This window comes from Planococcus rifietoensis, assembly GCF_001465795.2.
In the GTDB taxonomy this organism is placed as follows: domain Bacteria; phylum Bacillota; class Bacilli; order Bacillales_A; family Planococcaceae; genus Planococcus; species Planococcus rifietoensis.
In genome coordinates, this window is record NZ_CP013659.2 from 992,319 (window position 1) to 1,049,989 (window position 57,671).

57 protein-coding genes and 1 riboswitch (2 of these 58 cut by a window edge) are annotated in these 57,671 nt (G+C 49.3%); of the genes, 41 read left to right on the top strand and 16 right to left on the bottom strand.

What is annotated here, in order from left to right:
• Positions 1-543 carry the 3' portion of a pseudouridine synthase gene (locus AUC31_RS04815; protein WP_058381141.1) on the top strand. Its footprint begins 171 nt before the window's first position, so 543 of the gene's 714 nt are visible here — the last part of the coding sequence; the start codon falls outside the window, past its left edge; it ends in the stop codon at positions 541-543.
• A gap of 30 nt (positions 544-573) precedes the next feature.
• On the opposite strand, the gene AUC31_RS04820 is transcribed toward AUC31_RS04815, so the two are convergent.
• Positions 574-795, bottom strand: coding sequence for a DeoR family transcriptional regulator (locus AUC31_RS04820; protein WP_058381140.1), 222 nt, complete (start codon positions 793-795; stop codon positions 574-576).
• A gap of 303 nt (positions 796-1,098) precedes the next feature.
• On the opposite strand from AUC31_RS04820, the gene pepV reads away from it, so the two are divergent.
• The 6 genes from pepV to AUC31_RS04850 all read left to right on the top strand — a co-directional run bounded on the left by pepV (position 1,099) and on the right by AUC31_RS04850 (position 6,443).
• Positions 1,099-2,466, top strand: coding sequence for a dipeptidase PepV (gene pepV / locus AUC31_RS04825; protein WP_058381139.1), 1,368 nt, complete (start codon positions 1,099-1,101; stop codon positions 2,464-2,466).
• 22 nt (positions 2,467-2,488) lie between these two features.
• Positions 2,489-3,337: a D-amino-acid transaminase gene (dat, locus tag AUC31_RS04830; RefSeq protein WP_058381138.1), complete on the top strand. Its 849-nt coding sequence runs from the start codon at positions 2,489-2,491 to the stop codon at positions 3,335-3,337.
• An 88-nt stretch (positions 3,338-3,425) separates the two neighbouring features.
• A complete protein-coding gene (gene thpR / locus AUC31_RS04835) occupies positions 3,426-3,962 on the top strand; it encodes an RNA 2',3'-cyclic phosphodiesterase (protein WP_058381137.1) in 537 nt (178 codons plus the stop codon).
• Between the two features lie 17 nt (positions 3,963-3,979).
• Positions 3,980-4,891 carry a diacylglycerol/lipid kinase family protein gene (locus AUC31_RS04840; RefSeq protein WP_058381136.1) on the top strand — a complete coding sequence of 304 codons (912 nt, stop codon included), beginning with the start codon at positions 3,980-3,982 and terminating at the stop codon, positions 4,889-4,891.
• A gap of 21 nt (positions 4,892-4,912) precedes the next feature.
• Positions 4,913-5,560 (top strand): tRNA (guanosine(46)-N7)-methyltransferase TrmB, encoded by a 648-nt coding sequence (trmB, locus tag AUC31_RS04845; protein WP_058381135.1) that lies wholly within the window; start codon positions 4,913-4,915, stop codon positions 5,558-5,560.
• 25 nt (positions 5,561-5,585) lie between these two features.
• Positions 5,586-6,443, top strand: a complete 858-nt coding sequence (locus AUC31_RS04850; protein ID WP_058381134.1) for a YtnP family quorum-quenching lactonase — start codon at positions 5,586-5,588, stop codon at positions 6,441-6,443.
• 54 nt (positions 6,444-6,497) lie between these two features.
• On the opposite strand, the gene AUC31_RS04855 is transcribed toward AUC31_RS04850, so the two are convergent.
• Positions 6,498-6,812: a PepSY domain-containing protein gene (locus tag AUC31_RS04855; RefSeq protein WP_058381133.1), complete on the bottom strand. Its 315-nt coding sequence runs from the start codon at positions 6,810-6,812 to the stop codon at positions 6,498-6,500.
• Positions 6,813-6,988: 176 nt separating this feature from the next.
• Between AUC31_RS04855 and AUC31_RS04860 the strand changes: the two genes are divergently transcribed.
• The 13 genes from AUC31_RS04860 (at position 6,989) to ccpA (ending at position 19,600) form a co-directional block, all read left to right on the top strand.
• Positions 6,989-8,062, top strand: a complete 1,074-nt coding sequence (locus AUC31_RS04860) for a M42 family metallopeptidase (protein ID WP_058381132.1) — start codon at positions 6,989-6,991, stop codon at positions 8,060-8,062.
• Positions 8,063-8,137: 75 nt separating this feature from the next.
• Positions 8,138-8,647, top strand: a complete 510-nt coding sequence (locus AUC31_RS04865; RefSeq protein ID WP_068347023.1) for a DUF84 family protein — start codon at positions 8,138-8,140, stop codon at positions 8,645-8,647.
• A 131-nt stretch (positions 8,648-8,778) separates the two neighbouring features.
• Complete coding sequence (locus tag AUC31_RS04870) at positions 8,779-9,288, top strand: hypothetical protein (protein WP_058381130.1); 510 nt, start codon at positions 8,779-8,781, stop codon at positions 9,286-9,288.
• A gap of 5 nt (positions 9,289-9,293) precedes the next feature.
• A complete protein-coding gene (locus tag AUC31_RS04875; protein WP_058381129.1) occupies positions 9,294-9,611 on the top strand; it encodes a thioredoxin family protein in 318 nt (105 codons plus the stop codon).
• Between the two features lie 64 nt (positions 9,612-9,675).
• Positions 9,676-10,491: a DUF1444 family protein gene (locus AUC31_RS04880; protein WP_058381128.1), complete on the top strand. Its 816-nt coding sequence runs from the start codon at positions 9,676-9,678 to the stop codon at positions 10,489-10,491.
• Positions 10,488-11,096, top strand: coding sequence for a YtpR family tRNA-binding protein (gene ytpR, locus AUC31_RS04885; RefSeq protein ID WP_058381127.1), 609 nt, complete (start codon positions 10,488-10,490; stop codon positions 11,094-11,096). Before AUC31_RS04880 ends, ytpR begins: the two co-directional genes overlap by 4 nt.
• Positions 11,097-11,098: 2 nt before the next feature.
• Entirely contained in the window at positions 11,099-13,732 is a 2,634-nt protein-coding gene (locus tag AUC31_RS17675) for a DNA translocase FtsK (RefSeq protein WP_157073460.1), read from the top strand.
• 154 nt (positions 13,733-13,886) lie between these two features.
• On the top strand, positions 13,887-15,200 hold the full coding sequence (gene murC / locus AUC31_RS04895; RefSeq protein WP_058381126.1) for a UDP-N-acetylmuramate--L-alanine ligase: 1,314 nt from the start codon (positions 13,887-13,889) through the stop codon (positions 15,198-15,200).
• A gap of 187 nt (positions 15,201-15,387) precedes the next feature.
• Complete coding sequence (locus AUC31_RS04900; RefSeq protein ID WP_058381125.1) at positions 15,388-15,882, top strand: DUF948 domain-containing protein; 495 nt, start codon at positions 15,388-15,390, stop codon at positions 15,880-15,882.
• Between the two features lie 36 nt (positions 15,883-15,918).
• Positions 15,919-16,728: a YtxH domain-containing protein gene (locus AUC31_RS04905; protein WP_058381124.1), complete on the top strand. Its 810-nt coding sequence runs from the start codon at positions 15,919-15,921 to the stop codon at positions 16,726-16,728.
• A 17-nt stretch (positions 16,729-16,745) separates the two neighbouring features.
• Positions 16,746-17,075 carry a bacillithiol system redox-active protein YtxJ gene (ytxJ, locus tag AUC31_RS04910; RefSeq protein WP_058381123.1) on the top strand — a complete coding sequence of 110 codons (330 nt, stop codon included), beginning with the start codon at positions 16,746-16,748 and terminating at the stop codon, positions 17,073-17,075.
• A gap of 245 nt (positions 17,076-17,320) precedes the next feature.
• On the top strand, positions 17,321-18,406 hold the full coding sequence (locus tag AUC31_RS04915; protein WP_058381122.1) for a bifunctional 3-deoxy-7-phosphoheptulonate synthase/chorismate mutase: 1,086 nt from the start codon (positions 17,321-17,323) through the stop codon (positions 18,404-18,406).
• A 195-nt stretch (positions 18,407-18,601) separates the two neighbouring features.
• Positions 18,602-19,600, top strand: coding sequence for a catabolite control protein A (gene ccpA / locus AUC31_RS04920; RefSeq protein WP_058381121.1), 999 nt, complete (start codon positions 18,602-18,604; stop codon positions 19,598-19,600).
• 119 nt (positions 19,601-19,719) lie between these two features.
• Here ccpA and AUC31_RS04925 read toward each other — a convergent pair whose 3' ends face one another.
• From AUC31_RS04925 to AUC31_RS04935, 3 genes are read right to left on the bottom strand one after another with little or no spacing between them, the layout of a single operon-like run.
• On the bottom strand, positions 19,720-20,895 hold the full coding sequence (locus AUC31_RS04925; RefSeq protein WP_237150707.1) for an acetoin utilization protein AcuC: 1,176 nt from the start codon (positions 20,893-20,895) through the stop codon (positions 19,720-19,722).
• Positions 20,871-21,509 carry an acetoin utilization AcuB family protein gene (locus AUC31_RS04930; RefSeq protein WP_058381120.1) on the bottom strand — a complete coding sequence of 213 codons (639 nt, stop codon included), beginning with the start codon at positions 21,507-21,509 and terminating at the stop codon, positions 20,871-20,873. The genes AUC31_RS04925 and AUC31_RS04930 overlap by 25 nt, the downstream gene beginning before the upstream one ends.
• A gap of 19 nt (positions 21,510-21,528) precedes the next feature.
• On the bottom strand, positions 21,529-22,161 hold the full coding sequence (locus AUC31_RS04935) for a GNAT family N-acetyltransferase (protein WP_058381119.1): 633 nt from the start codon (positions 22,159-22,161) through the stop codon (positions 21,529-21,531).
• 166 nt (positions 22,162-22,327) lie between these two features.
• Here AUC31_RS04935 and acsA point away from each other — a divergent pair, with 166 nt between their 5' ends.
• Positions 22,328-24,049 carry an acetate--CoA ligase gene (gene acsA, locus AUC31_RS04940; RefSeq protein WP_058381118.1) on the top strand — a complete coding sequence of 574 codons (1,722 nt, stop codon included), beginning with the start codon at positions 22,328-22,330 and terminating at the stop codon, positions 24,047-24,049.
• Between the two features lie 42 nt (positions 24,050-24,091).
• On the opposite strand, the gene AUC31_RS04945 is transcribed toward acsA, so the two are convergent.
• Entirely contained in the window at positions 24,092-27,148 is a 3,057-nt protein-coding gene (locus tag AUC31_RS04945; protein WP_058381117.1) for a transglycosylase domain-containing protein, read from the bottom strand.
• A gap of 366 nt (positions 27,149-27,514) precedes the next feature.
• Here AUC31_RS04945 and tyrS point away from each other — a divergent pair, with 366 nt between their 5' ends.
• Both tyrS and AUC31_RS04955 read left to right on the top strand, forming a co-directional pair.
• Positions 27,515-28,780, top strand: coding sequence for a tyrosine--tRNA ligase (gene tyrS, locus AUC31_RS04950; protein WP_058381116.1), 1,266 nt, complete (start codon positions 27,515-27,517; stop codon positions 28,778-28,780).
• Between the two features lie 134 nt (positions 28,781-28,914).
• Entirely contained in the window at positions 28,915-29,463 is a 549-nt protein-coding gene (locus AUC31_RS04955) for a general stress protein (RefSeq protein WP_058381115.1), read from the top strand.
• A 64-nt stretch (positions 29,464-29,527) separates the two neighbouring features.
• On the opposite strand, the gene AUC31_RS04960 is transcribed toward AUC31_RS04955, so the two are convergent.
• Entirely contained in the window at positions 29,528-30,340 is an 813-nt protein-coding gene (locus tag AUC31_RS04960) for a cobalamin-binding protein (protein WP_058381114.1), read from the bottom strand.
• 163 nt (positions 30,341-30,503) lie between these two features.
• On the bottom strand, positions 30,504-31,106 hold the full coding sequence (rpsD, locus tag AUC31_RS04965; protein WP_058381113.1) for a 30S ribosomal protein S4: 603 nt from the start codon (positions 31,104-31,106) through the stop codon (positions 30,504-30,506).
• Between the two features lie 326 nt (positions 31,107-31,432).
• Between rpsD and megL the strand changes: the two genes are divergently transcribed.
• Complete coding sequence (gene megL, locus AUC31_RS04970; protein ID WP_058381112.1) at positions 31,433-32,641, top strand: methionine gamma-lyase; 1,209 nt, start codon at positions 31,433-31,435, stop codon at positions 32,639-32,641.
• Positions 32,642-32,682: 41 nt separating this feature from the next.
• Here the strand turns inward: megL and AUC31_RS04975 are convergent, their stop codons facing one another.
• Together AUC31_RS04975 and hisJ are read right to left on the bottom strand one after the other, a co-directional pair.
• A complete protein-coding gene (locus tag AUC31_RS04975; protein ID WP_058381111.1) occupies positions 32,683-33,162 on the bottom strand; it encodes a GAF domain-containing protein in 480 nt (159 codons plus the stop codon).
• 29 nt (positions 33,163-33,191) lie between these two features.
• Positions 33,192-33,992, bottom strand: coding sequence for a histidinol-phosphatase HisJ (hisJ, locus tag AUC31_RS04980; RefSeq protein WP_058381110.1), 801 nt, complete (start codon positions 33,990-33,992; stop codon positions 33,192-33,194).
• Between the two features lie 150 nt (positions 33,993-34,142).
• Here hisJ and ezrA point away from each other — a divergent pair, with 150 nt between their 5' ends.
• The 11 genes from ezrA to AUC31_RS05035 all read left to right on the top strand — a co-directional run bounded on the left by ezrA (position 34,143) and on the right by AUC31_RS05035 (position 45,248).
• Positions 34,143-35,837 carry a septation ring formation regulator EzrA gene (ezrA, locus tag AUC31_RS04985; RefSeq protein ID WP_058381109.1) on the top strand — a complete coding sequence of 565 codons (1,695 nt, stop codon included), beginning with the start codon at positions 34,143-34,145 and terminating at the stop codon, positions 35,835-35,837.
• A gap of 58 nt (positions 35,838-35,895) precedes the next feature.
• The gene (locus AUC31_RS04990; RefSeq protein ID WP_058381108.1) at positions 35,896-37,008 is read left to right on the top strand and encodes a cysteine desulfurase family protein; all 1,113 of its coding nucleotides are present in this window, start codon (positions 35,896-35,898) and stop codon (positions 37,006-37,008) included.
• Entirely contained in the window at positions 37,005-38,207 is a 1,203-nt protein-coding gene (gene thiI / locus AUC31_RS04995) for a tRNA uracil 4-sulfurtransferase ThiI (protein ID WP_058381107.1), read from the top strand. The genes AUC31_RS04990 and thiI overlap by 4 nt, the downstream gene beginning before the upstream one ends.
• Positions 38,208-38,475: 268 nt before the next feature.
• Positions 38,476-40,050: an acyl-CoA synthetase MbcS gene (gene mbcS, locus AUC31_RS05000; RefSeq protein WP_058381106.1), complete on the top strand. Its 1,575-nt coding sequence runs from the start codon at positions 38,476-38,478 to the stop codon at positions 40,048-40,050.
• Positions 40,051-40,177: 127 nt separating this feature from the next.
• Positions 40,178-41,110 carry an EamA family transporter RarD gene (gene rarD / locus AUC31_RS05005; RefSeq protein ID WP_058383659.1) on the top strand — a complete coding sequence of 311 codons (933 nt, stop codon included), beginning with the start codon at positions 40,178-40,180 and terminating at the stop codon, positions 41,108-41,110.
• Positions 41,111-41,171: 61 nt separating this feature from the next.
• Positions 41,172-42,182 carry a signal peptide peptidase SppA gene (sppA, locus tag AUC31_RS05010; RefSeq protein ID WP_058383658.1) on the top strand — a complete coding sequence of 337 codons (1,011 nt, stop codon included), beginning with the start codon at positions 41,172-41,174 and terminating at the stop codon, positions 42,180-42,182.
• 14 nt (positions 42,183-42,196) lie between these two features.
• Entirely contained in the window at positions 42,197-42,766 is a 570-nt protein-coding gene (locus tag AUC31_RS05015; RefSeq protein ID WP_058381105.1) for an RDD family protein, read from the top strand.
• 36 nt (positions 42,767-42,802) lie between these two features.
• The gene (gene tpx / locus AUC31_RS05020; protein ID WP_058381104.1) at positions 42,803-43,309 is read left to right on the top strand and encodes a thiol peroxidase; all 507 of its coding nucleotides are present in this window, start codon (positions 42,803-42,805) and stop codon (positions 43,307-43,309) included.
• A gap of 53 nt (positions 43,310-43,362) precedes the next feature.
• Entirely contained in the window at positions 43,363-44,286 is a 924-nt protein-coding gene (locus tag AUC31_RS05025; RefSeq protein ID WP_058381103.1) for a class I SAM-dependent methyltransferase, read from the top strand.
• A gap of 123 nt (positions 44,287-44,409) precedes the next feature.
• A complete protein-coding gene (locus AUC31_RS05030; RefSeq protein WP_058381102.1) occupies positions 44,410-44,829 on the top strand; it encodes a universal stress protein in 420 nt (139 codons plus the stop codon).
• A gap of 89 nt (positions 44,830-44,918) precedes the next feature.
• Entirely contained in the window at positions 44,919-45,248 is a 330-nt protein-coding gene (locus AUC31_RS05035) for a zinc ribbon domain-containing protein YjdM (RefSeq protein WP_058381101.1), read from the top strand.
• Positions 45,249-45,334: 86 nt separating this feature from the next.
• Here AUC31_RS05035 and queE read toward each other — a convergent pair whose 3' ends face one another.
• From queE to queC, 3 genes are read right to left on the bottom strand one after another with little or no spacing between them, the layout of a single operon-like run.
• Positions 45,335-46,042: a 7-carboxy-7-deazaguanine synthase QueE gene (gene queE / locus AUC31_RS05040; protein WP_058381100.1), complete on the bottom strand. Its 708-nt coding sequence runs from the start codon at positions 46,040-46,042 to the stop codon at positions 45,335-45,337.
• Positions 46,039-46,461, bottom strand: coding sequence for a 6-carboxytetrahydropterin synthase QueD (queD, locus tag AUC31_RS05045; protein ID WP_058381099.1), 423 nt, complete (start codon positions 46,459-46,461; stop codon positions 46,039-46,041). Before queD ends, queE begins: the two co-directional genes overlap by 4 nt.
• Positions 46,458-47,120 (bottom strand): 7-cyano-7-deazaguanine synthase QueC, encoded by a 663-nt coding sequence (queC, locus tag AUC31_RS05050; RefSeq protein ID WP_058381098.1) that lies wholly within the window; start codon positions 47,118-47,120, stop codon positions 46,458-46,460. The genes queD and queC overlap by 4 nt, the downstream gene beginning before the upstream one ends.
• 8 nt (positions 47,121-47,128) lie before the next feature.
• A riboswitch (PreQ1 riboswitch) is annotated at positions 47,129-47,172 on the bottom strand.
• A gap of 105 nt (positions 47,173-47,277) precedes the next feature.
• Here queC and AUC31_RS05055 point away from each other — a divergent pair.
• Positions 47,278-48,216, top strand: coding sequence for an NADP-dependent oxidoreductase (locus AUC31_RS05055; RefSeq protein WP_058381097.1), 939 nt, complete (start codon positions 47,278-47,280; stop codon positions 48,214-48,216).
• 50 nt (positions 48,217-48,266) lie between these two features.
• On the opposite strand, the gene AUC31_RS05060 is transcribed toward AUC31_RS05055, so the two are convergent.
• Complete coding sequence (locus AUC31_RS05060; RefSeq protein WP_058381096.1) at positions 48,267-48,767, bottom strand: universal stress protein; 501 nt, start codon at positions 48,765-48,767, stop codon at positions 48,267-48,269.
• A gap of 298 nt (positions 48,768-49,065) precedes the next feature.
• Between AUC31_RS05060 and ald the strand changes: the two genes are divergently transcribed.
• Positions 49,066-50,181 (top strand): alanine dehydrogenase, encoded by a 1,116-nt coding sequence (gene ald, locus AUC31_RS05065; protein WP_058381095.1) that lies wholly within the window; start codon positions 49,066-49,068, stop codon positions 50,179-50,181.
• A 64-nt stretch (positions 50,182-50,245) separates the two neighbouring features.
• Here the strand turns inward: ald and AUC31_RS05070 are convergent, their stop codons facing one another.
• Complete coding sequence (locus tag AUC31_RS05070; RefSeq protein ID WP_058381094.1) at positions 50,246-51,343, bottom strand: M24 family metallopeptidase; 1,098 nt, start codon at positions 51,341-51,343, stop codon at positions 50,246-50,248.
• 90 nt (positions 51,344-51,433) lie between these two features.
• Here AUC31_RS05070 and AUC31_RS05075 point away from each other — a divergent pair, with 90 nt between their 5' ends.
• A complete protein-coding gene (locus AUC31_RS05075) occupies positions 51,434-52,114 on the top strand; it encodes a metal-dependent hydrolase (RefSeq protein ID WP_058381093.1) in 681 nt (226 codons plus the stop codon).
• A gap of 165 nt (positions 52,115-52,279) precedes the next feature.
• Positions 52,280-53,587 carry a DRTGG domain-containing protein gene (locus AUC31_RS05080; RefSeq protein ID WP_058381092.1) on the top strand — a complete coding sequence of 436 codons (1,308 nt, stop codon included), beginning with the start codon at positions 52,280-52,282 and terminating at the stop codon, positions 53,585-53,587.
• A gap of 77 nt (positions 53,588-53,664) precedes the next feature.
• Here AUC31_RS05080 and AUC31_RS05085 read toward each other — a convergent pair whose 3' ends face one another.
• Positions 53,665-53,964, bottom strand: coding sequence for a YtpI family protein (locus tag AUC31_RS05085; protein ID WP_058381091.1), 300 nt, complete (start codon positions 53,962-53,964; stop codon positions 53,665-53,667).
• A 93-nt stretch (positions 53,965-54,057) separates the two neighbouring features.
• Between AUC31_RS05085 and AUC31_RS05090 the strand changes: the two genes are divergently transcribed.
• Complete coding sequence (locus AUC31_RS05090; RefSeq protein ID WP_058381090.1) at positions 54,058-54,999, top strand: DHH family phosphoesterase; 942 nt, start codon at positions 54,058-54,060, stop codon at positions 54,997-54,999.
• Positions 55,000-55,016: 17 nt separating this feature from the next.
• A protein-coding gene (dnaE, locus tag AUC31_RS05095) for a DNA polymerase III subunit alpha (protein ID WP_058381089.1) crosses the window boundary here: on the top strand, positions 55,017-57,671 show its 5' portion. Its footprint extends 399 nt past the window's final position; the window shows 2,655 of its 3,054 coding nt (coding positions 1-2,655); the start codon lies at positions 55,017-55,019; its stop codon lies beyond the right edge, outside the window.

The window sequence follows — 57,671 nt, forward strand, 5'->3', positions numbered from 1 at the left end:
CGGGAGTTTATCTACTTGATGATGAACAAACCGCAAGGCGTCATTTCAGCGACAGAAGACCGCTTCGATGAAACCGTCATTGATTTGCTGACAGAAGATGAGCAGCGCTTCGAGCCGTTTCCGGTCGGGCGCCTCGATAAGGATACGGAAGGGCTGCTGCTGATCACAAACGATGGCAAATTGGCCCACGAGCTATTGTCGCCGAAAAAGCATGTCGATAAAACCTATTATGCGAGAATCGACAGCCCCGTAACGGATGAAGACATAGAAGCATTCAAACAAGGCGTCGTACTTGATGACGGCTATGAGACAAAGCCTGCACAGCTGCACATTTTACGCAGCGGGGAAGAATCCGAAATCGAATTGACCATTACGGAAGGGAAATTCCACCAGGTCAAGCGCATGTTCGAAAGCGTGAACAAGCAAGTGGTATTTTTAAAGCGTTTGTCGATGGGGCCGCTCCCACTGGATGATACGCTCGAGCTTGGGGAATACCGGGAATTGACGGAAGATGAATTAACTAAATTAAAGCAAAGAAAATGACCGCCTAGTAGGCGGTCATTTCTTTGTTTTTCAGGACGTCATTTTGACTTTTTTCTCCGTCGTTGTCCATTTGCCCCGAACTGGGCTTTTGATCAGTTCGTTAAAGGCCAACACATTCAAATCTCTTTGAATGGTGCGAGGAGTGATGCCGAATTCATCGACCAGATCCTGTGTGGTCACAGTCCCGTTCTCGAGAATGTACTTGTACATGTCTTTGATTCGAATGAGCATGCGGTCAGTTGTGGGTTTCATAAGTTAAGAACCACTCCTTCATCTTTAATACCAATGGCAAAGACTAGCGGACGCGTGAGTGTGGTGTATACAGCGATTAAGGAATAATAGCGGTAGACAGCTCCTTTTTATAGAAAATCCGTCAATTTGACTTGTCTGACAATTTGATTATATCGGAAAAACGTCTCAGATTCCATGATTTCGGGTTTTCTTTACTGGAACTTAATATGAGTGAAATAGAAAATATCTGCAGAAAATAACCGGCTGTTCTTTAAATTATTTGAAAAAGGTGTACAATAGCCATAACAAAAAGGAGTGTGAGGCATGGATTGGCAGCAGGAAGCAGAGCGGCGTAAAGAAGAATTGCTCAGTGAATTGCAAGAGTTGATCGCAATTCCGAGCGTATTAAGCGAAGACGGAAATCCCGACGCTCCTTATGGAAAAGAAGTTCGGCAAGCGCTGGATTGGTTTTTGGAAAAAGGAGAGCGTGCAGGGTTTAAGGCGAAAAATATCGCCAATGTTGCAGGGCATTTGGAGACAGGCGAAGGGCAGGAACTTCTCGGAATTCTCGGCCACGTCGATGTCGTTCCAGCCGGAGACGGGTGGACAAAAGAGCCGTTCGGCGGCGAGATCGCCGACGGGAAATTGTTCGGGCGCGGAGCCATCGATGATAAAGGCCCGACAATCGCTGCATGGATGGCGCTGAAAATGGTCAAGGATTCAGGATTCGAGTTCAAGCGCAGAGTCAGGTTGATCATCGGCACTGATGAGGAAAGCGGCTTCCGCTGCGTGGAGCGTTATTTCCAGACAGAAGAAATGCCAGATATCGGATTTGCGCCGGATGCGGATTTTCCGATCATCAATGCAGAGAAGGGCATCGCGGACATCAAGTACACGCTTAGTGCTGCAGAAACCGGCGAATTGCTGGAATTCACTTCAGGGGAACGGACCAATATGGTGCCTGACCGTGCGGTGGCAAAGTTAGCACTGGCTAGCGGCGAAATCGATGTGGCTTTCCGGGAATTTTGCAAAAAGGAAAAGGTGGCAGGCGATTGTACGCCGAATGCTGAAGGGACTGTGTTGACCGTATACGGCAAATCGGCCCATGCCATGGAACCCGATGCAGGTGTCAATGCCGGCATTGTGCTCGCGAAATTTTTGCAGGATAAAGTTACAGGAGACGGTGCACAATTCGTCCGCTTTATCGCCCATTATTTCAGCGGCGATTCCAGGGGGCAAAAGCTCGGGCTCTCGTATTCGGATGACGCGTCCGGCGACACGACATTCAATGCCGGAATCATGCGCTATAAAGCAGAAGAGCGTGCTGATGTGCGCGTCAGCATGCGTTATTCGGTCAGCTGTCCATTTGATGATATGATGGCAGCTCATCAAATAAATGGAGTGGAAGAGGAGGTCGTATCCAATTCCAAGCCGCATCACGTCGATGCAGCGGATCCATTTATTCAAACACTGCAGCAGGCTTACGAGAAACAGACCGGCGAACCGGCAGACTTGCTTGCGATCGGTGGCGGCACTTATGCACGCGTTCTCGATAAAGGCGTCGCTTTCGGGATGTTGTTTCCGGGAGAACCCGATGTTGCGCATCAAGCCGATGAATTCGTCGATATCGACAATTTGGTAAAAGCAACAGCGATATATGCAGAAGCCATTTATCAATTGGCTTGCAAATAATTACAGGAAAGAAGGAATGGCAATGGAATGGATTTTGTCCAATGGCGAGATTGTAAAAGAACAGGATTTGGAGATTTCAAAAGAAGACCGTGGGTATCAGTTCGGTGACGGCATTTATGAAGTTATCCGCGTGTACGAAGGGGATTTGTTCACCGCAACGGAACACATCGACCGCTTCTATGCCAGTGCAGAGAAAATCCGCATCACGGTTCCTTACACAAAAGATGTTTTCCACAAGATGCTTTATGATTTGGTCGAATTGAATCAAATCGACAACGGACAAGTGTATGTCCAAATTACACGCGGAGCGGCTCCACGAAATCATCAATTCCCCGAAAATGCTGAACCGGTTGTGGTCGGTTACACAAAATCGGTCGAGCGCCCTGTGAAATTTTTAGGAAACGGCGTGAAGGCACTTTTCGTTGAAGATGTGCGTTGGTTGCGCTGTGACATCAAGAGCTTGAACTTGCTCGGCAATGTGATGGCGAAACAGCAGGCTTATGAAGAAGGTTATTTCGAAGCGATCCTTCACCGCGGCGATACGGTGACGGAAGGTTCGTCATCAAATATGTACGGCATCAAAGACGGAGTTCTTTACACACACCCAGCGACCAACTTGATCTTGAACGGCATTACGAGACGCGTCATTTTCGAGCTGTGTAACGAGCTGGGCATCGAGGTGGCGGAAACGGCGTTCACGAAGCAGCAGGCGCTTGAGATGGATGAATTCTTCATGTCTTCAACAACTTCCGAAGTCATGCCGGTCATTGAGATTTCCGGACAGAAAATTGCGGATGGCTCGCCTGGCGAATTGACGCGCAAACTCCAAAAGGCTTTCGAAGCGCGGATTAAATTGGGCGTTATTTCCTGATTCCTGCACTTATTATGCAATCCCGGGACCAGCGAAGAGCTGGTCCTTTTTTTGTTCCCGTCAGTTATAATGAATAGAGGTGATGACCATGAGCACGCATTATTTTATTGGAATCCGGATTCCCGGGCAAGCAGCTGAAAAAATCGGGCACGCGAGAGATTCGTGGGAGCTGACTACCCATAAACGTTTAACGCCTCCTGCGGATATGCATATTACTTTGATTTTCATTGGCGAAGACCGCTTTGGTGAATTGGGGGAGATTGCTGAACGGCTCGGGCAAATCGATCAAGTGCCGTTTCGCTTGCAGGTCGCAGGCGTGAAGACATTCGGTAATCCCGAAACACCGCGCATCGTCTATGCTGCACTTTCTGACAACCCTGAGTTGATGGCACTTCAACAGGCTGTAGAGCAACAGCTGGATCCATTGCAGCTTGCTACTGACCCAAAACCGTTTGTCCCGCACATTACGCTTGCCAGCCGCTGGAAAGGCGGAAGCTTGCCGGAAAACTGGCAGCTGGAAGAGCTGGAATTTGCGGTCGATTCGTTCTCTCTATTTGAGATTCATCCGCGGGAAACCCCACGATACAAAGAAATTCAAACTTATCCATTGAAAGGCGGCGCTTAAGCGCCAGGGAAACTACTATGGAGATTGTCTTTATCATTAATCCAACAGCTGGCAACGGGGCAGCAATTAGGAAATGGCGTAAGTTTTCCGAAACCATCGATTTTCCTTTCGAGCAATTCATCACCCGCTCTCCAGGACATGCCTTTCAAATAGTTGAACAATTGAAAGCAAGAACACGGAAAATCTTGGTGATCGGCTTCGGTGGAGATGGGACGATGCGTGAGATTGCTGCAGCTGCGGCGGGGGCTGAACTTTTATTCATCGCGTCGGTTCCAGCCGGGTCGGGCAATGATTTCGCGCGCAGCTTCAGTTGTTTTTCCTCTACACAGGAAATTAGCCGTTTTTTGGCAAACCCTAAAGGATTGCTGACCGATATCGGGCAAGTGGGCGTTCAACCGGAGCAGCTATTTGCTAGCAGTTCGGGAATCGGCTTTGACGCAGCTGTCGCGCATGCTGTCAATCGTTCGCGGACGAAGCTATGGCTCAATAAGTTCGGCCTCGGCAAATTGGCGTATTTGGTTTTTGTCGTCATGACCTTATTTGCGTTTAAGAAATTCGGTCTCACGATCGAATCGTCCGGAACAGTGTATCATTACGAGGATGTGTGGCTTGCTACTGTCAGCAATCAGCCGTATTTTGGCGGCGGCATGAAAATTTCGCCCCACTCGTCAGTGTATGATGGCCAGCTCGAATTGACGGTCGTCCACCGCCTGCCGAGATTGAAACTACTGGCCGTTTTTGGTACGGTATTTAGCGGAAGCCATACGAAATTTCCGGAAGTCGTGCAGTTCAGCGGCAAGCATTTTTTGATCACTGTTGATCGCCCAGTCCCGCATCATGTGGACGGGGACGATGCAGGAATGGCAGATGCGCAAGAACCACTCGAGTTTTATGTTTCAGCGACACAATGGCAACAAGCAAAATTATAATCAGAAAGAGGATGTCTATACATGAGAGCAAGATATAAACCATGGGCGGCAGAGTTGATCGAAGCCCATCCGGAGATTGTCATTCCCAATCCGGAAGCGTTAAAAGGCAAATGGCACGAAGAGTTTGGCAATGACCGCCCGATCCACATCGAGGCAGGAAGCGGGAAAGGCCGCTTCATTACAGGCATGGCTCAAGCCAATCCGGACATCAATTACATTGGAATTGAATTATTTGAAAGCGTGATTGTGACGGCGCTTCAAGGGGCTTTAGAGCCAGAAGGCGGCATCCCGAACTTGCGTCTCTTGCAAGTGAATGCACAAGAGCTTGAAACGTTCTTCGAAGCAAACGAGATCGATCGCGTCTACTTGAACTTTTCGGATCCTTGGCCAAAGACGCGACACGCGAAACGTCGTTTAACGCATGAGAGTTTCCTGAGATTGTATGAGCGTGTGTTGCCTGAAGGAGGCGAAATTCATTTCAAGACCGATAACCGCGGGCTTTTTGAATATTCGCTCACGAGTATTTCCGAATATGGTATGTTATTGAAGGATGTATCGCTGGATCTTCACGCCAACGAGCCGGAATGGAACATCATGACGGAATATGAAGAGAAGTTTTTGAAAAAAGGGCAGCCGATCTACCGGCTGGAGGCGAAATTCCAAGCGTAATATCAACTCATAAGGGGGAGTTTGTATGCAGAAATTTCAATTTCACGACATGTTGCTAACTTGGCTTGATGGAGGGACGACTTGGCTTGATGGCGGCACGATGTTCGGCGTGGTCCCGAAAGTGGTGTGGTCGAAACGCTATCCTGCAAATGGGCAGAATCAGATCGAATTGCCGACGCACCCGATGTTGGTCCAGTTCGATGGCCATAATATCCTTGTCGACAGCGGACTCGGCAATGGCAAATTGACCGATCGCCAAAAGCGCAATCTGGGCGTTTCCTCGGAATCGCGTGTGGAAGAGGAGCTAGAAGAGCTAGGCTTATCTGCAGAAGATATTGACACAGTGTTGATGACGCATCTTCATGGCGATCACGCGGCCGGCCTGACGAAAAAACAAGGTGAGGGATACGTGTCTGCGTTCCCAAACGCAAAAATTTACGTATCGGCTGTGGAATGGGAAGAAATGCAAAACCCGAACATCCGCTCACGTAATACGTATTGGAAAGAAAATTGGGAACCGATCACTGGACAGGTCGAAACCTTTACCGACAAAGTGACCGTATTCGATGCGATCACCATGATACACACCGGCGGCCATTCAAACGGCCATAGCGTCATCAAGTTCGAACAGAACGGGGAGACGATTCTCCATATGGGCGACATCATGCCGACCCATGCACATCAAAATCCGCTGTGGGTATTGGCATTTGACGATTATCCGATGGACTCAATTTATGCAAAAGACAAATTGATGAAAGAAGCGCTGCCGGGCCATTTCTATTTCAGCTTCTACCACGATGCTTTTTATCGCCTCATCAAATGGAACGAGGACGGAAAAGAAGTGGTCGACGCGCTTGAACGCAAAGAAAAAGTGTTTGAATAAAAAGAAGGCAAAACGCCCTGCGGATATACCGCAGGGCGTTTTAACGTAGGTCTTCTATGATTTGGTGACTTCCAGGACAGCTCCGGTGTAAGCATCGGCCAGAAACTCGTATTGCTCGAGTTCATCGTCGCGATGCCGCGTGATGCCGCCTTTATACACTTCGGTTTTGACTGCATGCTGGTTGTAAGGTTCGGTTTTCATAAAGATCCACGAACCGTCGATCGGGCCTTCCTCTTTGAAAGACTGTTTGACCTTCTTCAACACATCGTCGGCCGGGTAGAGCGTTTGTTTGTTTTCGTAAACTTCCTTTGCGATATAAGCTGCGGCAGCACCGGCAGCAAATCCAATGAGCAAATCACGATTTTTCATGAAAACCCCTCCTTTGCATTCTGGCTAAATTGTACCATAAAGCGGAAAAATGCACGTAACGAACTGCAAGCACTCAAAATATTTCGTCAATCGAACTACCTGAACTGGCATTCACAAGGAAAAAGCTCTAAACTGATAAAGGATGCACATACATATCTTATCAAGGGGGAATTCATATGAACCAGGATACAAGAGCGATGTTTAAAACCTTAACCGAGCTTCCGGGAGCACCCGGCAATGAACACGCCGTGCGCAAGTTCATGCGCAGCGAGCTTGAAAAATATTCGGACGACATTATCTCGGATAATCTCGGCAGCATATTCGGCGTCAAAAAAGGCGCACAAGACGGGCCGCGAGTCATGGTAGCCGGCCATATGGACGAAGTCGGCTTCATGGTAACGCAAATCACCGATAATGGCATGCTGCGCTTTCAACCGCTCGGCGGCTGGTGGAATCAAGTCATGCTCGCCATGCGTGTGGACGTAGTTGCAGGAGACCGCATCGTTCCGGGCGTCGTTGGATCGATCCCGCCGCATCTACTGGATGAGGCGACGCGCCAAAAGCCGATGGACATCAAGAACATGCTCATCGACATCGGTGCAGATGATAAGGATGATGCATTGTCGATGGGCGTTCGCCCTGGACAGCAAATCGTCCCATTCAGCCCGTTCACGCCTATGGCCAATGATAAGAAAATCATGGCTAAAGCGTGGGACAACCGCTATGGCTGCGGCTTATCGATTGAGTTGCTGAAAGAATTGCAAGGCGAGTCCTTGCCGAACCAATTGTTCTCCGGCGCGACGGTCATGGAAGAAGTCGGCCTTCGCGGTGCGCAGACGGCAGCCAATTTGATTCAGCCGGATATCTTTTATGCGCTGGACGCAAGCCCGGCAAACGATGCGACAGGGGACAAGAATGAATTCGGCCAGTTAGGTAAAGGGGCGCTATTGCGCATCCTCGACCGCACGATGGTCACGCATCGCGGCATGCGTGAATTCATTCTCGATACTGCTGAAACGCATAACATCCCTTATCAGTATTTCGTTTCACAAGGCGGAACGGATGCTGGAAAAGTCCACATCGCCAACGAAGGCATCCCGAGTTCCGTCATCGGCATCTGCTCGCGCTATATCCATACTTCCGCCTCGGTTATCCATACAGACGATTACGCAGCGGCCAAAGAGTTGCTCGTGAAGCTGGTGAAGGCAACAGACCAGTCGACGATTGACACAATCAAACAAAACGTCTGACCAAAAAGCGGCCCCCGGGCCGCTTTTTATCTGGTTATGAATAAAAATTTACCGCGATGCAAAGGAGAGAGAGAAATGAAATTATGTGTGGCATCGACCAATCCGGCTAAAACCGGGGCAGTCGCATCAGCTCTTGAGAAGTTGGGCATTCAGGCAGAAATCAATCAACAAGAAGCACAATCAGGTGTTTCAGCACAGCCATTTTCCATTGAAGAAACCAAAGCCGGAGCGATCAATCGCGCGCATCATGTGCTTGGGGATTGTGACGCAGCAATCGGATTGGAGGGCGGTGTTTTTGAACTCGACGGGACATTGTATTTGTGCAACTGGGGAGCCCTCGTGACGTCTAGTGGTGCTGTTTATGTTGCAGGCGGTGCGCAAGTGCCATTGCCTGCGGAAATTGCCGTGCTTTTGCGAGCTGGCGAAGAACTTGGCCCTGTCATGGACCGCTATGCACAAGAAACGGGAATCCGTCATCATAAAGGAGCGATCGGCATTTTAACTGCCGGCAAGCTGAACCGGGTCGAGATGTTTTCCCAAATCATCGTCTTATTGTTCGGGCAATGGCAGGCAAACAGCGATTAAGTTGCATGTGCCCACAAACATCTTTAAAATGTAGCTAGAAAAGAAAAGCTTATTCAATCATGCCTGTTTCGCTGCTTTATTCAGGAAACGGGCGGCCGATGGAGAAAAGAGGGGGAAATGCTGTGCTTCGAATGGGTTTACAAATGATGTTGTTTTCGTCAGTCCTGATCCTCGCTGGCTGTGTCAGTCCAGAGGACGAGCTGGTGGAAGGCGTATCAAGCGCCAGGGCGGCATTTGAAAAAGAGGCGCCGGAACCGAACGAAACTGCCGGCGAAACGGAGCTGTATGTTCCCGGGGGCTATGAAGTGGAACAGCCTTCAGATGATCATAATGTATTGATCACCCGCGGCAGCCAAGCGTTTGCGTTGTTCCTCAACCCAAACGAAGCACCGGACAGCACGTTCTTCTATGATTTGCAAAAAGCGAATCCGGAAGAAACGTGGCTTGCTGATGAGAAATTCAGCCAGCATGGCCGGTTCGGTTTCGTCACGGTCCGGACGATTGCAGAAGACCGCTATGAATTGGTGGTCAGTTCCGGAGGCGCGAAACTTTCAACGATTACAGAACAAGCCGCGCTTCGAAACCATATGGAATGGATGATGGAAACTGCCCGTTCCATTGAAGCGGCACAAGAGGAGTGAACGATATGGAAAAATTGCAGTCAGTCCAGCAGTTTACGCAACTGGCAAACTCAGAAAACGTCATCTTCATGTTTACGGCCGGATGGTGCCCGGATTGCCGGGTCATCGATCCGATCATGCCTGACATTGAAGAAAAATTCAGCGACTATACTTTTGTCTCCGTCGACCGGGACGAATTCATCGATCTATGCATCGAAAAAGATATCTATGGAATCCCGAGTTTCCTCGGATTCCGTGAAGGCGACGAGCAAGGGCGCTTTGTCAGCCGCGACCGCAAGACGCAGGAGGAAATTGAATCGTTTATCTCCAACCTGTCGAAATAAAAGGGCAAACGGTTCTCCTGTGTGCAGGATGAACCGTTTGTTTGTGAAAAGGAGGAAATTAGGAATGAAATCCGCCGAGTTATTTACTATACTGAAAGAGCGGGTTGCAAATGACCAGTTAAGCTGGACGTTGGACCGCCAAAAAGATATCGCAAATGTTAGGCATAAAAAGTTGGGGAAAGGCATGACCATTTCCTTGCCGCAAGTGATCAACCGTTTCGAAACGAAAGGCGATTCCGCGATCGAAGAAATCGCCTATACAATTTCCGAGACCTTCCAGGCAATGGAGCGCGAGTCAGCAGGGGAAATGCCGGGCGAACAGCATATTTACCCGGTCATCCGCTCGACTTCGTTTCCGGAAGAATCGCGTGAAGGCCATCGTTTCCTGACTTCACCCCATACGGCAGAAACACGTATTTATTACGCGCTCGATGCCGGGACGACTTACCGGCTGATCGATGAAAAAGTATTGGAAAGCTTAGCGCTGACAGCGGAACAAGTGCAGGAAATCGCTAAATTCCAAGTGAAGAAGTTGAAAACGGCAGTCAAAGAAGACCATGTGGCAGGAAATGTCTTCTATTTCCTGAACGAAAATGATGGTTATGATGCTACGCGCATCTTGAATGAAACATTTTTGAAAGATATGAAAAAGAAAGTACAAGGAGATATGACAGTCTCAGTTCCCCATCAAGACGTCTTAATCATCGGCGATATCCGCAACGAAACCGGATACGATGTGCTTGCCCAGATGGCGATGCATTTCTTCACGAACGGCAAAGTGCCGATTACGTCCTTGTCGTTCGTCTATGAAAACGAGGCGCTTGAACCGATATTCATCTTAGCGAAAAACAGACCCGAGAAGGAGAACGATAAAAAATGAATGCATTCTATAACAAACAAGGCGTAGGCGACGTGCTGCTCGTTCAATTGACATTGGAAAAACCGGATAAAATCCACACAGAACAATTTGGGGATGTAACCTTGATTAAAAATGACCAACAGGAAATCGCCGGTTTCAATTTGTTCCAGGCAAGCGATTACGCAGAGTTGCCGGAAGGGCAGCCTGTGGAAGTGACGGAAGCACTCGTGACAGCGCTACAAAATGCATTGAAAAAAAACGGTGTCTCCCATACGCTGGAAGTTGATTTGACACCGAAATTCGTTGTCGGCTATGTAGCGTCGAAAGACAAGCATCCGAATGCGGATAAATTGAATGTATGCCAAGTGGCAGTCGGGGAAGAAACCTTGCAGATCGTTTGCGGCGCACCGAATGTCGAGGCTGGCCAAAAAGTGGTCGTCGCTAAAGTCGGGGCGGTCATGCCTTCGGGTATGGTCATCCGTGATGCGGAATTGCGCGGCGTCGCTTCTAGCGGCATGATCTGCTCGGCGAAAGAATTGGACTTGCCGGACGCACCGGCGGAAAAAGGAATTTTGGTATTGCCGGAAGATGCGCAAACAGGATCTCCATTTGAAATGAAGGTGTAACGATGAGCTGGATGAAAAATATGTGGAATAAAATGTTCTCAGAAGACACGGAAGCAGAAGAAAAGCCGTTCGTGCGCAGCGAGGAAACTCAATATATCGAGCCGAAACCTCAGGACAGCAAGCCGGCTCCATTCCGGTTTCCGCTCATTTCCGACGAAGAAGCAAAAGGCTTGCCTGTAGAAAACCGCAAACCTGAACGGCGGGAAGACAAGCCGCGTGTTGAGGTTCCTTTAAAAGCGACGGAAGAAAAAACATATGAACTCGATGCCTTGGAACCGAGCGGGAAATTGCCGAAACCGAATGCAGGGCGCAACAAGAAAAAACGCCCCCATGTACCGAAAACCGCTGAACCGCAGGGTCTTGATCTTCCTGGAAACACGACGCGGCGCTTCCAGCCGACGCGCGTAGCTTCCCCTGTGCATGGATTTACAGACCGTCCGACGCCAATCGATGAATTATTGGAACAGGAAGCGAAAAAGAAAGCAGAGCTTGAACGCAAAAACGATTGGTCGCAGCGCAGCCTGCAAGAATTGTACAAAAAAAGCGACGACCGGTTGCCGCAATCAAAAAAACCGCGTTCCACTATGGAAACAACCGTATATAAGCCTGTAGAACATGATGAGCAAGCTCCAGAAACTGCATCTATCAGTGAAAAACCACATGACAAAGCAGAAGTGGGAGAAGATCAACAACCTGAAAAAAAGCCTGAACCCCATTATGAATGGGCAGACCGCAGCCTTCAGGATTTATTGCCGAAAAACCAAAAAGTTGAACAAGAACCTGAAAAACCGCTTGAACTAGACCCCGAACAAGCGGAAGTGACGGTTTACCGCACAGTAGATCAAGAACAGCCGTCGAACGAGGTGGCGGATGATGGCAACGCTGAAGAGGATGGCGAAGTTTCCGAGGAAGATACAGGCAAAGGCGGCCCAACGGCAATTGTTGAACCGCCTTTAACGGAATCGGAAATACATGCAGAAACGGCACAGCCGGAACCCGAGCGTGAAGAACCTATACATAGCCCGGAGCCGAAACCGGTATTGCCGCAAGCGAAAACACAGGAAAATGGCAAAAAAGAGCGAACAGTGCCATTCAATGTGTTGATGTTGAAATCGGATAAAGATCGTTTGCCGAAACAACAGCAAGCGCCGACAGCGGAAAAAAAAACGGCATTAATAGAGAAAACCGCAGCTGAATCTGTAAATGAGGATGAAAAAAGCTATATCGGGTATCAATTGCCTGGCCAGGAGTATCTGCTAGAGCCTGAAAATGACTTGAAAGATGAAACGTGGATGCAAGAACAAGGCGAGCGCCTTATCGAAGCTTTGTCTCATTTCCAGATCAAGGCAGAGATTGTCGGAACAGTGCAAGGGCCGGCCGTCACCCGTTTTGAGCTGCGTGTGGCGCAAGGAATCAAAGTGAGCAAAATCCGCAACTTGGCCGATGATTTGAAATTGGCGCTTGCAGCCCGTGATATCCGCATTCAAGCGCCGATTCCCGGAAAAAGCTCGATTGGCATCGAGATTCCGAACCGTCAAAGCCGCGCAGTGCGTTTGTCGGAAGTTATCGGAAGCCCGAATTTCAAGGCTTCGGATTCACCGCTTGAAGCAGCACTCGGCCTCGATTTGGCCGGAAATCCGGTCACGCTTGATTTGCGTAAGATGCCACACGGCCTGATCGCGGGCGCTACAGGGTCCGGGAAAAGCGTATGCATCAACTCGCTGCTCGTGAGCCTGCTGTACCAATCTTCACCTCGCGATTTGAAAATGCTGTTGATTGACCCGAAAATGGTCGAACTGGCTCCTTATAATCATATTCCGCATTTGGTCAGCCCGGTCATTACAGATGTTAAGGCAGCGACCGCTTCCCTGAAATGGGCTGTGGAGGAAATGGAACGCCGTTATCAGCTTTTTGCCCATACAGGGGTCCGCGATTTGGATCGTTACAATAAAATGGTCAATGACAAAGGACAGCCGGCACAGCATCTGCCGTATATCCTGATCGTCATCGACGAATTGGCCGATTTGATGATGATGTCGCCTTCAGATGTAGAAGATTCCATTTGCCGTATCGCCCAAAAAGCACGGGCCTGCGGAATCCATTTGGTGATCGCTACCCAACGTCCGTCAGTGGATGTTATCACAGGCTTGATCAAATCCAATATTCCGACGCGCATCGCTTTTTCCGTTTCGTCGCAAGTGGACAGCCGGACGATCTTGGATACCCAAGGAGCAGAGCGTTTGCTTGGGCGAGGGGATATGCTGTATTTGGGGAACGGCATGGCCGCGCCGAACCGCTTGCAGGGAACTTTCGTGACAGATGATGAAATCGAAAAAGTCATCGCCCATGTTCGTGCACAAGGAGAGCCTGAATATATCTTTAAAGAAGAGGAATTGATCCAGCGCAGCCAGTCGCCTGCAGAACAGGATGATTTGTTCGAGGAAGCCTGTCGTTTCATCATGTCGCAAGGAAGCGCATCGACTTCATTATTGCAGCGGAAATTCCATATCGGCTATAACCGGGCCGCGCGTTTGATGGACCTGATCGAAGAGTATGGGTTTATCTCTGAACAGAACGGCAGCAAAGCGAGAACAGTGCTAATTACGGAAAGCGATATCGAGGAAGTGTTCCGTTGAACCTAGAAGCCGCCAGAATTACAGGAATTATTGATTATTTCAGTGGCTCCGAACTTTGTGCTATAATCGGAGCATTGTGAAAAACCACCCGGCTATTGATTCCGCACAGGCGGTTTGACTAGACTAATTTTCCACTCCCACAGGAGGTTCATTTATGACAGTATTACATTTTACGGGCATTAAAGGCTCTGGCATGAGCGCACTGGCCCAAATCATGCATGATATGGGCGAGTCGGTGCAAGGCTCTGATATCGCGCAGCATTTCTTCACGGAAGAGCGGCTGCGGGAGAGAGGCATCACAATTTTGCCTTTCGATCCCGAAAATATTTCGCAGGATATGACGATCGTCGCCGGAAATGCATTTAATGACGAACACCCAGAGCTGGTCAAAGCCCGTGAAAGCGGCGCGACCATCATCCGGTACCATCAATTCCTTGGCGATTTGATGAAGCAATACGTATCGGTCGCCATCACCGGCGCCCACGGAAAAACTTCAACGACCGGGCTTATGGCGCATGTGCTGAACGGTTATAAGCCAGTCTCGTACTTAATCGGTGACGGGACGGGATCCGGTCAGGAAGATTCCCATTTCTTCGTAGCGGAAGCATGCGAATACCGCCGCCATTTCTTGGCGTATCACCCGGATTATGCGATCATGACCAATATCGATTTCGACCATCCCGATTATTTCGGCAGCATCGATGATGTCTTCAAGGCGTTCCAGCAAATGGCGCAGCAAGTGAAGAAATGCATCATCGCTTGTGGGGATGACGAATACTTGCAACAAATCCAAGCGCCGGTGCCGGTCGTCTATTACGGTTTTGGCGAGGAAAATGATTTCCAGGCGCGCAATATCGTCAAAACAACGGAAGGCACGACATTCGATGTCGTCATCCGCAATGAATTCTTCCATACGTTCACCATTCCGATGTACGGGGACCATGCCGTGCTGAATGCACTTGCTGTCATTTCGCTATGCCAGTATGAAAGCATCCCTGCGGATATCATCCAGCGCCAATTCGTGAGCTATGAAGGTGTCAAACGCCGCTTTACGGAGACAGTCATCGATGACCGTATACTGATTGACGATTATGCCCATCATCCGACGGAAATCCGCGCCACTTTACAATCGGCTAGCCAGAAGTATCCGGAGCGCGAACTGATTGCGATTTTCCAGCCGCATACATTCAGCCGTACGCAAACTTTCCTACAGGAATTCGCCGATTGCCTGCAAGAAGCCGATCATGTCTATTTATGCGATATCTTCGGTTCTGCTAGAGAAGAAGCTGGCACTTTGACGATCCGGGACCTTCAGGAGAAAATCGAAGGCAGCCAGCTGCTGCAATTTGAAGATGTCGAAAAACTGGCCATCCACAATAATGCAGTATATCTTTTCATGGGAGCTGGAGATGTAACAAAATTCCAGAAAGCCTATGAAGAAGTTTTAGCAATGCCGAAAAAAGCCTAACCATTACATATGGTTAGGCTTTTTTCTTATGGAGACAAAAAAGGCGTCGCAAATACAAAATTGTTGGGTTAAGCAGGAAGGCATTTAAAAGCTTTTGCCGAATAATATTAGAGGCGTGTTTAAACCCGTATAGGGCAGGGTAGAAAACAGGTATACGAAATTTAACTAAACCGAAGGAGGAAACAGAATGGATTGGTCAATCTTGCTTTACATTGCCGCGATTGTCGCCGCTGTTGGATTTTTAATTCTATGCGTAGCGCTGGCGATGACTTTGAATTCACTCAAGAACACATTAAAAGAGGTTTCCGGCACTGTTTCAGGGCTGGAGAATCAATTGCAGGGGGTTACGTTGGAGACAACAAACCTATTGCATAAGACGAACGAACTCGCTGAAGACATCACGGTCAAATCAGAGAAATTGAACGGTGTCGTCGATGCGGTCAAAGGCGTCGGAAACTCCGTAACAGACCTGAACTCTACAGTGCGCCACATCACTTCACGCGTCGGCGTGCAAGTTGAGCAGAACGAAGACAAAATTGCTCAAGTGGTCCAATGGAGCAATGTTGCAATGGGCATTGCTGATAAATGGAAAGAACGCAAAGTATACCAAACGCGCAGCACAGAGCAATACACGCCAGTTCCTGGCCAGAAGAAATTGCCAGGCAGCAGCGACCAGTACTAATACCATCAAATCACCAACATAATGGAGGAATGGACAATGGGAAAAAACAAAAATACTTATTCGAAACCTGATTATAATGAATCCCAGTACAATGGCGAGTATTATACGCAAGGCGGCAAATACAGCGACCAAGGCGGACAATACGAACAAAGCCAATATGTACCGCAATCATACGGTTCATCAAGCCGTTATGACGACCTATACGATTACGAAGAATCGAACGGCGGATCCGGCTTCCTAACAGGCATGATCGTCGGCGGTCTTGTCGGAGCGGCGGCGGCATTGTTCTTCGCGCCTAAAGCAGGCAAAGAATTGCAAGCTGACTTGAAGACGCAAGCGACTACTATCAAAGAAAAAGCGCAGCAGTCGAAAGATTCAAGCGATTCAAATGACGGCCCTGGCTTCACGCAGCAATTGAAAGAACAGTCGACAAAAGTGGTCGATAAAGTGAAGAACATGAAGAGCAGCAATTCACCGATGGATGACGGCACAGCTTCATCTGAAGGCGAAGAAAGTGTAGAATTGCTGGAGACAGTACAAAACAAAGTCGATAACGGCGACAAAGCCGGAAACGATGCGTTCACATCTACAGCCAATGCTTTAAAAGAAGCGGTTGAAGAAGTGAAGGAAGAAAACAAATCTAGCCATAACGACTCGAAGACATCAGCAGGCACAAATGCCTCTGCAAGCCTACAAGGCTCGGCTGATGCAAAATCTTCCTCAAGCGCTAAAGGCTCAACATCTTCACAAGGGTCTTCATCTGCAAAGGGATCATCAACTACACAAGGATCTTCAAATGCTAAAGGGTCTTCAAATCCACAAAGCAATCAGAACAAAAAGAATTAAGTTTGGGAGCGGTTGAAATGGAAAACTTCGTACATGTGAGAAACTTGGATGAGCTTAAGCAAGCGGTCGGCAATGAACAGCATTATTGGCTGTTGAAACATAGCAGCACTTGCCCGGTCTCAGCAGGCGCATGGAAAGAATATTCAGAGTATGCATCATTGCATCCCCATCAATTATTTCTTTATCTAGTCGTTCAGGAAGACAAAGAACTTTCAACGTCTATTGAGGAAATAACAGGGGTTCGCCATGAATCGCCTCAACTCTTCCATTTTGCCAGCGAGCAAGTTGACTGGCATGCAAGCCATAATAAAATCAAAAGCAAAGCGATGGAAGCATTCATCGCCTAGCCTAGCAATAATCGGAAACGCGGATGGATTTATTCCATCCGTTTTTCTATGGAAAAAATATTTCCTAGATTGGCTGTGCGCCCCGCCACGTGTACGTTCTGCCCTCGAAATACCTTGTGAAAACGCTTTAGCGCGTTGAATCGCTAAACATATTTCGTGACTTTGCTGAATAGTTTGCTTATAATGGTCATATCGTGTTAATATGACACCTATTATAGGGTCACTCTTGAAAGGGGAAGTGGAGAATGAGTCAGACAGAATTGGAACAGCTTAGAGAACAAGTGGATGCAGTAAACCTGCAAATTCTTTCTCTTATCAACGAGAGAGCTTCCGTGATCCAAGAGATCGGGAAAATCAAGGAAAAGCAAGGCGCTACAAAGTACGATCCATTACGCGAACGCCACATGCTTAATCTATTGAAAGACAATAACAATGGTCCACTCGATCAAAAGACGGTCGACCATATTTTCAAGGAAATCTTTAAATCGGCACTCGATATGCAAGAAGAGGACAGCCGCAAAGCACTTCTCGTTTCCCGCAAGAAAAAAGCAGAAGACACGATCGTTTCCGTCAACGGCGAGAACATCGGCGAAGGCACACCATCGTTCATCTTCGGCCCATGTGCTGTTGAGTCGCAAGAGCAAGTTGACCAAGTGGCACAAGCTATCAGCGACAAAGGCTTGAAATTGATCCGAGGCGGGGCATACAAGCCGCGTACATCGCCATATGATTTCCAAGGCTTGGGCTTAGAAGGTTTGAAGATGCTGAAAAAAGCAGCTGACCAGTACAAACTGGGCGTGGTCTCAGAAATCGTGACACCGCATCATTTGGAAGAAGCACTGGATTATGTAGACGTCGTTCAAGTCGGCGCACGCAATATGCAGAACTTCGAACTATTGAAAGCTGTTGGGCAGATCAACAAACCGGTGCTCTTGAAGCGCGGAATGTCTGCAACGGTCGATGAGTTCATCAAAGCAGCTGAATACATTATCGCTAACGGAAATGACCAGATTATCCTTTGCGAGCGGGGCATCCGCACATACGAAAAAGCGACGCGCAACACGCTGGATATTTCAGCGGTGCCGATCTTGAAACAAGAAACGCATTTGCCGGTCTTCGTAGATGTTACCCATTCTACTGGCCGCCGCGATTTGCTATTGCCTGCAGCTAAAGCGGCAATCGCTATCGGAGCTGATGGCGTGATGGCAGAGGTCCACCCAGACCCTGCAGTTGCACTTTCTGACGCACAGCAGCAAATGAGTTTGCCGCAATTCGATGAATACTACGATTCATTGATGAAATTCATGAAGCAGTACGAATTGAAAGTATGAGCAAAAGCCGGACTCGTTCCGGCTTTTTTGTGTTTTAAAAGGCAGGCAGCGGGAATAGGTCATGGAATAAGGGCTTAAAGATGGACAGTTTCATGAACTTTCCCGATTAGCGCTGCTGCATTACATAATAAGAGTTGATATTCCTAAAGCGGTTATCGTATCATTGAATGAAAGAATGGAACAGGAGGGCGCAAAATGACCGTTACGATTTATGATGTGGCACGTGAGGCAAATGTTTCCATGGCTACCGTATCCCGGGTAGTGAATGGCAACCAGAATGTAAAACCAGCCACAAGAAAAAAAGTACTGAAAGTGATCGAAGAACTCGGCTATCGTCCGAATGCCGTAGCTCGCGGATTGGCGAGCAAAAAAACAACAACGGTCGGCGTCATTTTACCCGATATATCCAATAGCACATATTCTGAACTGGCACGGGGCATTGAAGATATCGCGACGATGTACCGCTACAATATCATCCTGTCCAATTCCGATCAAAATCCGAACAAAGAGCTTCAATTGCTTGAAACGATGCTCGGCAAGCAAGTGGATGGCATTGTCTTCATGAGCGATGTCATTTCGGATGAATTGCGCAAGGAAATGGAACGCTCCCCGACACCGATCGTCTTGGCGGGTTCAATCGATGATACAGCATCGATCGCTTCCGTTAATATCGATTATTATGCAGCTGCCTATGAAGCGGTCAAGAAATTCATCGACAGCGGGCATAAGAAAATTGCTTATATTTCAGGGCCGTTATCGTCCGAGATCAACCGTGAACATAAGCTGAAAGCCTATCAGGATGCATTGCAGGAAGCAGGGCTTGAGTATGACGAGCGCCTTGTCGTCGAATGCAATAACACTTACGAAGAAGGCCTGGAAGCTGTGCGTACATTGGAATCGATTGACCCAACAGCTTATTTCGTCAGCAATGATGAAATGTCGATCGGCGTCATCCATCAAGTAGAAGAGCAAGGCAAAAAAATTCCTGAAGATGTTGAAGTCATCACTTACGAAAACTCGAAACTTGCACGTATGGCACGTCCAATGCTGACGGCTGTGGCATTGCCGCTATACGATATCGGCGCAGTATCGATGCGTTTGTTGACGAAATACATGAATAATGAAGAAATTGAAGAAAACCAAGTCGTGTTGCCTTATCGTCTCGAAGAGCGGCAGTCGACGAAACAACAATAAACGCTAGGCAATTTTTGCCCAGCATAAAACCGCCCTTGCGACGGGATTGAATCCAATCCTCAAGCAAGGGCGGTTTTTTCATATAGACTGCGGAATATTCCGACTAAATAAAGCGTGGCTTATTGATTGCGGATCATATACAACGCTTTATCGAGCATTTGCTGGTTTTTTTCGGTGATTTCTTCTTTTCGCGGAATCGGCTTATACATATTCTCCGGATCTTCCCATGTCTCAATTAAGGGAACCGGGGACTCGGGCTGCCAGCGCTTCAGCCATGCTTCAGGCAGCTTCCCGTGCGGCAAAGGGTGGCTGTTCATTTCCATCCATAGAAGCGACCATGCACGCGGCACGACCCGCCAGATGTCGTAGCCGCCACCACCGACCGCTATCCACTTGCCGTCGCAAAACTCGTGCGCCAATTCATGGGCGATTTTCGGGATTTCGCGGTAGATTTCCATCGTGCTGCTCAAATGGGTCAAGGGATCCAAATAATGTGCGTCAGCGCCATTTTGGCTCAAAATGACATCCGGCTTAAAATGCTCGACGATTTCACGCATGGCGGTCCGGTAAATATCCAAAAAAGATTCATCTTCCGTAAAGGCATCGATCGGGAAGTTGAATGAAGTGCCATAGCCTTGGCCGCTTCCGCGTTCGTTGATATTGCCGGTGCCGGGGAATAGGTAGCGGCCTGTTTCATGAATCGATACGGTGCATACCTCGGGATCATCGTAGAAGCACCATTGCACCCCATCGCCGTGGTGGGCATCCGTATCGATGTACAATACGCGAGCTCCGTATTTCTCTTTCAAATAATGGATGGCGACCGAGCTGTCGTTATAGATGCAAAATCCGGACGCCTTTCCGCGAAAGCCGTGGTGTAAACCGCCGCCGAGATTCAAGGCATGCTCGGCTTTGCCTTCCATCACTTGATCGACAGCGGTCAAAGTGCCGCCGACCAAACGGGCACTCGCTTCGTGCATGTTTTCAAAAATCGGCGTATCTTCCGTGCCGATGCCGTAACCTTCCCCAGCTTCCGGAGTGATTTCGCCGCGGCTTGCTTTCTTGACGATATCGATATAGCGCTGGTCATGCGCGAGCAATAGTTCTTCATCTGTTGCAGTCCGTGCAGGCACAATCAAATCCTCTGGAAGGGCGTCCATTTCCCTGAGTAAATCAATGGTAAGAATGAGCCGTTTTTGGTTGAACGGATGCGTATCAGAAAATTTATACCCCAATTGATCTTCTGAATAGATGAAGACAGCGTGTTTTTTCATTCCTGCATGAGATTCGGCCATAAGACATCGAAACCTTCTTTGCGCAGATCTTCAATGATGGAAATGGGGTTCATCGTTTTGATGCGGAAAGCCAGGATTTTATTGGAGTTGTCTTCCCGGTCCGGGTAGACGAGGACGCTCAATACATTGACTTTGTGCTCGTAGAATACTTTGCTCACTTCATAAAGCGCGCCTGAACGGTTGGGGACTTTGATTTCGATTTGAGAGCCGGGCTGGTGGGCGCCGGTCAATTCGATATACGTATACAATAAGTCGGTTTCCGTCAGAAAGCCTACAAGTTCATTTTGGCTGACGACCGGCAGGCAGCCGATCTTCTGTTCATAGAACAGCAAAGCGATTTCTTCGACAAAATCGAGCGGATGGGCAATCATCGGATTTTTGGTCATGATCTCCGATACTTTCTTTTTATACGGTTCGCCTTTCGGGGATACCGTGAACATGGAAGGCATGGCATCTTTCAAGTCGCGGTCAGTGACGATGCCGACCACTTTCCCGTCATCAACGATGGGAGCGTGGCGAATCCGTTTTTCTTCGAACAAATCCAGCACGTCTTGGACGGTCTGGTCTGAGCGCAGCGTGAAAACATCCTTCTTCATGATTTCTTCTACTAGCATACAAACACCCCTTTAGTAATCAGTACATATAGCGGTTCATGAAACGCAGCTGGTCGAATTTCTGGACCGATTCCGGGTCGACGCGAGAACCGATGCGTGCCATCAGCGTATTCGCTGGATGCGAGCTGATTTCCGGGTCATCGGTAGCGAAATATTCGAGCCCGCCTGCTTGCATCATCTTTTCCATGATCTTCCGGTATTCCCATACATTTAGCCCTGTCCCTTTTAAATCCCAGTGCCAATAATATTCGGTTGTGATGACGATAAAATCGTTAAAGGCATCATCCATCATCGATACTTGCAGCAGCGCTTTGCCGACGCCGGTGCCTCGGTATTTCGGAATGACTTCGATTGCCCCGAGCTCGATCAGGTTTTCCATCTTGCCCTCGGACCAGCGTTCAAGCGGGTCGGGGTAGAGGTAGGTGACATACCCGACGATCATGTTTTGGTCGCGCGCAATCAATATGCGCCCTTCCGGCAAATCCGCAATATCCGTGATGGCTTTATGCTGCTGTGCAGGTGGGCGAAAAGCGACCAAGTCTTCGTGGAAATCAAGCTCTTTCAATTCTTTAGAAGGGACCGGTCCTTCGATGATGAGCGGTCCGTGTTTCGTTTTCAATTCCATCGCATTATACGTCTTCTTATGTTCCATTATTTCACCGCCTGTGGTTGCAATTAGCTTCATTATACATGAAGGGCGGAAGGAAAAGAAAGTTGCTTGGATAAATACACCGTATTTTCTAAAGAATTAAAATTATTAGCATTTCCCTTCCAGGTTGATGTAGAATATAGAGAAACATAGGGAAAGGGTGATTTATGTGAAAGTGGAAGCGTTACCAGCAAAACCAGGGGAGCATTACTTACATAATTACGAAGAGCAGTCGGAAGGTTTCGATTGGTCGGAAGTTGAAAAAGAGTTCAGCTGGTCCCAAACGGGAAAAATCAATATGGCCCATGAGGCGATTGACCGCCATGCTGAATCGGACCGCAAAAACAAAGTCGCTCTCTATTATAAAGATCAGCATCGTCATGAAACCTATACATTCTATGAGATGAAGCGCATGACAAACCGTGCGGCGAATCTCTTGAAATCGCATTCTGACTTGGAGAAAGGAGACCGTATCTTTATCTTCATGCCGCGTTCTCCTGAACTGTATTTCCTCATGTTCGGTGCATTGAAGATGGGCTTGATTGTCGGGCCGTTATTTGAAGCGTTCATGGAAGGGGCCATCTATGATCGTTTGGATGACAGCGACGCAAAATCGATCATCACGACACCGGAATTGCTTCCGCGCATTCCGAAAGACCGCCTTCCGAACTTGAAGACGATCTTCCTAGTGGGAGCGGAAGGAGCAGAAGAAAGCGGGGGCCATGTCGATGTGCTCAAGCATCTTGACTCCTGCTCGGACAAATTCGATGTCGAATGGCTGGAAAAAGAAGATGGATTGGTGCTTCATTATACATCCGGTTCTACAGGCAAACCAAAAGGCGTCCTCCACGCGCAATATGCCATGGTGCAGCAATACCAGACAGGTAAATGGGTGTTGGATTTCCAGGAGCAGGATATTTATTGGTGCACCGCTGACCCTGGCTGGGTAACGGGAACGGCTTACGGCGTGTTCTCTCCATGGCTGAACGGCGTCACGACTGTCATTCTCGGCGGCCGCTTCTCTCCGGATGCCTGGTACCAAGCGATCGAAGATTTCGGTGTCACGGTCTGGTACAGCGCACCGACCGCGTTCCGCATGTTGATGGGAGCAGGGGATGCATTAGTGAAGGAATATGACCTGTCGACGCTGCGCCACGTTTTGTCCGTCGGTGAACCGCTGAACCCGGAAGTCGTCAAGTGGGGTGCGCAAGTTTTTGATAAACGAATCCATGATACATGGTGGATGACGGAAACTGGCGCACAAGTCATCTGCAACTACCCGTCGATGGCGATCAAGCCAGGTTCGATGGGCAAACCGATTCCAGGCGTCGAAGCAGCGATTGTCGATGATCAAGGCAAGGAATTGCCAGCGAATCAAATGGGCAACTTGGCGATTAAGAAAGGCTGGCCGTCGATGATGCGCCAAATCTGGAACAACCCGCAAAAATACGATTCTTACTTCTTAAATGATGAATGGTATGTTTCGGGAGATTCGGCTTATATGGATGAAGACGGATATTTCTGGTTCCAAGGAAGAGTGGACGATGTCATTATGACTTCAGGCGAGCGTGTCGGGCCATTCGAAGTGGAAAGCAAACTGCTCGAGCACCCAGCCGTCGCTGAAGCAGGTGTCATCGGAAAACCGGATCCGGTCCGCGGAGAAATCATCAAAGCGTTTGTCGCATTGGTGGAAGGCTATGAGCCATCCGACGAATTGATTGATGACATCCGCCAGTTCGTCAAGAAAGAACTGGCCGCCCACGCAGCACCGCGTGAAATCGAATTTAAAGACAAGCTTCCGAAAACACGAAGCGGCAAAATCATGCGCCGCGTCTTGAAAGCTTGGGAATTGGACTTGCCGACTGGCGATTTGTCCACAATGGAAGATTAAAAAAAGCCCATCTGCAAAATGCAGATGGGCTTTTTTGTGTTTTTATGCTGCGTCTTCTTCAGTATCCGGAGCTTCTGTGTCCGGTTCTGAAGATTCTTCTGGTTGTTCCGGTTCTTCTGGTTCTTCAGGTGGCGCTTCTTCCTCTTCTTCTGGTTCTTCTTCCGGTTCTTCTGGAGCTGGAGTTTCTTCGGCCGGTTCTTCTTCAGCCGGTTCTTCTTCAGGCTCTTCTTCCGGTTCTTGTCTTTCTGTTTCTTGCGGTGGCGCCGGAGTTTCTTCTCTTTCCGGTGCAGGAGCAGCTTCCGGTTCAGGTGTTGGTTCTGGCGTTGGTTCAGGAGCAGGTTCCGGTTTTGGCGCTTCAATCGTTACGCCATTGGACGCTGCCGATTGCCGGCCTGTAATGTCCACTGCAACGACAGTGTACGTTCCAGGGCCAGGTGCGGTATAGGAGTTGCTGCTCGATTCGGAAACAGATGAGACTCTGCTGCCGCTGCGGAATACACGATAGCCGACGACATCGTTTGAAGCGGAATCGCTCCAAGTGATTGTGCGCCCATTGATCGACGTTCCGACCGGCGCAGGGGCTGCGCTGTCTGGATCGAACTGAGCGCCTGAAACGACATTGCTGAATCTGGAGTTGCCAGGGAATAATTTTCCAGCGTCTCCTCCAAATGGTGCGAGCATGCGGTCGACATATTCTTCCGATACGCCGAGGCCGCCGCCTGATACAAATTCACTTGGCGTATTCGATAGGGCAGCATAGCGTTTGCCGTTAATAGTCGTGTATGATCCGCTGCTCAAGCTGTCATCGCCATCTTTTGGCGTCATGGCGTCAGCAATGAACAAGTCGGAACGGACTAAGCCTGCTTTTTTACAAGCATCATTCGGGGCGTATCCAGAAATGCCGCAGAATGAACGAGTGACGACACCTTCTGGTTCTTGGAATTTGTCTCCCGAACCGATAGCATCAGGGGCTACATCATAGGTGGTATTCATCAAGTTCGCCCATAATTGGTTAACGCGGACAGATGGCTGCAAGTTCTGGTTTCTGAAATTATCCAAGGAATACTTTTCCTGGTCATAGCCGAGCCAGACGCCCATCGTGATGTTCGGGTTGTAACCGACGAGCCATACATCTTTAGTTTCCTGTGTCGTCCCGGTCTTGCCTGCAAAGTCCGCATTGAACTTCAGCATGCCGTTTGCACGGTTCGCTGTTCCGCGGTCTGTCTTGAAGACATCGCGCAGCATATCGGTCAATACGTAAGAAGCTTGAGGCGTGAACACATCTTTCGCTTCGGTTTCGTGTTCATAGATGACATTGCCGTCTGCGTCTTCGATTTTATCGATCATCGTCGTTTCCATATGCTTGCCGCCATTCGCAAGGGAAGCATATGCGTTGGCGACTTCTTCAACGGATCCTTCGATGCCGCCGCCGAGTGCTGATGAAACGACGCCGTCGCCTTCAGCGACACGAGAGAAGCCATTATCGATCAAGTATTGGATCGGCATCTCATCGCGCATTTGCGCAAACAAACGCAAAGCGGGAAGGTTCTGAGATTGTGCAAGCGCATCGCGCGCAGGCATGATGCCTTGTTCGCTTGTCGGGACAAAGTTTGTTGGTTCATATGGATTGCCATTATCGTTTAAAGTGAATTTCACATCGACCACCGGGCTGCCGGCGCCGATCAATCCATTTTCAAGCGCTGGGCCATAAACAAGCAATGGCTTAACCGTCGATCCGATCGAGCGGTAGGCTTGCGTTGCGTGGTTCAAGTTCTCGATTTCGTGGTCACGCCCGCCGATAAAGCTCAAGATCCGGCCGGTATCGTTTTCCAAGGTGACACTGCCGACTTGCACTGGCAATTGGCGGGTTTTCGTTTCACCGTCTTCGTCGATATAATCTTCAGATAAAGTCGTACCATATCCTTGATAGGCTTTCTGTGTTTCTTCCTGTGCTTTGTATAAATCTTTATTGATGCTCGAATGGATACGGTAGCCGTTCGACCGCACGGCGCGGTCTGCTAGAATGGCATATTCTTCGTACAAGTTCTGGTCTTGGTCGAGCGTTTCAGGGTCTACGCCGTTTTGTTCCGCCAAGACGTCCATGATGATGCGGGTGGCACGTTTCTCAAGTTCTGCCGTCACATAAGGGAATTCATCGTATGAACGTGATTCGCCTTTTCTGAAATCGGCAACGAGATCGTATTCCAAAGCCTCGTCATATTCAGTTTGTGTGATATAACCGGTTTCAAGCATGCGATAGAGCACTGTTCTCATCCGGTTAAGGCCAGGTTCGAGACCGGCTTCGTCTTTCAAGTCGCCGCCTGATGCATATGGTGTATAGCTAAATGGCGCTTTCGGAATGCCAGCGATAAACGCCGCTTGCGGCAAGTTTAAGTCGCTTGCGGGTACATCGAATATGCCTTTTGCAGCCGTCTCGATTCCGGCAATATTTGTGCCAGCTGAATTTCGGCCGTATGGAATGATGTTCAAATAAGCTTCCATAATATCTTCTTTATTCATGAATTTCTCAAGACGCATCGCCAAGAGGATTTCCTTCGCTTTTCGTTCATAAGACACTTCGTTTGTCAAAATCTGGTTTTTAATCAATTGCTGTGTCAATGTCGATCCGCCGGATTGACTATCCGAATTGGAAACATCCTGGAACAAGCCGCGCATGATTGCTTTCGGGACAATTCCTTCATGTTCATAAAAATACTCATCTTCCGTCGCCAGGACTGCATCGATGGCAATATCGGAGACATCTTCCAAAGTCGTTTCTTCACGGTCAAGGTCGGTCTGCAATTTTCCAAGATACGTATTGTTGGCAAAATACAATTGGGAAGTCTCTTCGTAGCTATAAATGTCAGCCAACATTTCATCTTCGGTCCGCAGCTGTTCTTCGTCGACCAATGAAGCGAAATAGCCGGCTCCAGCCGACGCGGCAAATACGCCGCCTGCCACCAGTATAATAGCGAGAAGAATTGCCAAATTCCAAATGACTCCGGTGGTGATTTTAAAACGCTTGAACCACTTATGGGAAGTCCATCTATCGGTTGTTTCCTCTGCCTTCAATAACCATCTTCTAAATTTATCTTGCACATTATCCCCCTCCTAAAAATCTTTTCCATTATAGCATAATCCGATAATTGAAACGAAAGATATTGACAATCTTTAGGATTCAAGTACACTACATAATAGAATCTTTATAATCAAACGAAGAAAGGCCCGCAGTAGGGCATGCAATTTTGAAACCAGAGAGCCGATGGGAGGTGAAAATCGGCCAAAATGCATGCGTCGAATTACAGGCCCGGAGTTTGCGGAAGTGCCCCGTCTGGCACATTCGAGTGGGAGGATGCGTCCTCCAAGCTGGGTGGTACCGCGCATATGCGTCCCTGCATGAATTTCATGCAGGGGCTTTTTTGTGTCCCGGCAATCAAGTGAAGCAGATAAAGGGAGGAAATTTACATGACAAATGCATTGATTGACGATTTAAACTGGCGCGGGCTTCTGTACCAGCAAACAGACGAAGAAGGAATGGCAGAAGTGCTGGACCGGGAAAAAATTTCACTGTATTGCGGTGTCGATCCGACTGCTGACAGCATGCACATCGGCCATATCGTGCCGCTTTTGACTTTGCGCCGTTTCCAATTGCACGGGCATCGCCCGATCCTTTTGGTGGGCGGGGCAACCGGTATGATCGGGGATCCATCCGGACGCAACGAAGAGCGCCAACTGCAGTCGACGGAACAAATTGACCGCAATGTCGATTCGATCAAAAAGCAAATGGAACAGATCTTTGATTTCCAGACGGAGAACGGAGCGAAAATGGTCAATAACCGCGACTGGATCGGCGGCATGAGCGTCATTGAGTTCCTGCGCGATTTCGGTAAATTGATCTCCGTTAATTACATGCTGGCGAAAGATTCGGTCGCATCGCGTCTTGAAGGCGGAATTTCGTTTACGGAGTTTTCCTATACCTTGATCCAAGCGATTGACTTTAACCATCTTTACAATGAATACAATTGCCGCGTTCAGATCGGCGGGTCGGATCAGTGGGGCAATATCACCTCAGGTCTTGAAGTAATTCGCAAGACGCACGAAGAAGAAGCGAAAGCGTTCGGCATCACAATACCGCTCGTAACAAAAGCGGACGGCACGAAATTCGGCAAGACCGCAGGCGGCGCAGTATGGCTCGATGCGAAAAAGACGTCTCCTTACGAGTTTTACCAGTTTTGGATCAACACGGCGGATGCGGATGTCGTCAAATACTTGAAGATTTTCACGTTCCTCGAAAGACAGGAAATCGAAGCACTCGAGAAAAGCGTTGAAACGGAAGCGCATCTCAGAAAAGCGCAAACCGTGCTCGCTGAAGAAATGACCAAGCTCATCCATGGGGAAGAAGCGCTCGCAGATGCACAGCGCATCACGAAAGCATTGTTCAGCGGCGATTTGAAAAGTTTGAGCGCGGACGAAATGAAAGCGGCCTTCAAAGACGTTCCTTCTGTCGAATTGGCAAAACAAGCGAAGCCGATCGTCGATTTGATTGTCGACAGCAAAGTATCTCCGTCGAAGCGCCAAGCACGTGAAGATATCACAAACGGCGCGATTTCGATTAACGGCGAGAAAATCCGCGACCTGGAATACGTGGTCGATGAAAAAGACCGTTTGGATGACGAATTCGCGATCGTCCGGCGCGGCAAGAAGAAATACCATATGATCCATTTCGTTTAAACACTGACGCCGCCAGCATCTGCTGGCGGCGTTTTCTTAATGTTGTAATATGTTTAGCGCATCTTCGACGGGGAAACATATATCACTAAGATGTATGAACAGGATTCCCAAACATGAAATGGAGGACGAGCAATATGTCACGAGTTGTCGGATCATATGGTACGGAGATGGAAGCGGTGGAAGTCATAGAGGATCTTCAGCGGCAAGGCTACCGCGACGAAGATATTTCGGTGCTCAGCAAAGACAAAAGAGACGTAGAACATATAACTGAAGAGACGGGGACACAAGCTGGCGAAGGAGCGGCAGCCGGTGCCGCTACAGGCGGAGCGCTCGGCGGCCTCGGCGGCGTCTTGGCCGGCCTGGGTGCACTGGCAATTCCGGGCATCGGGCCGATTGTAGCAGCCGGGCCGATTGCAGCTGGTCTTGCAGGTGCAGCAGCGGGAGCGGGCGTCGGCGGGATAGCTGGTGCATTGATCGGCCTCGGGGTCCCGGAAGACGAAGCCAAAAGCTATGAAGCCCAGTTCAAGGAAGGGCGTATCCTCGTCTTGCTAGAAGAGGATGAAGCGAAACAGCCCGAGCGCAATGATGTGGACACTTTCACAGAAAACGATGACCCATTGATTGGTACTGAACGCTCAACAAATATTCGCGGCGATGCCGGGCCGGGGCGTGACCGGCTGTAAAGTTGGATAGACCAAAAAAACCCCACGGCGCTATTATGCGCCGTGGGGTTTTTGGAGTCTTGCATTATACATGCGATTGCTTTTCTTTAATGAATGAAGGGAGCGGGAAATCCGCGAAAGCTTGTGGATGGACCAGTTTGCCAAGCTTGATGGCTCCTTCGATCAGCCTTGGTGAGGGACGGCAGAACAAAGCCTCTTCCATGACATGGATTTGTTTGATCGCTTTCATCGATTGCCAGTCCGGGCGTTTCAACACGAGTTCCGGTTTGACTTTTGAAGTCATGATGCCGACCCAAGCGAGCAAAATATAGTCCGGATCGCGTTGTTTAACGGCATCCCAATCTGTTTGGATATTCGCCGTTTCCTCATCTTCGAAACAATTGCGGGCGCCGACAAGCCGGCTGATTTCGCTGAGCCAATTGACGCCTCCCGGGGTGAAGACGGGTTTTGGCCACCATTCCCAGTAGAGGGACGGGGAGGACGTGGCGCTGTCGCCTCGTTTTTTCAGTTCGGAGATCGCTTCGTCATATTCCGCGAGAACATCCGAGCTGTCAAAGTGAATGGCTTCCGCGACTGTCTCCAGATCATCGCGGATGTCTGCAAGCGATTGGGGGTCCAGGATAAGGTGCGGGATATTGCGTTTTTCGAGCTCTTCAATATTTTTCTCCATGCCGGGCACGCTGAGCGATGCCAATACAATGTCTGGCGCAAGGGCTTCGACTTCATCCATGCGTATGGAAAGATCCGGCCCGAGACGTGGAAGCCGTTCGATGCTCTTCGGCCAGTCGGAATAATCATCGACGCCGACCAGCAGATGATCGGCTTTCAAAAAAGCGAGTAACTCAGTATTGCTTGGACATATGGATACGATTCGCATAAAGACGCCTCCTTTATGGATTCAGTTTAGCATAGCTCGGGAAAGGAATCGACGAAACCAGGAGGACCTGGCTTCTTTCAAACTAAAGGCTGAAAAGATATTCGCGAAACAAAGGCCATAGAAAAAACCCCCCAGGCGAACCTGGAGGGTTTTCGTCAATCGATTAACGTGAGTAGAACTCAACGATCAATTGTTCGTTGATTTCAGCAGACAATTCGCTGCGCTCTGGGAGACGTACGAATGTGCCTTCTTTTTTGTCAGCGTCGATTGAAACGTATTCTGGAACGAAGCTGTTTACTTCGATCGCTTCGTTGACAACATCAAGGTTGTTGGACTTTTCGCGGAAAGCGATTGTTTGTCCTGGTTTCACGCCGTAAGACGGGATGTCTACGCGTTTGCCATCAACAAGGATGTGGCCGTGGTTTACCAATTGGCGAGCTTGGCGGCGAGTGCGCGCAAGGCCGAGACGGTAAACAACGTTGTCAAGGCGTGTTTCAAGCAAGATCATGAAGTTCTCGCCGTGTTTGCCTTCCATTTTACCAGCTTTGTTGAACATCGTTTTGAACTGGCGTTCGTTAACTCCGTACATGAAGCGTAGTTTTTGTTTTTCTTGCAATTGCAAACCGTATTCAGAAACTTTACGGCGTTGGTTAGCACCGTGTTGACCTGGTGCGTAAGGGCGTTTTTCGAGTTCTTTACCTGTGCCGCTCAAAGAAATTCCAAGGCGACGTGACAGTTTCCATGCTGGACCTGTATAACGAGACATAATGAGTCTCCTCCTCTAATTTGGTTTTTAGAGTAAAATAAAAACCAGATGTATTCATGCTGCAAGCCATTTTGTTTTCATGTACCTTCGCTCAGCAGCCAAGAGTTACGCGATACACCTCCGCAGAGGAACAAAATGGACAAACCCGCACATACAACTGCTGCGATTATTTTACACAAAGGCTAGTATAACCGAAATCAACTGTGACAGTCAATGGATAACGCGGAAGAAGCTCAGAAATGACGCTTTCTTTTTTTGTGTCCTCAGAGTAAAATGGAGATAGTTGTAAATGTAAGCGCTTTCTATTATTGGCGAGGGGTGTATGAATGATGAAACAAAAGATGAAGTTTGAAACGGCCGTGATCCATGAGGGCTATGATAGTTCTGTGCATCATGACAGTTTGGCTACGCCGCTTTATCAAACGTCTACGTATTCGTTCGCGAATGCCGAACAGGGAGAAGCCCGTTTTGCTGGGGAGCAGGACGGAAATATTTATTCGCGCCTCGGCAATCCGACAGTGCGCGTCTTGGAACAGCGCATGGCGGAGATCGAAGGCGGGGGAGGCGCGCTGGCATTTGGGTCGGGGATGGCTGCAGTCAGTGCGATTCTTGTCTACTTGACGAAAGCAGGCGACCACGTGCTGTGTTCGCGCGGGATTTACGGCTGTACATTCGGCTTATTGGAAATCATGCAAGAAAAGTACGGCATTACGCATTCGCTCATTGCGATGACGACTGAAGAACAAATTGAACAGGCGATCCGGCCGGAGACGAAAGTCATTTACGTAGAAACGCCGATCAACCCGACTATGGAACTGGTCAATTTACGCGCAGTTGAAGCCGCCGCCAAAAAATATGGTTTGCGGGTCGTCGTCGATAATACGTTCAGTTCGCCGTATTTGCAGAATCCGCTCGAGTTCGGCGCTGATTTTGTGCTCCATAGCGCGACCAAGTATTTGAACGGCCACGGCGATGTCATCGGCGGGGTTCTCGTCGGGGCAGATGCGGAGGAAATGCAAACGATCCGCATGACCGTCCAGAAAGATTTCGGGGGCATCATGTCGCCATTCGATGCGTGGCTGTTGATCCGTGGATTGAAGACTTTGCATGTGCGGATGGACCGCCATATAGACAATGCGGAAAAGATAGTCGCGTTTCTCCATGGCGAACAGGCAGTCAAGCGTATATTGTATCCATTTGATGCCGGACACCCACAAATGTCGATTGCCAAAAACCAGATGCGCCGCGGCGGCGGATTGATCTCGTTCGAGCTCGAAGGCGGGAAAAAACAGGCGCAGGAATTTTTGAATGCCTTGTCGCTCATCAAGATTGCCGTCAGCCTCGGCGATGCCGAAACCTTAATCCAGCATCCGGCAACGATGACCCACGCGGTTGTCCCTCCGGAAGAGCGGGAGCGGATGGGCATCAGCGATTCACTCGTGCGCTTGTCGGTCGGGCTTGAGAACGTCGAGGATTTAATGGCCGATCTAGAGCAGGCTTTCGCTCAAATCAAATCCAATTTGCAGGAAATCTAAAAAAGATCCCGGCAGATAGTCTGCCGGGATCTTTCGTGTGTTTAGATGTGCTTCAATAAGGTTTCTGCAAACTTTTCAAGCCCGATGCGGTCTTCTTCCGTAAAACGGGCAAGTTCAGGGCTGTCGATGTCGAGCACGCCGTAAGCTTTGCCGTCCTTGAATAGCGGGACCACGATTTCCGAGCGTGAAGCGGCGTCGCAGGCGATGTGGCCAGGGAAGGCATGGACATCATCAATGAGCATTGTTTCATTTTTATCGATGGCTGTGCCGCATACCCCTTTTCCGACCGGGATGCGAACGCAAGCTGGCATTCCCTGGAATGGGCCAAGGACAAGTTCGCCCTCTTCCATCAAATAAAATCCAACCCAATTGATGCGGTCAAGGAATTGGCCAAGCAGTGCGGAAGCGTTCGATAAATTGGCAATGCGGTTCGGCTCGCCTGCAAGCAGGGCGTCCAGTTGTTTGTTGAGCAGATTGTATTGCTCTTCGCGTGTGCCGCTGTAAGTGGATGTAGCAAACATGAAATCATCTCATTTCTAAAAGTTTCTATTTAATAGTGTTCAGTATAAAAGCGATCTGCGTATTTGTGCAAGCCTTCAGCACTATGGGCATCCGATCCGAAGACGAGCGGGATGCCGAGCTCGCGCGCATAGGCGACATAAGGCTCCGGGGGATAGAATTCCAGGCAGCCTGGTTTTGACAGCCCAGCAGAATTGACATCCAGTTCATAGCCATGATCTTTAATCATTTTGAGGATGGTGCGGATGCGGGCATCGTCATCGATGTGTTCCTGATGGACGTGCTGGAATTTATGGCATAAAGTCGGATGGCCGATGCGCTTCGGTTTATGGGGCCCAAGGTCTGCCAATATGGAAGCTTCGACCGTATCATAATACAGATCGTAAACGGCTTGTACAGAGCCCATGTCTTTTGCAAGGTCCATAAACACTTCCGCACTGAAGTCAGAGCAGATCCAGCGGTCTTGATAGCGCAGGAAATGGACCGACAAAATGGCGTCTTCCAGTTTTGGCCCTGCCTGTTCGAGCAGTTGTGCTGTCTGTTTTTCGAAGCCTTGGATAAAATCCACTTCCAAGCCGCTGCGAATCCGCATAGCTGGCGCTTGCGCTTTGGCCTTATCGAGCGCTTCGAAATAGGCTGGCAATTCGCCCATTTCCATGCCGCTATCTTGATCGGGCGTCGTATCTGTAAAGCCGGCAGGCAGAGGGGCATGCTCGGTAAAACTGATATCTGAGAATCCATTTTTTTCCGCTTTTTCGATATAAGCATGGAACGGGTCGTTTGTTCCGTGGGGGCAGAAGGGGGTGTGGATATGGCCATCGCGTTTATTCATAAAGTTCACCATCTTTTCAATTTGATAAAATTATTCCCTGTTTTCTTCTAATTTGGCAAACAAAAGAGTAGAATACATGTTAAAATAAAAGAATCATTAAACATACTTATGTAACCGGTAATGTATTTGGAACAGGGGGCTAAATGACTTATGATGGAGTATATCATCATTGCGGTCATCATTCTATTGGCGCTGCTTATCATCGGCATGGTGTTTCGAAAAAAACACAATGCGGAAATCGAGCGTCTGGAACAACTGAAACTGCAACTAAAAGAGAAACCAATTATGGAAGAACTTACTAAAGTGAAACAATTAAACTTGAATGGCCAGACAGAGGAAATGTTCGAGCGCTGGCGCAATAAATGGGACGAAATCATGGATGTCGATATCCCGAAAATAGACGCAACACTCTATGACGCAGAAGAATCGATCAAACGTTTTAATTTCCCGAAAGCTTCCAAACTCGAAAAACAAGCCGAAGTGAAAATAGATGATGCCGACCGGCAAATCGCGGTCATTTTCGCGGAACTGGACGAGTTGATCGGCAGTGAAGAGAAAAACCGCAGCGAAATGGATCTAATCCAGGATAAATACGTTCGTGCCCGCAAAAACCTGCTTGCGCATAAGTCTTCGTACGGCGCGGCTGCCGGGCCGCTTGAGAAGCGCTTGGAATCATTTGTCCAACGCTTTGAGGAATACGACCAGCTGACGGAAGAAGGCAATTACTTAAGAGCACGGGAGACGGTCATCAATTTGTCGGCTGACAGCGCACAAGCCTTTATGCTGGTAGACGATATCCCGATGATGCTGACGGAAATCGATGAGAAGATTCCGCAGGATTTGACTCAACTGCGCCAAGGCAAACAAGAGATGGAAGAGCAGTCGTATTACCTCAATCATCTTGGGTTGACCGAGAAAATCGAAGAAATCGAGCAAGAGCTGGCTGTCTTGAAAAAACAACTGGAAACTTTAGAAGTAACCGATAGCAAAAACCAAGTCGACGAAATTAAAGACCGGATCGACGCCATGTACGACCTGCTTGAAAAAGAAGTGGCGGCAAAACATTATATCGACCAGCATTTGATGGACACAGAGCGCCACCTGCAAGTGGTTGCGCGCGATACCCAGGAACTGGAAGAAGAAAGCCGTTATGTGCAGCACAGCTATAAAATCACGGACCAAGAAGCGGCAATTCCGAAGACTTGCTTAGAGAAAGTCGAACAGCTTGCAAAGCGCTTTGAATTATTGGCGAACCGCTTGGAAGAAGACCAATCCGCCTATTCGAGCCTTCAGGACGAATTGATGCACATCCGTGAAGATTTGACGATCGTCGATTCCACACAGATGGACTTCACCGATGCATTGAAAAACCTGCGTGTTGAGGAAAACAAAGCCCGTATTCATGTAGAAGAATTGAGGCGCCGCCTTCAGGAAACGGACCGCATGCTGCATAAAGCGAACATCCCGGGCATTCCGGAAGACATGGATGTCCGCCTCGAGGAAGCAGAAGAGCATTTGTTTGTTGCGATGCGCGCGCTTCGCGAAGTGCCCCTTAATATGAAGCTAGTCGATAATTACATGGAGCAAGCAGAAACTAGTATTACGGATGTGGAGATCAAAGCGAAAGAAATGGTCGAAAACGTCTTGCTGGTGGAACGCATTATCCAGTACGGAAACCGTTACCGGAAGACGAATCCACAGCTTCACGCCCATCTGTTGGAAGCGGAAGAATCGTTCCGCCAAATGCGCTATACGAAAGCGCTCGAAGAAGCGGCGACGGCTGTCGAGAATTTTGAACCCGGTTCGATGAAACGCATTGAAGTGCTCGTAAAAGATAAAGACTAAGAAAATAACGAAACCACCAGCAGATAAGCTGGTGGTTTTCTTTTCGGAGGGATTGCAAATGATTTATTTGGATAATAGCGCAACGACCGAACCCGACCCGCAAGTGCTCGAAACCTATGTAAAGGCGAGCAACCGCTATTTCGCGAATCCGTCATCGCTTCATCGCTTGGGAAACGAAGCGGAAGACTTACTCGAGTCGGCGCGCAGCCAGATCAAGGGCCTGCTCGGCTATGGGCGCATAATTTTCACATCCGGCGGCACCGAAGCGAATAACCTGGCGATTCGGGGGGCCGCTCATGCCAATCAAGAAAAAGGGCGGCACATCATCTCGTGCAAAACCGAACACCCATCGGTTTTGGAACCGTTGAAGCAACTCGAAAAAGAAGGATTTGAAATCACGCTGCTTTCAGTCGATAGAAAAGGCGCGATCGATCTCGCTGACCTGCAGCAGGCGCTTCGGGTAGATACAATTCTCGTCAGCCTGATGCAAGTCAATAATGAAATCGGCACGATCCATCCGCTGGCAGACATTCGGCGCATGCTTAACAACCACCGGGCGCTGTTTCATGTTGACGCCGTGCAAGGCGCCGGTAAACTGCTACTAAGCGAGCAAGAGATGCCGGATTTACTGACCGTCTCTGCACATAAGTTTCATGGGTTGAAGAACAGCGGGGTTTTGGCCGTCCATAAGGCGGAACTCGAACCAATCTTGTTCGGCGGCGGCCAAGAAGGCGGACTTCGCAGTGGCACGGTCTCGGTTCCGAATGCTGCAGCACTGGCAAAAGCATTGCGCCTTGCAACACCAAACCCTGATCATCTAGAATGGAATGCGGAATTGCGCAGCTTTTTCGCTGGATACAAAGACATTTACATCGTCAGCCCATCTAGTGCAGCGCCGCATATCCTGGCTGTGGCGATCGCTGGCATGCGCGGGGAGACTTTAGTCGGTGCCTTGCAGCAAGAAGGCGTCATCGTTTCCACTTCGAGCGCCTGTTCTTCCAAGAATAAGCAGGCAAGCCACGTCATTGAAGCAATCGGCTTGCCGCGCGAATACCGTGACGGCACAATCCGCATCAGCTTTGGCGCCATGACCACCCATGAAGACATCAGCGAATTGAAGAAACGTTTTCATAAAGCGCATCAATTGATCAAAGGAGTCGAACAATCATGAAAACCAATCAAATACTTATCCGCTACGGCGAGCTGTCGACAAAAGGCCGCAACCGAAAAGCGTTCATTTCACGGCTCCGCAATAATATCCAGACTTTATTCGCAGGCACGCCGACTTTGCGCATCAAAGCCGAACGCGACCGGATGTTCTTATTCTGCGACGACGAACAAGGCATGGAAGACATTGTGTCTCGCCTACCTTATGTGTTCGGCATCCAGTCGTTCAGCCCTGTGACACAGACCAGCCTGGAATTGGATGATATGAAGCATACTGCTTTAGCGATCGTCAGCAAGATGGATACTAAGGACAAGAGCTTTAAAGTTTCCGTCAAAAGGCCAAACAAGGAATTTCCCTACGAAAAACCGGAGATCATGCGCACGATCGGGGGATACGTACTCGGCAATACGCCTGAGCTGACAGTCGCGATGAGAAATCCTGACATCGACTTGAGTGTTGAAATCCGCCAAGATGCCGCTTATATGATGGCTGAAACGATCCAAGGCGCAGCCGGCTTGCCGATTGGCGCAGGCGGCAGGGCGCTATTGATGCTGTCAGGTGGGATTGACAGCCCTGTTGCGGGATATCATATGCTCAAGCGGGGAGTTAGGCTTGAACTGATCCACTTCTTCAGTCCACCGTTTACGACCGAGCGCGCAAAAGAGAAAGTGCTCGATCTTGCCGAGAAATTGAGCGGCTTCGGGTCTCCTGTCACTTTGCACATCATTCCGTTCACAGAAATCCAGCAGGAAGTCCACAAACAAGTGCCTGACAATATCACCATGACATCCACGCGCCGCATGATGATGCGCATAGCGGATGCGGTGCGTGCAAAAACGGACGCTAAAGCAATCATCACCGGTGAAAGCCTTGGCCAAGTCGCCAGCCAGACGCTTGAGAGTTTGCAAGCTATAAACGCAGTGACAAACACGCCGATTTTGCGCCCCTTGATCGCACAGGACAAACTGGAAATCATCGAAACGGCACAAGCAATCGGCACATACGATATTTCCATCCGGCCATATGAGGATTGCTGTACGATCTTCACGCCGGCCAATCCGAAAACGAAACCAAAAACGGATAAAGTGGAGCATTACGAGAGCTTTGTGTCGTTCGACGAGATGATCGATCGAGCAGTAGCAGAACGCGAGATCATCGAATTTCCGAGGAACAAACAACAGCATTTCGAAGACTTGCTGTAACTCACATCAACTGAAAAGCCTAACCGAGAACATGCAATTTGTTCTTGGTTAGGCTTTTTTTAATGCTTGCAATCGTTATTCTATTAGAACAATCACTTGAAATATTAATATTGTTTTTAACTAGAAGTCTATAGAGTAGTAAGAAATAGAGCAGAACTAAGAACGAATTCAAAATCATTTCTTTTTAAATAATTATTTTGAATAATTAAACATTTATTGTATAATGATATAAGAATAATATTAGTTCATTGGCAAAGGGGAGATTGGGATGAAACGTGAACAATTGCTGGCACCTGAAAACTATAATTTGGTGGAGGAATTCGAGCGCTTCGCGACTGGAGACGGGCGCAAAGCGATCATTTGGGAAAATGATCAAGGGGAAAAGAAAGAACTTACATATGATGAGTTGATCCAACAGGCGAACCGGGCAGCGAACAGCTTCGAGAAAGCTGGCCTTAAAAAAGGCGATGTCGTGTTGGTCATGGTTCCTCGCCTCGTCGAAGCCTATATCGTATATACGGGTGCGTTGAAAGCGGGACTCGTTGTCATTCCAAGTTCTGAAATGCTGCGGGCGAAAGATATCTCTTACCGGCTGAATCATAGCGAAGCCAAAGCGATCATCGCGTATGAACCGTTTCTGGGCCAATTCGAAGGAGTCGCAGAAATGGATGGGCTGACGAATTTTGTCATCGGCCAAGGGTCGGATTCCTGGATTTCATTGACGGACGAAATGGCTTCAGCTTCCGACCATTACGATGCGGCACCAACCAAGAATGACGATATGGCGTTTCTCTCTTACACCTCGGGGACGACCGGAAATCCAAAAGGCGTGGTCCATAGCCATGGCTGGGCGTACGCACATTTGCGCACCTCTGCAGAGCATTGGCTCGGGGCCAAAAATGGGGATTTGGTCTGGGCGACGGCGAGCCCGGGCTGGCAAAAATGGATCTGGAGCCCGTTCCTTGCGACGCTTGGAAGCGGGGCGACGGCATTTGTCTATAACGGCAAATTCGACCCTGCGCTATATTTGGAGTTGCTGGAACAGCGGAAAATCAATGTGCTGTGCTGCACGCCGACAGAATACCGTCTGATGGCGAAGCAGAAAGAGTTGTCGAAATACGATTTAAGCGCGCTTCACAGTGCCGTGTCAGCCGGCGAACCCTTGAATGCCGAAGTGATCGATGTGTTCCGGAAGCATTTCGAGTTGGATGTACGTGACGGCTATGGACAGACCGAGAATACCTTGCTTGTCGGCACGATGAAAGGCACAGAGGGGCGTACGGGTTCGATGGGCAAACCGACACCGGGCAACCGGGTGGAAATCATCGACGATAACGGCGAGCCTTGTGCAGTTGGAGAAGTCGGGGATATCGCTGTGCACGTCGAGACGCCGGCGCTGTTCAAGGAATATTTCAAAGACGCCGAGCGGACGCAAATGCAGTTCCGCGGTGATTATTATGTAACGGGCGACAAAGCGTCGAAAGACGAAGACGGCTTTTTCTGGTTTGAAGGTCGCGGCGATGACATCATCATTTCTTCAGGCTACACGATCGGGCCGTTCGAAGTGGAAGATGCGCTCGTCAAGCACCCCGCCGTCCAGGAATGCGCCGTCGTCGGTTCACCGGATGAAATCCGCGGGACGATCGTAAAAGCGTTCGTCGTCTTGACTCAAGGACACGATGGTGGAGAAGAGCTCATTAAAGAACTTCAGAACCACGTCAAGGAATTGACGGCGCCTTACAAATATCCGCGTGCGGTCGAGTTCCGCAGCGAGTTGCCGAAAACCGCATCCGGCAAGATCCGCCGCGTCGAACTACGGCAAGCCGAAAACGCAAAAAAATAATAATTTAGCCAAAAGCCCCCGCTCATACCGGGGGCTTTTGCTGTATTTACTTTCCAATAGGGCAGGCATATAATGGGTCTATTATTTCGTGAATAAAAATATTTTAAGAATGGTGCGCGATGCGAAGATGACTGAAGAGAAAAAAGGAACACTGCTGACGATTTTAACTTATACGATTTGGGGATTTCTCCCGATATTCTGGAAACAAGTCGACCATGTGCCTGCTGATGAATTATTGGCCGGCCGTATTTTCTGGGCGTTTTGGCTGACGCTTGGCTTTATTGTGTTGACAGGAGGCGGCAAGCGCTTTGTGGAGGATGTAAAGTCTTTATGGAAATCCAAGAAAACCTTCTTCCTGCTCATGCTTGCTTCGTTTCTCATTTCGGCTAACTGGTTCTTCTATATTTATGCGGTGACCAACGACCGGATTGTCGAAACCAGTCTTGGTTATTACATCAATCCGTTGATTTCCGTGCTGCTCGGCTCGTTCTTTCTAAAGGAAAAGCTGTCGCCGGCGGTGAAAATTGCGTTCGTGCTTGCCGCAATCGGCGTTTCGGTCATCACGATTTCCTATGGGACGCTGCCTTGGCTGGCGCTTGGCATGGCATTCAGCTTTGCATTCTACGGGCTGATCAAGAAGACCATCCAATTGAATGCGTTAAGGGGACTTGCGATCGAGACGCTGTTCGTGCTGCCGTTTGCAACCGCTTATTACGTCTATTTGTTTTCAATCGACCGTGCGGCATTCCTGCATAGCGGCGTGTCGACCGACCTGCTCGTCGTCCTCAGCGGCTTTTTGACCGCCTTGCCGCTGCTATTGTTTGCCATGGGGGCGCCGCTCATTCCTTTGTATATGATCGGCTTTCTTCAATACATTGCGCCGAGCTTGATGCTGTTGATCGGCGTCTTTCTGTATGGCGAGGAGTTCGGTTTGATATCGGTCATTTCCTTCTCATTTATCTGGAGCGCCTTGATCCTGTTTACCGGATCGAAAATCATGGAAGCCAGGCGGACAAGAAAGAACCGCCATTTAGTTGGTGCCGAATTTAGCGGAAAGTGAAACATTTTGAATGCTATTGCGTATAGTTAAATGGAATACTTAAGGAGGGAACTGAAACATGATGAACACAAAACGATGGATCGCTCTGCTGGCCGCTGCTGCTTTGCTGGTGATATCTCTAGTCATTAACTCGGCTTTTTCAGTGCTGCAGTCGGATTTCACTTCAGGCTTTGACGATTGGACAGGCATGGAACAAACGGCTTTAAGCGAACAAGTGGTTGAGTCAGGCGACACGTCGAACCGAATTGCCGTATTGAATGTGGACGGGGCGATCCAGGATACGGGCGAAGCGTCCGTTTTCGCCGCTGCCGGCTATAACCATGATTTGTTCATGGAGCAATTGGAAGCCGTTAAGGAAGACAACAGCGTCAAAGGCGTTGTCTTGAAAGTCAATTCACCGGGTGGAGGCGTCGTTGAGTCTGCACAGATTCACGACAAGATTACGGAAATCCAGGAAGAAACCGGCAAGCCGCTTTACGTTTCGATGGGCGCAATGGCTGCATCAGGCGGTTATTATATTGCCGCACCGGCTGAAAAAATCTTCGTCAGCGAAGAAACTTTGACAGGATCGATCGGCGTCATCATGCAAAGCGTCAATTACGGTGAACTTGCCGAACGCTACGGCGTGGATTTCGTCACCATCAAATCGGGGCCTTACAAAGATATCCTGAGTCCAACGCGCGAAATGACCGATGATGAACGTGCGCTCTTGCAGGATATGCTCGACAGTTCCTATGAGGAATTCGTTGATGTCATCGAAGAAGGACGCGATATGACCGAAGCGGAAGTGAAGGAATACGCAGATGGACGCATCATGAACGGCCGCCAAGCAGTTGAAGCGAACCTTGCGGACGATTTCGGCTTTGAAGAAGATGTCATCCAAGCGATGCGCGATGATTTCGATCTAGCCGATGGCGAAGTCTTTGAGTACGGTGCTGGCGATGACTGGTCTTCGCTGTTTGCAATGAAGGCCGGCTCACTTTTCGGCATGGACATGGAAACGAAGTTCATCTCGGATATGCTGTCCCAAAACAGCGGTCCGCGCATGATGTATCTATACGGTGAAAACTAAGGAGGTGGAGAAGCATGACTGATCACGTCAATAATGATGCGGCGGAGCGAGCGGCTGCAACTCCGCCGGTCCGGCCGGAAAACGATAGAATCCTTTTTTATGAACGCAAGCCGGCTGGTTTCTGGATGCGCTTCTGGGCTTATTTGATCGATATCCTGGTCATTTCGGCAGTTTCGTCTATTTTGATCCGCCCGCTGTTTGCGCTGTTCGGGTGGGAGACGGCTGAGACGGCATGGTACGCGCCTTATGCGATCTTGACCGCGATTGTCTTTTACGGTTATTTTGTCTTGATGACCAAATTTTTTGCGCAGACGGTTGGCAAGATGATTTTCGGCCTGCGCGTCGTTTCACTGAAAACGGATCGCTTGTCCTGGTCCACATTATTGTTCCGCGAATGGATCGGCCGCTTTATTTCGGTGACGATCTTGCCTTTGTACTGGATTGTCGGCTTTACGCCATTGAAACAAGGCGTGCATGATTTCATCGCGGATACGACCGTTGTCCACGAGGAATCTTACCGCAAACAGCAGATGGCGAGAAAACGGCTGGAAGGGTCTCAGTTGCAAGAGAGTGAAGGCATTTAGTATGATAAAGGTAATCTGAAAGGGAGGCGTTGCAATTTGGTACAAATCACATTCAAGCAAAACCCTGTAACATTGCCAGGCAATGAAGTGAAAGTGGGCGATCAGGCACCGGATTTCACGGCGCTATCGAATAGCCTGGAACCGAAGACTTTACAAGACTTCAAAGGCAAAGTGCTTTTGGTCAGTGTCGTTCCATCACTCGATACAGGAGTATGTTCCGATCAGACAAAACGTTTCAGCGAAGAAGCAGCTTCACTCGGAGAAGACGTCGAAGTGCTGACGGTTTCCTGTGACTTGCCATTCGCGCAGAAACGCTGGACAGAAATCAACGGTGTAGACTCCATCACGACATTGTCTGACCACCGCGATCTTTCGTTCGGTGAAGCGTACGGCTTGACGATGCAGGAGCTGCGTTTATTGGCACGTTCCATTTTCGTAGTCGACAAAGACGGAAAAGTGGCATATGTGGAATATGTGGCAGAAGGCACCGATCACCCGGATTACGACAAAGCACTCGAAGCAGTCAAAGAACTGACAAACTAATACCAGGAAACCCACTCTTGCCGAGTGGGTTTCCTTATTGAGGACGGAGATTTATGAATTCATCGATGGAAAGCATTTTTACGGCAATCGACAATGAAACGGTGTCGATCCAAAAACAGGAAGAAAATTCCTATTTAGAAAGTTTGCTGACGACGACCGAACGCTGGCTGGACGGACAATTGAGTATCGCACAAGGCGCAACGAAAGAAAATATGCGAAAAGCGATCCAGCTGTCGATTTTAAAAGGCATGAAAGAGCATGTCCAGCCCCATCACCAAATGACGCCGGATGCTCTCGGGCTGTTGATCGGCTATCTGGTGGAGCTGTTCGTTAAGGAGCAACAAGCGACTGTGCTGGACCCGGCTGCGGGCACGGGCAATCTGCTGTTTACGGTGATGAACTATTTGGACGGCCGTATGAGCGGGACAGCTGTCGAACTGGATGACCTGTTGATCCGGCTGGCTTCGAATATCGGCAATTTGATCGAGCAGCCAGTGACCTTTTATTTGCAGGATGCCCTGCAGCCACTATTGATTGATCCGGTCGACTGCGTCGTTTCCGATTTGCCGGTCGGTTATTACCCGGACGAAGCGACTGCCTCGAATTATGAGTTGAAAGCGGAAGAAGGCATGTCCTATGCCCATCACCTGTTCATCGAGCAGTCCTTGAAGCATACGAAAGAAGGCGGCTATTTGTTCTTTGTCATTCCACGCAACATTTTTGAGTCGCCGCTTGCCGGGCAATTGCATAGCTTCCTGAAACAGCAGGCGCATATTCAGGCGGTGATGGAACTGCCGGAGAATATCTTCAAAAGTGCACAGCATGCAAAAGCCGTCTTGGTTTTGCAGAAGAAAAAGGACGGCTTGAAAGCTCCGAAAGAAGTGCTTCTTGCGCGTGTCCCGAATATGTCGAAGCCGGAGACGATGGCGAAGTTCTTCACGCAAGTCAATGGATGGTTCAAAGAAAACAAATCATGATACAAGCCGGCCCTATCTGGATAGGGCCGGTTTTTTCGTTTCTGGAAAAAGGCAGGAACTTTCGAGCAAACGGCGAATAGCGTAAAGAGATAAGAGAACCATTAGCTTGAAAGGAGTGGGACTATGTATCAGCACATCTTATTGGCCGTCGACGGGTCGGAAAACTCGATCCGTGCAGCCAAAGAAGCAGTGAAGATTGCTAGTTTGATCGACGGGTCGGAAGTGACGGTCGTCTATGTTTCCGATTATAAGGAAGATGAAAATGAAGTGATCCATGACGCCTCGGCGATGGAATTCGATTTGGCCCGGAGGAAGAAAATCTTGCCGGTTACCGAGATGTTGGATAGGGAAAAAATATTCCATCAAATCGAAGTACTGCATGGCATTCCAGGCCCTGCCATCGTCAAGATGACCAAGGAAAAAGCATATGATCTTGTTGTTATCGGCAGCCGCGGTTTGTCGCCGATTCGCGAAGTGATGCTCGGCAGCGTCAGCCACAAGGTCGTCAATCATGCAGAATGCCCTGTGTTGGTAGTCAGATAAATGCCGCCCTATACGCCCCGGTGATTTGGTATACTAAGTACATCTGTCGGTGCTTCGAGCATCGTGAAAAATGGGAGATGAGTAGATAGATGACGGAGTTGCCGAATTGCCCAAAATGCGGTTCACAGTATACGTATGAAGATGCGGGAATGGTGGTCTGCCCGGAATGTGCCTATGAATGGAACCCGGCTGAACAACTGCAAGAAGAGGCGGTGCGCGATGCCGTCGGAAATATTTTGCAGGATGGGGACGCTGTTACAGTCATCAAGGATTTGAAAGTGAAAGGAAGTTCGAATACCTTGAAAATCGGCACGAAAGTAAAAAGCATCCGGCTTGTGGACGGAGACCATAATATCGATTGTAAAATCGATGGCTTCGGCGCTATGCAGCTGAAATCGCAGTTTGTAAAAAAAGCCTGACACCCTAAGTATTGAGTGCACCAACATAAAAACCGGCATTCCCCGATTATTGGCGGAATGCCGGTTTTTTTAATGCTATTCACTATTTACACGCCGCGCTTATTGCCCCATAACAATGTGTGGAGCTGCGGCAGCACTTTAGCATCATTGAGAGGGGCGGAAACCAAATGCCTGTCGATCAGCCATTGATAGCGCCCGAGCAGATGCTGGACCAGTTTGTCGTCTTCAGTCGTCTGTGTGTCGTCATTGCCGACTTGCAAAAAGAACGGGAATGAAGGATAGCGCAGGTGGAGCTGTTCCGCGAAAAAGAAATCCGCTTCATCGAAAACGACGACTTTCAGGCTGGCTTGAGATGACGATAGTTTGCCAAGCATCGCGTCGAGCTTGGAGTAGTCCAGAATCATGCCAGAACTCGGCGGCTTTGGCGAGACGGTGACTTCATCGATTTCCAAGAGCCAGTCCTGCCAGACGCTGCCTTGCGTTTCGACAGCAGTGCGCCAACCTTTTTCTTGGCATGATGCGACCAGTTCCGCGATGCCTTTATGAAGTGCCGGGTTTCCTCCGGAGATGGTGACATGTGAAAAAGCGTCTTTACCAAGCTCCTCGAGCTGCCGGACAATGTCGGCTGCGGTCATCGCAGTACTTTTACCCGTGCCGTCCCAAGTGAATTTGGAATCGCACCACGAACACGAATAATCGCAGCCGGCGGTCCGGACGAACATCGTCTTCTGGCCCATGACCATGCCTTCGCCTTGGATCGTCGGGCCGAACACTTCCATTACAGGGATCTTCATGAAGACACCTCTTTTGGCCGATAAATGACATAGCTTGTCGGAGTTTCCCGAACAATGACTTGGATGCATTTCGGCTGGTTGTCCGACCGGTCGAGCGTATCTTGCGTTAGCTTGTGTATTTGCTGTGCGAGCTGCTCGGTCGTCGGAAAAGTCTCTGTGAATTCCGGGTGGTCATTCAACACGCTGTGGTCATAACGTTTATGGATCAAGTCTTTTAATTGCTTGAAGTCGATAAGAAAACCGGTGCCGTTCAATTGGTCGCCGGCAATCGTGATATTCAAATGGTAAGTATGGCCATGCATTTTCGCACATTTGCCGGCTTCATCGGCCGGAATATAATGTGCCGCGGAAAAATGCATGTCTTTATTTAATTCAAAGCTATAGGGATGCGAAACGGAAGGGTAGAATTGCTGCATCAAGATTTCGCACCTTCTTTTTTGGCAAGGTAGGTCTGCAGGCCTTGGTTGCGCAGCACGCAAGATGGGCAAGTGCCGCAGCCTGCTGCCGGAATGCCGTGGTAGCAGGTCAAGGTTTCGGTCTGGACGAACTCGAATGCGCCAAGCTCGTCGGACAGTTCCCAGACGCCTGCCTTGTCGAGCCACATGAGCGGTGTATGGATGACGAATTGCTTATCCATCGATAAGTTGAGCGTGACATTGAGCGACCGGATAAAGGTATCCCGGCAATCTGGATAACCGCTGAAATCCGTCTCGCTGACACCGGTCACGAGGTGGCGTGCGCCGAATGCATCGGCGTAAATCGCCGCAAAAGAAAGGAACAATAAATTACGCCCGGGAACGAATGTGGAAGGCGGCCCGTCCTTTTGCTCTTCGACTTCAATTGAATCGCGCGTCAAGGCATTAGCGGATAATTGATTGATCAGTCCCATATCGAGCACTTGCAATGTTACGCCGAGCGTTTCTGCAATGCGTTTTGCATGGTCGATTTCCTGCGAGTGGCGCTGGCCGTAATCGAAAGTGACGGCGAGCACTTCGCTGAATTGTTCAAGCGCCCAAAAGAGGCAAGTGGTGCTGTCTTGCCCGCCGCTGAATACAACGACTGCTTTTTCATTTTTCATTTCAATACAGCTCCTTAGTTTTTTAGAGAGGGAGTTTGCGAACCTCTTTTATGAAACAGTTACCATAATAGCATAATTAGGCAAGTTCCTGTGCTTTTTCAGGTGTAGCAAAATGGTGTCAGGGTATATAAGTGGTAAAAGGGAGGAGTGGGTGCAGATGAAAGCTATCGTTATTGACCAGTACGGAGGGAAAGAGCAACTGAAAGAACGTGAAGTGGAAACGCCCGCTATTTCAGCGCATCAAGTGTTGGTGGAAGTTCATGCAACTTCAGTCAACCCGATTGATTGGAAGCTGAGGGAAGGCTATTTGAAAGAAATGCTGCCATGGGAATTCCCGATCATTCTCGGATGGGATGTTGCAGGAGTCGTCAAAGAAGTAGGCGATGAGGTTAAGCATTATCATCCAGGCGACCGGGTTTTTGCGCGTCCGGATACCACACGTCAAGGAACGTATGCTGAATTTGTCCCGGTAGAGGAAAACCTGCTGGCTCGCATGCCTGAAAGCATGAGTTTTGAAGAAGGCGCAGCAATTCCATTGACGGGGCTAACTGCATGGCAATGCCTGGTGGAGATTGGGCATATCAAGAAAGGCGATAAAGTGCTGATCCATGCAGGTGCTGGCGGCGTCGGAAGCATGGCGATCCAGATCGCCAACAGCATCGGCTGTTATGTAGCGACAACAGCAAGCGATAAAAATGACGAACTCGTCACGTCTCTCGGCGCGAATCGTGTCATCGACTACCGCGAAGAGGATTTCTCGGAAGTGCTGGAGAATTTTGATTTCGTATTGGATACAATGGGCGGCGAAACGCTCGAAAAAAGTTACGGCGTATTGAAGCGCGGCGGCAGGCTTGTCAGCATAGCCGGACAGCCTGATGAAGAACAAGCGGAAAAACTCGGCATTGACGTCAGCAGTTTCTGGCTGGAGCCAAATGGCCAGCAATTGAAAAAATTGGGCGATTTGTTTGTCAGCGGCGAAGTGAAGCCGGAAGTCGGCCATATCTATCCGTTGACGGAAGAAGGCGTACGGGAAGCGCATGAATTAAGCGAATCCCATCATGCCAGAGGGAAAATCGTCATTCAAGTGAAGAAATGATCATAGAAAAAGCACGCGGCTAGGATAGAGGCCGCGTGCTTTTACTTGTGTTATTCAGGTTTTCCGGAACGTTCTTCCGAATAATAATCGTCTGGTGCATCGCTTTGTGCTTCGTCTTTACGGACGACAAGCACGTCGCATTTAGAGGAGCGGACGATATGTTCTGATACACTGCCGATGAGGAAACGTTCGACTGCATTCAAACCGGTCGCGCCGCAGATGATCAAGTCGGCTTCGACTCGTTCAGCCAATTCACGGGGAATCATTGTTTTGGGGGAACCGTAATCGACCACGATATTGACTTTCTCAACACCGCCGGCTTCGGCTTCTTTTTTATAATCCCCAAGCAAGTCTTCAGCGAATTTCTGGGCACGGTCAGCGATCGAACGGTCATATGCTTCGATTGCGGCGAATGAACGCGTATCGATCACGTTTACCAGATTCAGCGTCGCGTGGTTTCTTGTGGCGATCCCGATGGACTTTTTGAAAGCCCATTCCGCTTCTTTCGATCCGTCGACCGCTACCATGATTTGATTATACTTTAATGTCATCTGTACATTCCTCCTTTGTCTATACTGTAACTTTCGAGGCATAGGCAAATTGTTCCTTCTTAAACAATGAAATTTATCGATTTATTTGATATTTCTTTTTAGGTCACTATTTCAAAATATCTTTCCTTCTTCTGATTGAACGGATTATACAGTGTTTTGATGCAGTAAAAATTATCTTCTGAAAAGACAAATTAATGGAGCAATATGAAACGGAATCTGTTAGAATGGATGTGGTTTCAAATGCTGTTAGTTTGGTTCATTTTATTATTTCAGACACAATATAATGGAGGGTTTTGTAATGCGTATCGGGGTACCTACAGAAGTTAAGAACAATGAGAACCGTGTGGCAATGACGCCGGCGGGAGTAGTGAACTTGGCACTTTTCGGCCATGAAGTTTTCATCCAATCCGGTGCAGGGCTTGGGTCGGGTTTTACGGATACTGATTATGAAGCAGCCGGCGCTGTAATCGTCGCCGATGCTGACCAAGCATGGGCACAGGATATGGTCATGAAAGTGAAAGAGCCGGTAGCTAGCGAGTACAAGCATTTCCGTGAAGGCCAAGTGCTCTTCACTTACTTGCATTTGGCGCCGGAAGTGGCATTGACGAATGCTTTGCTCGAGTCGAAAGTGACAGGCGTGGCTTATGAAACGGTTCAACTTCCGAACAATTCCTTGCCGCTCCTTACACCAATGAGCGAAGTGGCTGGCCGCATGTCGACACAGATCGGTGCTCAGTTCCTTGAGAAAATCCACGGCGGCGGGGGCATCTTGCTCGGCGGCATCCCTGGCGTTTCACGCGGTAAGGTGACGATTGTCGGCGGTGGCGTAGCTGGAACGAACGCTGCAAAAGTGGCAATCGGCATGGGGGCTGATGTAACAATCCTTGACTTGAACCCAGAACGCCTGCGCCAATTGGACGACCTGTTCGGCAAAGATGTGCAAACATTGGTTTCTAATCCGCTTAACATCGCGCAATCGGTTAAAAATTCGGATCTAGTCATCGGAGCGGTATTGATTCCGGGAGCGAAAGCACCGAAATTGATCACTGAAGACATGATCAAATCGATGAAGCCAGGTTCAGTCGTTGTCGATATCGCGATCGACCAGGGCGGCATCTTCGAGACAAGCGACCGCATCACCACTCACGATGCGCCGACTTATGTGAAGCATGATGTTGTTCATTATGCCGTTGCGAATATGCCGGGGGCAGTTCCGCGCACATCGACGATCGGCTTGACGAATGTAACGGTCCCTTACGCAGTGCAAATCGCCAACAAAGGACTTAAGCAAGCGATTCTTGACAACGAAGCATTGAAAAAAGGCGTTAACACGATGGACGGTTTTGTCACGTATAAAGCCGTAGCTGACGATCAAGGCCTTGATTACAAATCAGTCGACGAATTGCTGCAATAATAAATGCAAAAGAGCTGTCCAAGGAAAATCCGCTAGATGGATTTTCGGGACAGCTCTTTTTTCATTAGCGGTTGATGATTGTCAATTCTTTCGGGTATTTAGTCAGCACTTCGTAGCCATCTTCGGTGACGACCAGATCGTCTTCGATGCGCACGCCGACTTGATCCGTGACATAAATGCCGGGTTCGATCGTAAATACCATGCCCGCCTCAAGCGGCATATCGTTGCCCCCGTGGATCGACGGGAATTCGTGGACAGAAATCCCAAGGCCGTGGCCAAGGCGGTGCGTGAAATATTCCCCGTAGCCTGCGTCTTCAATGGTCTTGCGGGCAATCCCGTCAAGCTCAGCCGCTGTAACGCCAGGTCGCACCGCATCGAGTGCTGCTTGTTCAGCGCGTTTGACGATATCGTACACTTCTTTCGCCTGCACACTCGGTTCGCCGAACGCCAGTGTGCGGGTGATGTCCGAGCAATAACCTTCGTAAATGACACCGAGGTCCATTAGCACGAGATCGCCGCGTTCGATTTGGCGTTGCCCTGTTTTGCCATGCGGTGAAGCGGCTTTTGGGCCTGTCAAAACTGTGGTATCGAATGACATGTGGGTGATGCCGCGTTTTTTCAATGCCGTTTCGATTTCGGTCATCAATTCGATTTCCGTCATCCCTTCCTGCATCACGTCGGCTGCCACTTCGATGGCGTAATCCGCAAGTGAGGCAGCATGGCGCAGGATGTCGAGTTCTGCTTCGTCTTTAATGACGCGCATCGCGTTCATTTGGGCATCGATCGAATGGATTTCGGGCGACTGGAAATAATGGTTGATCGCGTCGTAGCGCTCGACAATCATATGCGCTTTCTCGATGGCGATGCGTTTCATCGGCTGATTGCGTTTGGCTGCCGTTTCGTATAACACTTGCATCGCGTCTTGCGTATCGGCGTGTCCCGCAATTTCGCCCGTCCAGCCAGCCGCTTTCGCATCCGGCGCTTCCATTGCGGGGCAGATGAGGAATGGTTCTGCCTCAGCGAACACCATAACGGCAAGCAGCCGCTCTTTCGGGTCGCTATTGAAACCCGTCAAATAGAAGATATTATGCGGGTCGGTGATAAGCGCCGCATCGTATTGCTGCTGTTTCAAAAATTTTTGCAAGTTGGTCAATTTGTTCATATGTATTCCTCCCCTTCATGTGTAGCATATCAAAAATCAGGGTATAAAACAGCAGAAAGCAGTGTGCTAAAACTCTATTGGAGGGATATCATGAAAATCTCATATCACGGCCATTCGGTTGTCAAAATTCAAACCGGTGGCAAAACGATCCTCATCGATCCGTTCATCACCGGAAACGAATTGACAGACCTGACGGCAAGCGAAGAAAAACCGGATGCGATTTTACTGACGCATGCGCATAACGACCATGTCGGCGATACAGTAGACATTGCAAAATCAAGCGGTGCAGTCGTTGTGGCGCCTGTGGAGCTGGCGAATTACCTAGGCGGACAAGGCTTGGATGCAGTCGGAATGAACCTTGGCGGCGCCAAAGAATTTGAATTCGGCAAAGTGAAATTCACGAAAGCGTTCCATAGCTCGTCCTATACTGCAGAAGACGGCGAAGTCATCTACGGCGGCATGCCGGCTGGGATTCTCTTTGAAGCGGAAGGGAAGACCGTGTATCACGCCGGGGATACAGAAGTGTTCGGAGATATGGAAATCATCGGCAAGCGCCATTCAATCGACTTGGCGTTCGTCCCGATTGGCGATTTCTTCACGATGGGGCCAGAAGATGCCGCTTATGCCGTCGAGCTGATCAATCCGAAAACGGCGGTGCCGATTCATTACAACACTTTCCCGCCAATCAAGCAGGACCCAGAGCAATTCAAGCAAGCAGTCAAGCAGGCGGAAGTCCAGATCATGGAGCCTGGGGACAGCATCGATTTATAAAATCTATTGATAGTAAACAGGCAAGGGAAGGCGACAATTCCCTTTGCCTGTTTTTTCTTGCCATGAGCCAAGACTTCCTTTTCCATGACTGCTGCCGGATTATCGACTTCCATTCGGATTATGATAAACTAAGGAATAGAGGATAGCAGAAAGATTGGTGAAACAATGGCGACGAAACACGAACAGATTTTGGACTATATCGAGACTTTGGCTGTGGGGGAGAAAATCTCCGTTCGCCGGATTGCCAAAGAGCTTCAAGTATCAGAAGGCACCGCTTACCGTGCCATTAAAGAAGCGGAAAACAAACGGCTGGTCTCGACGATCGAACGGGTCGGCACCATCCGCATCGAGCGCAAAAAGAAAGAGAATATCGAACGGCTGACGTATGCGGAAATCGTCAAAGTCGTCGACGGCCAAGTGCTCGGCGGGCGCGCCGGGCTCCATAAATCATTGAACAAATTCGTCATCGGGGCCATGCAGCTCGAGGACATGATGCGCTATACGGAAGCGGGCAACCTGCTGATTGTGGGGAATCGCTACAAAGCCCATGAATATGCCCTGCAGGCAGGGGCGGCAGTGCTTGTGACAGGAGGGTTCGATGCTTCTGAGCAAGTGAAAAAGCTGGCCGATGAATTGGAGTTGCCGGTCATTTCCACCAGCTACGATACCTTTACGGTAGCGACGATGATCAACCGGGCGATTTACGACCAATTGATCAAAAAAGAGATTCTGCTCATCGAAGACATTTTGATCCCGCTTGAAAATACGCATTTCCTGCATGTCAAAGATCCAATCCGCCGCTATAACGAACTGAATAACGAAACAACACATGGCGGATTTCCCGTTGTCGACAGCAACGGCAGGCTGGTCGGGATCGTCACCTCGCGGGATGTCATTGGCGCGTCAGACACGGAAACGATTGATAAAGTGATGACCAAAGACCCGATAACAGTGTCGCTGCAGACAAGCGTCGCAGCAGCAGGGCACCGAATGATTTGGGAAGGAATCGACTTACTGCCGATCACTGACGACCACCATAACTTGATGGGCATCATCAGCCGGCAGGATGTATTGAAAGCGATCCAAACAGCGCAGCGCCAGCCCCAGCAAGGCGAGACGATTGACGACATCATCAAAAGCCAATTAAACCAAGTGCAAGAAGACAAGCTTAGCCTTGAATTCCGTGTCACGCCCCAAATGACCAACGCATACGGCTCGTTGTCGTACGGAGCTTACACAATGGTGCTGACAGAAGCGGCGGCCACGGCACTCAAGACAAAAAACCGCAAAGACAGCGTACTTGAAAACATCACGGTCTATTTCCTGAAACCGGTGCAGTTGGACGCGGCATTGATCATTCGCCCGACGATCCTGGACATCAGCCGCAAATCAGCAAAAGTCGATGTCGAAGTGTTGTATGAACAGCAAGTGATCGGCAAAGCAATGCTGACCTTCCAATTGCTCGACCGCTGAGCACTGCCTTAAAAGTGTAGCGGCCTCTTGCGTGCCACAATCAAAAAAAACAACCTCTCCACAAGGGAGGGGCTGTTTTATGGGTTCAGGCGGGTTTCTTCGTCAAGAAACGCTTGGTAATGGCGATTCGCCTTGAAATTATGGACAATCAGCGCCAAGCCAAGAACGATAAAGATGCCGGCAATGATGTAAGTGACAACAGTTTGGAAAATGAACAGCTGATTGATGCCGAAAAAGGCGATAAAGCTGCCGAGCGCAATTTGGGCGCGGCTTGCATACCAATTTTTCCGTACCGGCAGACGCGTGCGGATCTGTTTCGTTTTATAGTAAAGATAGAATACAGCAGAAATGATAATCAAAAATACGAATATGAGCATGGGGAACCTCCTGTTATGCAAATCTATTTCCATTGTAATGGGGATGATCAGAAAATGCGAATGGATTTCCCTGTCCACTGGAGGATTGAAGCAATGTATAGTCAAATCATCGACACAATTAAACAATTCGATACAATCATCATCCACCGTCATGTGCGTCCCGATCCGGACGCATACGGGTCCCAGATCGGCCTGAAATACATACTGAGCCATAACTATCCGAACAAGCGCGTACTGGCCGCCGGAGAACACGATTACACGATGGATTTCCTCGATTTTCCGGATAGGGTCGAAGATGCAGATTTCGAAGGGGCATTGGTCATCGTGACGGACACTGCAAATACGGACCGCATCGACGACCAGCGCTATCATAGCGGCGCGAAATTGGTGAAAATCGACCATCATCCAAACGATGACAATTACGGGGATATTTGCCAAGTGGATACGAAAGCAAGTTCTTCATCTGAAATGATCTATGAATTATTTACATATGGGCAAGCAGAAGAAAACTGGGCCATGCCTGATGCAAGTGCCAGGCTGCTCTATGCTGGGATCATCGGCGATACTGGGCGCTTCTTGTTTCCGAGCACAACACAGAAAACCTTCGATGTGGCAGGCGAATTGATCAAGTATAATTTTGACCGCAATGAACTCCATAACGGCATGTACGAGATGGAGCGCAAATTGCTTCATCTCCAAGGATATATGTACCAAAATTTCCAAATGAACGAAAACGGCGCAGCTTTTGTGAAGATTACACAGGACATTTTGGCGAAATTCGATGTGACTCCGACAGATACATCGTTGCTGGTCGGTTCGCTCGGAAACGTCAAAGGCATCAAAGCTTGGGTCATTTTAATAGAAGAAGATACTGAAATACGTGTCCGCCTGCGTTCAAAAGGGCCGGTTATCAATACGCTCGCAAAAGAATTCGGCGGCGGCGGGCATCCGATGGCATCTGGCGCAGTTGCCTATTCTTGGGATGAGGCTGACCGGGTCATCCTTCGCCTGGAGGAAATTTGCGCGAAGGCATAAGGAAAGAAGGTGTTAGAATGGTCTACCCGCATATTGTAACGGCGGCTGATCCGCTGCAAAGCACGATTCGCCTCGAAGAACTGTTTTCGGTTCTCGCCGAACAAGGCGCTGACGCAGCTGCCTTAGTCAATTCCAAATTATACGGGGTCCTGCCATTTTGGGACGCCTGCAAAAAGGCCGGCATCCATGGGGTGCTCGGCCTTTCCGTGCCCGTTGATTTTGACGGTGCCGCCTTGCCCGTGGTGCTGTATGCACAAAATAACACCGGCTACCAGATGCTGTTGAAGCTGACGAGTGCGTTATCGACTCGTGATGTGGAAGCCATTCCCCAAAAATGGCTGGCCGCTTATCAGGAAGGCCTGATATGCGTGATTCCTGATAATGTGGCGTGGGTGCTGACAGACCGCAGCGAAGCGCTCGGCATGCTGTCACGTCTATTCGGTGAGCGCTTAGTTGCGAGCATCGAGCGGCCTGGGGGGACTGTGCAGGAGACTGAAGAAGCGTTTATCGAATTTTGCTCGACATTCGCCCTCAAATTCATGGCGAGCCATGAATGCCGTTATATGAAGCAAGAAGATGCGTTTGCCTATGAAGTGGCGAGATCAATCGGAGGCGGCTTCAAGTTAAGCGATCCTGAACGTCCAAAGCCTGAACATTCAGCGGCATTTGTGCCGACGCAAGCACAATTATCGGAGTGGTTTTCAGATCACCCTGAATGGCTGGAACAAAGCCGTGCATTGCTGATGGACTGCCGTGTCTCCATTCCTCTCAACCGCCAATTGCTGCCGAAGTATCCTGTAAGGGAAGGCAGCAACAAAAGCGAGCTCATCCGCACGCTTTGCCTGAAGGGGTTGGAAGAACGCGTCGGCAAATTGGCACAAAGCTATTCGGACAGGCTCGATTACGAACTTGGCGTCATTTCGACTATGGGCTATATCGATTATTTCCTCATTGTTTCCGATTTCATGGCTTATGCAAGAAACAAGGGCATCCTGACTGGCCCGGGCCGTGGATCCTCTGCCGGTTCGCTCGTGGCCTTCGCGCTGCGCATTACGGATGTCGACCCACTCGCCCATGGATTGCTATTCGAGCGCTTCCTTAATCCAGAGCGCGTCACTTTACCGGATATCGACATTGACTTCGCGGATCACCGACGCCATGAAGTCGTTGAATACGTCGCGAAAAAATACGGCGCCTTGCAGACCGCACAAATCATCACATTCGGCACATTATCCACAAAAGCGGTCGCGAGAGACACGGCAAGGGTATTTGGTTTTGAAGCCGAAGAGCTCGACAAGATCTCCAAACTCATCCCGAGCCGGCCGGGCATCACTTTGCGCGAAGCGCTTCGCGAATCGAAAGCGCTGGAGGATTGGATTATCGGCAATGAAAGCCGTGAACGCTGGTTCAAGACGGCGCTGAAGCTGGAAGGCCTGCCACGGAATTCTTCGATTCACGCAGCCGGCGTCATTTTGAGCCCAGGCCCGTTAGTGGATTATGTCCCGATTGAAAAAGGCAATGACGATATTTTCATCACCCAATGGCCGATGCAGGAACTTGAAGCGATCGGCTTATTGAAAATGGACTTTCTTGGATTGCGTAATTTGACGATTCTGGAAAACATGGCGCATATGCTAAAACGCGACCGGCATACGACGATTGATTACCGAAGTTTGACGCTCGACGATAAAGAAACCTATGCTTTACTGGCGAAAGGCGATACAGCGGGGATTTTCCAGCTGGAGTCGCCAGGCATGCGGCGCGCATTAATGCTCATCAAACCGAGCGCATTCGGCGATATTGTCGCGGTCAATGCCTTGTACCGTCCAGGCCCGATGGAATTCATCCCGCTTTACGCACGCCGCAAGCACGGCGAAGAGGCAGTGTCCTATATCCATCCCGTGCTAGAGCCGATTTTATCGGAAACGTACGGCGTCATCGTCTATCAAGAGCAGATCATGAAAATCGCCGCTGAAATGGCAGGCTTCAGCTTAGGCGAGGCCGATCTATTGCGCCGTGCGGTCAGCAAAAAAAATCGCCAAATCCTTGACGAAGAACGCCAGCATTTCATCGGCGGAGCTACCGCAAACGGCTATACCGCAAAAGAAGCGGGAGATGTCTACGACTTGATTGTACGTTTTGCCGATTACGGTTTCCCGAAAAGCCATGCAGTCGCCTACAGCATGATTTCCTATCAACTGGCTTATATGAAAGCCCATTATCCCGTGCAGTTCTATGCCGCGCTGTTATCGAACAGCCGAGGGAATAATGAGAAAACGGCACAATTCATGCGTGAAATGAAAGAACGCGGAATCGAGCTTGCTGCGCCGTGCATCGCGAATAGCCGCTACGGCTTTTCGTCGGAAGAACAACAGGTGCGCACAGGGCTCAGCGCTGTAAAAGGCGTCCCCGGTACGGCCGTTAAAGCCATTCTCGCAGCGAGAAAAGACGGGCCTTTCCAAAGCCTATTCAATATCGCCGAACGGATATCGGCCGTCCATTTCACACGCAAGGCTTTTGAGCCGCTCATCAAAGCCGGGGCACTGGACGCTCTCGGGAAAGACCGTGCCGTCCTGCTCGCGTCGCTTGACAGCGCGATCAAACACGCGGAATTGGTCAAGCCGAATGAAGACCCCGGCTTGTTCGATGACATGGGATCTAGCTTCATGAAA

Coding starts and splice junctions, on each gene's coding strand:
- AUC31_RS04820 (WP_058381140.1), bottom strand. CDS start 795: ATGAAACCCACAACTGACCGCATGCTCATTCGAATCAAAGACATGTAC.
- pepV (WP_058381139.1), top strand. CDS start 1,099: ATGGATTGGCAGCAGGAAGCAGAGCGGCGTAAAGAAGAATTGCTCAGT.
- dat (WP_058381138.1), top strand. CDS start 2,489: ATGGAATGGATTTTGTCCAATGGCGAGATTGTAAAAGAACAGGATTTG.
- thpR (WP_058381137.1), top strand. CDS start 3,426: ATGAGCACGCATTATTTTATTGGAATCCGGATTCCCGGGCAAGCAGCT.
- AUC31_RS04840 (WP_058381136.1), top strand. CDS start 3,980: ATGGAGATTGTCTTTATCATTAATCCAACAGCTGGCAACGGGGCAGCA.
- trmB (WP_058381135.1), top strand. CDS start 4,913: ATGAGAGCAAGATATAAACCATGGGCGGCAGAGTTGATCGAAGCCCAT.
- AUC31_RS04850 (WP_058381134.1), top strand. CDS start 5,586: ATGCAGAAATTTCAATTTCACGACATGTTGCTAACTTGGCTTGATGGA.
- AUC31_RS04855 (WP_058381133.1), bottom strand. CDS start 6,812: ATGAAAAATCGTGATTTGCTCATTGGATTTGCTGCCGGTGCTGCCGCA.
- AUC31_RS04860 (WP_058381132.1), top strand. CDS start 6,989: ATGAACCAGGATACAAGAGCGATGTTTAAAACCTTAACCGAGCTTCCG.
- AUC31_RS04865 (WP_068347023.1), top strand. CDS start 8,138: ATGAAATTATGTGTGGCATCGACCAATCCGGCTAAAACCGGGGCAGTC.
- AUC31_RS04870 (WP_058381130.1), top strand. CDS start 8,779: ATGGGTTTACAAATGATGTTGTTTTCGTCAGTCCTGATCCTCGCTGGC.
- AUC31_RS04875 (WP_058381129.1), top strand. CDS start 9,294: ATGGAAAAATTGCAGTCAGTCCAGCAGTTTACGCAACTGGCAAACTCA.
- AUC31_RS04880 (WP_058381128.1), top strand. CDS start 9,676: ATGAAATCCGCCGAGTTATTTACTATACTGAAAGAGCGGGTTGCAAAT.
- ytpR (WP_058381127.1), top strand. CDS start 10,488: ATGAATGCATTCTATAACAAACAAGGCGTAGGCGACGTGCTGCTCGTT.
- AUC31_RS17675 (WP_157073460.1), top strand. CDS start 11,099: ATGAGCTGGATGAAAAATATGTGGAATAAAATGTTCTCAGAAGACACG.
- murC (WP_058381126.1), top strand. CDS start 13,887: ATGACAGTATTACATTTTACGGGCATTAAAGGCTCTGGCATGAGCGCA.
- AUC31_RS04900 (WP_058381125.1), top strand. CDS start 15,388: ATGGATTGGTCAATCTTGCTTTACATTGCCGCGATTGTCGCCGCTGTT.
- AUC31_RS04905 (WP_058381124.1), top strand. CDS start 15,919: ATGGGAAAAAACAAAAATACTTATTCGAAACCTGATTATAATGAATCC.
- ytxJ (WP_058381123.1), top strand. CDS start 16,746: ATGGAAAACTTCGTACATGTGAGAAACTTGGATGAGCTTAAGCAAGCG.
- AUC31_RS04915 (WP_058381122.1), top strand. CDS start 17,321: ATGAGTCAGACAGAATTGGAACAGCTTAGAGAACAAGTGGATGCAGTA.
- ccpA (WP_058381121.1), top strand. CDS start 18,602: ATGACCGTTACGATTTATGATGTGGCACGTGAGGCAAATGTTTCCATG.
- AUC31_RS04925 (WP_237150707.1), bottom strand. CDS start 20,895: ATGGCCGAATCTCATGCAGGAATGAAAAAACACGCTGTCTTCATCTAT.
- AUC31_RS04930 (WP_058381120.1), bottom strand. CDS start 21,509: ATGCTAGTAGAAGAAATCATGAAGAAGGATGTTTTCACGCTGCGCTCA.
- AUC31_RS04935 (WP_058381119.1), bottom strand. CDS start 22,161: ATGGAACATAAGAAGACGTATAATGCGATGGAATTGAAAACGAAACAC.
- tyrS (WP_058381116.1), top strand. CDS start 27,515: ATGACAAATGCATTGATTGACGATTTAAACTGGCGCGGGCTTCTGTAC.
- AUC31_RS04955 (WP_058381115.1), top strand. CDS start 28,915: ATGTCACGAGTTGTCGGATCATATGGTACGGAGATGGAAGCGGTGGAA.
- AUC31_RS04960 (WP_058381114.1), bottom strand. CDS start 30,340: ATGCGAATCGTATCCATATGTCCAAGCAATACTGAGTTACTCGCTTTT.
- rpsD (WP_058381113.1), bottom strand. CDS start 31,106: ATGTCTCGTTATACAGGTCCAGCATGGAAACTGTCACGTCGCCTTGGA.
- megL (WP_058381112.1), top strand. CDS start 31,433: ATGATGAAACAAAAGATGAAGTTTGAAACGGCCGTGATCCATGAGGGC.
- AUC31_RS04975 (WP_058381111.1), bottom strand. CDS start 33,162: ATGTTTGCTACATCCACTTACAGCGGCACACGCGAAGAGCAATACAAT.
- hisJ (WP_058381110.1), bottom strand. CDS start 33,992: ATGAATAAACGCGATGGCCATATCCACACCCCCTTCTGCCCCCACGGA.
- ezrA (WP_058381109.1), top strand. CDS start 34,143: ATGATGGAGTATATCATCATTGCGGTCATCATTCTATTGGCGCTGCTT.
- AUC31_RS04990 (WP_058381108.1), top strand. CDS start 35,896: ATGATTTATTTGGATAATAGCGCAACGACCGAACCCGACCCGCAAGTG.
- thiI (WP_058381107.1), top strand. CDS start 37,005: ATGAAAACCAATCAAATACTTATCCGCTACGGCGAGCTGTCGACAAAA.
- mbcS (WP_058381106.1), top strand. CDS start 38,476: ATGAAACGTGAACAATTGCTGGCACCTGAAAACTATAATTTGGTGGAG.
- rarD (WP_058383659.1), top strand. CDS start 40,178: ATGACTGAAGAGAAAAAAGGAACACTGCTGACGATTTTAACTTATACG.
- sppA (WP_058383658.1), top strand. CDS start 41,172: ATGAACACAAAACGATGGATCGCTCTGCTGGCCGCTGCTGCTTTGCTG.
- AUC31_RS05015 (WP_058381105.1), top strand. CDS start 42,197: ATGACTGATCACGTCAATAATGATGCGGCGGAGCGAGCGGCTGCAACT.
- AUC31_RS05025 (WP_058381103.1), top strand. CDS start 43,363: ATGAATTCATCGATGGAAAGCATTTTTACGGCAATCGACAATGAAACG.
- AUC31_RS05030 (WP_058381102.1), top strand. CDS start 44,410: ATGTATCAGCACATCTTATTGGCCGTCGACGGGTCGGAAAACTCGATC.
- AUC31_RS05035 (WP_058381101.1), top strand. CDS start 44,919: ATGACGGAGTTGCCGAATTGCCCAAAATGCGGTTCACAGTATACGTAT.
- queE (WP_058381100.1), bottom strand. CDS start 46,042: ATGAAGATCCCTGTAATGGAAGTGTTCGGCCCGACGATCCAAGGCGAA.
- queC (WP_058381098.1), bottom strand. CDS start 47,120: ATGAAAAATGAAAAAGCAGTCGTTGTATTCAGCGGCGGGCAAGACAGC.
- AUC31_RS05055 (WP_058381097.1), top strand. CDS start 47,278: ATGAAAGCTATCGTTATTGACCAGTACGGAGGGAAAGAGCAACTGAAA.
- AUC31_RS05060 (WP_058381096.1), bottom strand. CDS start 48,767: ATGACATTAAAGTATAATCAAATCATGGTAGCGGTCGACGGATCGAAA.
- ald (WP_058381095.1), top strand. CDS start 49,066: ATGCGTATCGGGGTACCTACAGAAGTTAAGAACAATGAGAACCGTGTG.
- AUC31_RS05070 (WP_058381094.1), bottom strand. CDS start 51,343: ATGAACAAATTGACCAACTTGCAAAAATTTTTGAAACAGCAGCAATAC.
- AUC31_RS05075 (WP_058381093.1), top strand. CDS start 51,434: ATGAAAATCTCATATCACGGCCATTCGGTTGTCAAAATTCAAACCGGT.
- AUC31_RS05080 (WP_058381092.1), top strand. CDS start 52,280: ATGGCGACGAAACACGAACAGATTTTGGACTATATCGAGACTTTGGCT.
- AUC31_RS05085 (WP_058381091.1), bottom strand. CDS start 53,964: ATGCTCATATTCGTATTTTTGATTATCATTTCTGCTGTATTCTATCTT.
- AUC31_RS05090 (WP_058381090.1), top strand. CDS start 54,058: ATGTATAGTCAAATCATCGACACAATTAAACAATTCGATACAATCATC.